Here is a 56,602-nt window from a genome sequence, read left to right on the forward strand (position 1 = left end):
GCGGCCTCGGCCAGCGCGGCACAACGCCCCTGGTGGGCGTCGGTGCCGGTGCTGGTGGTCATGCTCCCATGATACACGAACACCAGTTCGAGGCAAGGGTTTGTGGTGGTGAATTGTCTTCTGCTGCAAGCGAACTCGCGCTTATACGATGGGTCTGACAGTGGCGGTCGGGGGTGAACGGAATCGGCAATCAGTGGTGGGACGGGAGTGGTCGGTGAGGCCACGGCATACCCCCGCTGCCGGGAAGCGGCAATCAGTCGGGGGAGAGGCGCACGGAATCGGCAATCAGTCGGGGGACCTGCTGCCGGGAACTGGCAATCAGTGGGGAGTCGGGGGCACGACGGGGACCCATGGGAAAGGCGGGCGCGACGGCATACGGGCGCCCCGTAGGATCGACCGGTGCCCGGAACGCGCGGGCGCCGACGCCCGACGTGACGAACCGACCCCAGGACGAGAACCCCATGGAAACCGCCGAGATCCGCCGCCGCTGGCTGTCCTTCTTCGAGAAGAACGGCCACGCCGTCGTGCCCTCCGCGCCGCTCATCCACGACGACCCGAACCTGCTCTTCGTCAACGCCGGCATGGTCCCGTTCAAGCCGTACTTCCTCGGGCAGGAGACCCCGCCGTGGGACCGCGCGACGAGTGTCCAGAAGTGCGTGCGCACCGGTGACATCGAGGAGGTCGGCAAGACCTCGCGACACGGCACGTTCTTCCAGATGAACGGCAACTTCTCCTTCGGCGACTACTTCAAGAAGGACGCCATCGTCCTCGCGTGGGAGCTGCTCACGACCCCGCAGGACCTCGGCGGTTACGGCCTCGACCCGAACCGGCTCTGGGCCACGGTCTACGAGGACGACGACGAGGCCGAGCGGCTCTGGGCCGAGTACACCGGCGTCCCGCTCGAGCGGATCGTGCGCCGCGGCAAGGCCGACAACTACTGGCACATGGGCGTCGACGGCCCCGGCGGCCCGTGCAGCGAGATCTTCTACGACCGCGGCCCCGAGTACGGCCGTGAGGGTGGGCCCGCCGTCGACGAGGACCGCTACATGGAGATCTGGAACCTCGTCTTCATGCAGTACGAGCTGTCGGACGTGCGCTCCAAGGTCGACTTCGACATCGTCGGGCCGCTGCCCGCGCAGAACGTCGACACCGGCATGGGGCTGGAGCGGATCGCCTCGGTGCTCCAGGGCGTCGACAACCTCTACGAGATCGACGAGGTCTACCCCGTCCTGGAGAAGGCGGCCGCACTCACCGGCAAGACCTACGGAGCGAACTCCGGCCATTCGGCGGAGCAGTCGCACCCCGACGACGTGCACCTGCGCGTCGTCGCCGACCACGTCCGCTCCTCGCTCATCCTCATCGGCGACGGCGTCACTCCCGGCAACGAGGGTCGCGGCTACGTCCTGCGTCGTATGCTGCGCCGCGCCGTGCGTGCGATGCGTCTCCTCGGTTTCGAGGAGCCAGCGCTGCCGGAGCTGCTGCCCGTGTCGATGGAGCGGATGAAGCAGTCCTACCCCGAGCTCGAGACCGGCTTCGACCGGATCAGCTCGATCGCGTACGCCGAGGAGGAGGCCTTCCGGCGCACCCTCGCCGCGGGCACGACGATCCTCGACACGGCCGTGGCGCGCACGAAGTCCGAGGGCGGCACGACGCTCGCCGGCGACCAGGCGTTCCAGCTGCACGACACCTACGGCTTCCCCATCGACCTCACCCTCGAGATGGCGGGGGAGCAGGGCCTCGAGGTCGACCGCGAGGGCTTCACCCGGCTCATGCAGGAGCAGCGTGACCGGGCCAAGGCCGACGCGCGCGCCAAGAAGTCCGGCCACGCCAACACCGAGGTGTGGAAGGAGCTGCGCGCCGCCGACGAGACCGACTTCCTGGCGTGGCAGCAACTGACGAGCGAGGCCAACGTCCTCGGCCTCGTCGTCGACGGCGAGCGTGTCGAGGAGGTCGAGCCGGGCCAGCGCGCCCAGGTCGTCCTCGACCGGACGCCGTTCTATGCGGAGTCCGGTGGCCAGATCGCCGACGAGGGTGTGATCACCGCCGACGGCGTGCACCTCAAGGTCGTCGACGTGCAGCGCCCGGTCAAGGGCCTCATCGCGCACACCGTCGAGGTCGTCCATGGGCCGCTGCGCGCCGACACGCCGGTGCTCGCCGAGGTGAACCCCGAGTGGCGGCTCCAGGCGTGCCAGGCGCACTCCGGCACGCACGTCGTCCACGCGGCGCTGCGCGAGGTGCTCGGCCCGTCGGCCCTGCAGTCGGGTTCCTACAACAAGCCCGGCTACCTGCGTCTCGACTTCGCGTGGGGGCAGGCGCTGTCACCGGAGACCCGCAGCGAGATCGAGGAGGTCGCGAACCTCGCGGTGCGTCAGGACCTGCCGGTGTCGGCCGACTGGATGTCACTGGCCCGCGCCCGCGAGATCGGTGCCCTCGCACTCTTCGGCGAGACCTATGGCGAGGACGTCCGTGTCGTCGAGATCGGCGGCCCGTGGTCGCGCGAGCTCTGCGGTGGCACCCACGTCGGCCACTCCTCCCAGATCGGCGCGCTCACCCTCACGGGCGAGTCGTCGGTCGGGTCTGGTGTGCGCCGCGTCGAGGCCTTCGTCGGTATGGACGCCCTGCGTTACCTCGCGCGTGAGCGCGCCATCGTCGCCGAGCTCTCGGGCCTCGTCGGCGCCCCGGCGGGTGAGCTGACCGACCGCATCGGCGCCATGGTGACCCGGCTCAAGGACGCCGAGCGAGAGCTCGAGCGTTCGCGCAAGCAGGCGGTCCTCGCGGCGGCCGGCTCGCTCAGCGACCAGGCCAAGGATGTCGGCGGCGTCCGCCTCGTCCGGCACGACGCGGGCGCCGACGCGGCCGCCGACGACGTGCGCGCGATGGTCCTCGACGCCCGACAGAAGCTCGGCGAGGCAGCACCCGCCGTCGTCGCCGTCACCGGTGGCGCCAAGGGTCGTCCCGTCGTCGTCATCGCGACCAACCAGTCCGCCCGCGACCGAGGCATCAAGGCCGGCGAGCTCGTGCGCATCGCCGCCCAGACCCTCGGTGGTGGCGGCGGCGGCAAGGACGACATCGCCCAGGGCGGTGGCCAGGACCTCTCCAAGACGGGCGAGGCCCTCAACGCCGTCGAGTGGCGCGTGGGGGAGCTGGCCGGTTGACGATGCGCCCCGGGATCCGACTGGGGGTCGATGTCGGCGCGGTGCGCGTCGGCGTGGCCCTCAGCGACCCCTCGGGGCTCCTCGCCACGCCCCACGCGACGGTGGAGCGACGCTGGGAGGCCGCGGACGGCATACGCACCGTCGGTGAGGCCGGCAGCACCGATCAGGACGACACGAGCGCCGAGGACGACATCGCCGAGATCGTCGCGCTGGCCCGCCGGACCGAGGCCGTCGAGGTCGTCGTCGGGCTGCCACGCTCCCTCGATGGGGGTGAAGGTCCCAGCGCGGCGGCCGCCCGCGCGTATGCTGCGGAGTTGGCTCGCCGGGTCGCACCCGTGAGCGTCCGTCTCGTCGACGAACGCCTCACGAGTGTCGACGCGCACCGGGCGCTGCGCGACAGCGGAGTGTCCGGTCGCAGGCAACGAGCCGTCGTCGACCAAGCGGCGGCGGTCCTCATCCTCCAGGGCGCTCTCGATGCCGAACGCGGCACCGGGCGCCCACCGGGTGAGCCGGTAGGCCAGAAACGGCGCAAGCCGCGGACGAAGGACGGACAACGGTGACCCAGGACCACCTCGACACGACGATCTTCGGGGAACCTCCACCGCAGGAGCCGAGCCGTCGGCGTCGTCGTCAGCGTGAGCGCCGCAGGGGCGGCCGCCGCCTCGTCACGCTCGTCATCGCCGTCGCCCTCGTGGGTGTCGCGACGGTGACGGCGTTCACCGTCCTCCGACCGCTGGTGTCCTCCCTTGTCGGCGGTGGCTCCGAGGCCGAGGACTTCCCCGGCCCGGGGTCGGGCGAGGTCGTGGTGACGGTCAAGCAGAGCGACAGCGGCGAGGCCATCGCCACCGCGCTCCGCGACGCGGGCGTCGTCAAGACCCGCTCGGCCTACCTCGAGGCCTCAGCCGCCGACCCCGAGCTCAGCGCCAAGATCCAGCCCGGCACCTACACGTTGAAGAAGGAGATGAAGGCCAGCGAGGCCTTCGGCTTCCTCGCCAACCCGGACAACCGCACCGTCGCGCGCGCCGTGATCCCCGAGGGTCTCTGGGTCAGCGAGATCATCCCGCGGCTCAGCAAGGCCACGACGATCCCGGTCGCCGACTACGAGGCCGCCCTCAAGGACCCCGAGGCACTCGGACTTCCTTCCGCCGCGGACGGCAAGGTCGAGGGTTGGCTCTTCCCGTCGGCCTACGAGTTCGACAAGGACGTGCCCGCCGCAGAGCAGCTGCGACAGATGATCGCGATGACGATCAAGGAGCTCGAGAAGGCGGGCGTCCAGCCGGACGACTACGAGCGCATCCTGACCGTCGCCTCCATCGTCGAGGGCGAGGTGAACGGCGAGGGTGACCGCGCCAAGGTGGCCCAGGTCATCGAGAACCGCCTGAACGACCCGAACGGCCCGACCGTCGGCATGCTGCAGATGGACTCGACCGTGCACTACGCCGTGCAGAAGCGTGGTCGCGCCGGGACGACGAGCGAGCAGCGCAACTCCGACAGCCCCTACAACACCTACAAGGTCAAGGGGCTGCCGCCGGGCCCGATCAACAACCCGGGCGCCGCCTCGATCGAGGCCGCCGCGAACCCCGAGGAAGGCCCGTGGTTCTTCTTCGTCGCCGTCAACCCCGACACGGGCGAGACGAAGTTCGCGACGACCGCCGCCGAGCACCAGCGCAACGTCGAGGAGTTCAACCAGTGGTGTCGGGAGAACCGGGACCGGTGCTGAGGGCGGCGGTCCTCGGCTCGCCGGTCGCGCACTCGCTCTCACCCGTCCTGCACTCCGCGGCGTATGCCGCGCTCGGGCTGTCCGAGTGGTCCTACGGTCTGCGTGAGGTCACCGAGGCCGAGCTGGGTTCGGTCGTTGCCGGGCTCGACGAGACGTGGCGCGGCCTGAGCCTGACGATGCCGCTCAAGGAGGTGGCCTTCGAGGTCGCCACCACGGTGTCCGACGTGGCGCGCGACGCCGGGGCGGTCAACACGCTCGTCCGTCGCGGAGACGGCGGCTGGGACGCACACAACACCGACGTCACCGGGATCGTCCGCGCGGTCGAGCACGTCGGGCACGGGGGCTCGGCGGTGGTCCTCGGGTCCGGTGCGACGGCACGCTCGGCCGCCCTCGCCGTCGTCGAGCTCGGGGTGCGCGACGTCGTCGTCGCCGCCCGCAATGCGCAGGCCGCGGCCGAGGTCGTGGACCTGCTGGCGCGACACGACGTCCGTGCCCGGCACGTGCCGTTGGGTACGTGGGCCGACGCACGTCCTGCACTCGTCGTCTCGGCCCTCGCCCCCGCGGCGAGCGAGGTCGTCGCCGAGTCGGCCCAGTGCGCGGACCTGTCCGGCACGACGCTCCTCGACGTCGTCTACGCGGACTGGCCCACACCGCTGGCGCGCGCCGTGACGACGGCGGGAGGTGCCGTCGTGTCGGGACTCGACATGCTCGTGCACCAGGCGGCCGAGCAGTTCCGCCTCTTCACCGGCCATGAGCCCCCCGTGGAGGTCATGCTCGCGGCTGCGCGCGAGCAGGTCGGCTCGTGACGGTCGGCGGCTGGCCGTCGTGGGTGGTGCTGCTCATCGCCGCCGGGGCGGTCGTGGCCGGGCTGGCCACGTCGCGCGAGCTCGCGACCGCCGGCTACCGGATCCCCGAGGACGAGGCCGACCACGACCCGCCGCGCTCCTGGTGGGTCGTGCCGCTCCTCGTCGCGCTCGCCCTGTGGGCGACGCGCAGCGTCGGTGACGCCGGAGCGTATGCCGCGCTGCCGGCATACCTGCTCTTCGCCTGGCTCTCCGTCTGTCTGGTCTGGATCGACCTCGACGTGCATCGCCTGCCCGTCGGGCTGACCCGGCCGGCGCTGCCCGCCGCGCTGCTGTTGCTCGTGCCCCCGAGCATCGCCACGGGGGAGTGGGGCCGGCTGCTGACGGCCGTCCTGTGTGCCGTCGTGTTGTTCGTCGGGTATGCCGTGCTCGCGTTCCTGCCGGGTGGGGGCTTCGGCGGCGGTGACGTGCAGTTGGCACCCCTCATCGGGCTGCTGCTCGGGTGGCTCTCGGTGGGACACGTCGTCGTCGGCACGATGGCCGCGTTCGTCCTCGGCGGGATCGGTGCCACGGTGCTGCTGCTCACCGGGCGCGCGGGACGGTCGAGCGCGATGGCGTTCGGGCCGTTCATGTGCGCAGGCGTGTTCGTCGCTCTGGACTGGACCGACGCCGTCCTCGCCGGGATGCTCGGGACCTGAGGGACCGTTCGGCCCTCCGGGCAGGTCGGCACGATCGGGCTCAGGTCGGCAGGATCGGGCCGCTCACGGCGTAGCCGAACTGTTCGCGCAGGTAGGAGGGCTGACCCTTCGACTCGAGCGCGTCGGCGGACTTGCCCACGGGACCGGAGCCGGGCCACACGTGCATCGCCATGAGGATGAAGGAGACGACGGCGCCGAGGGCATACATCCACCAGCTGCCCTGCACGACGAAGGCGAGCACGAGCGAGAGGATCGCGATGACCTCCGCGATGGCGAACCGCAGGGTCATGGAGCTCTGGTAGCGCACGCGCCCCTCGGCGACCGCCTCGTCCTCGGCCATCCCGGGCTCGAGCGGCTGGGGTCGATAGCCGACGGCCCCGATGAGGAAGTGAGCGACGACACCCGCGGCGAGCACGCCGACGACGAACCACGTCGGCGGCATGGTCTCGGTCCCCAGGACGAACAACAGCACGACGCCCATCACGACGAGCGCGCCCATGTAGGAGGCGGCGAGCATCCGTGCGGACGTGGCGAAGGATGAGGTCTCGGGCGTCTGCGTCGTCACGCGGCCAGACTAGCGGCGAGCGTCGCGTGTGGGCGGGTCGATGCGCTCGGTGAGGTGCACGGTGACCTCGTCGCCGGTTCCCTTGCCGATCGCGTCACGGACCGCCTTGGTGACGGCGAGCTTGTGCGTCCCGTCACCGAGCGCCATGAACGAGCCGCGGAACGGGTGGTCGTCGACCGTGCCGGCGACCTTGACCAGCCCGCGGGTCCCGAAGAACTGCGCGCTCCAGTCGGTGACGAGGTAGGTCCAGCCGCCTGGGGCTTCGCTCGTGACGAGGGTGCCGGTGAAGGTCTTGTCGAGAGTGGTCATACGGCAGCGTCTCGCAGGCGCGCGGTCCGCTGTCAAGAGGTCGGGACGGACCATCGCACGAATCGTGCAGCGGGGCCGGTTCAGGTGCTGCGGCCGGCCCGGCGGTGCAGGAGGACGACGAGGTAGACCGCGCCGATGATCCCGGTGACGATGCCGACCGGCAGCTCCGTGGGGCCGAGGCCGAGCCAGCCGAAGAGGTTGCGCGCCACGAGGTCCGAGCCCGAGACGAGCACCGCCCCGACGAGGGCACTGAGCACGAGCGGTGGGCGCTCCACCCGGGCGATCCGGACGGCGAGTGCCGGCGCGCACAACCCCACGAACGCGACCGGGCCTGCCGCTGCCGTGGCGAGCCCGGCCAGCACGGTGCTCGCGCCGAGCGCGACCCACCGGGTTCGCGACGGGTTCGCGCCGAGGCCGGTCGCCACGTCGTCGCCGAGGACGAGCACGGCGAGCTCGCGGGTGAGGAGCCAGGTCGCGGGGGTGAGGGCGACGATCGCCACCACGACCGGCGCGACATCGGTCCACACGCGGCCGCTCAGCGACCCGGCGAGCCAGGTGGCCGCACGGCCCGCGTCGGTGACGTCGCCGCTGACGAGGAGCCACGTCACGGCGGACTGGCACATCGCGGTCACCCCGACGCCGACGAGGACGACGCGTTCGCCGGCGCGCGCCACGAGGGCGACGAGCAGCGAGGCGATCGCGCCGCCGGCCATCGCGGCCGCGGGTACGCCCACCGACGCCACGGCTCCGGAGGCGCCGCCGGCGCTCCCGCCGAAGACGATGACGGCGACCGCGCCGAGGCTGGCGCCACTCGTCACCCCGATGATGTCGGGCGAGGCCAATGGGTTGCGGGTCACGGTCTGGGTGAGGGCGCCGGCGACCGCGAGGGCCGCACCCACGCAGATCCCGGCCACGGCGCGCGGCAGCCGCAGCTCGCGCACGACGAAGTCGGCCGGCCCGCCGCTGCCGCCGAGGAGCGAGGCGAGGACGTCGGAGAGGGGGAGCGCGGTGGTGCCGACGGAGAGCGAGAGGACGAACACGGCGACGAGCAGGACGGTTCCCGCGAGGATCGCCCCGGCGTGGTGGCGTTCGGTGCGCGCCGGTCGCGCGGTTGGCGGCGTGGACGCTCCGGCTCGTGCGGGTGTCGGTGCCTGGCCCCGAGCTCGCGACCGCGTGTCCGTCACAGTGCGATCCTGCGGCGGGCGATGAGGGCGACGAAGAGGGGTCCGCCGACGAGCCCCAGCACGACTCCGGCCTGGAGCTCGCCGTTGCCGGTGACGAGGCGCCCGGCGACGTCGGCGAGCAGCAGCGCGCTCGCGCCGAGCAGGGCACACAGGGGGAGGAGCAGGAGGTGGCGGCTGCCGACGAGGACGCGTCCCGCATGCGCCGTCAGCAGGCCGACGAACGCGATCGGGCCACACGCAGCCACTCCCGCGGCCGTGAGGACACCGATGGCGACCACGCCGAGCAGCCGCAGGCGCGTCAGGGAGACGCCCAAGCCGCGGGCGAGGTCGTCACCGAGGACGAAGTGGTCGAGGTCTCGCGCCGCGAGGACGGTGAGGACCGCCCCGACGGCGAGGAACGGCAGCACCTGGCCGGCGACACCGTCACCGCGGCCGGACAGGGACCCGACCGCCCAGAAGCGGTAGCCGTCAAGCGTGCGGGTGTCGAGGAGCACGAAGGCCGACGTGATCGCCGCCAGACCAGCGGACACCGCGACACCGAGCACGGCCAGCGTCACCGGCGCCAGCCCCGCACGGCCGAGCCGGCTCGCCGCGACGAAGATGAGCGCCGTCGCGAGCACGGCACCCAGAAGCGCCCACCACACGGACGAGGCGACCGTGCCCGCCAGCCCGAGCCGGATGCCGACGACGACCGCGAGGGCCGCCCCGGCGCTGACCCCGAAGAGCCCGGGCTCGGCGAGCGGGTTGCGGGTCAGCGTCTGCATGAGAGCCCCGGCGACGCCGAGGCTGGCGCCCACGAGGAGCCCGAGCTCGGTGCGCGGGAGGCGCAGGTCGCGGACGATGACGTCGGCGTCGGTGCCGCTGGGCGCGACGAGGGCGTGCCAGACCTGCTGCGCCGAGAGCGCTTCGGCGCCGAACGCGAGGCTCGCCAGGACCGCGAGCACAAGCAGCCCGCTGCCGAGGAGCAGCGGGCGCGTAAGGTGAGGCTTACCTTGCATGTAGGGTGCACGCTACCAAGCCAGCACCTCGAAAGGATCACCGGATGCGCTCGCGCGCCACGGCCCTCGCGGCCCTCCTCATCTCCCTCCTCCTCGGCCTCACCGCATGTGGCTCCGGAGGGTCCGCCGACGAGCCGGCCGCGTCCGGCGGCGCGAGTGGCGAGGGCGGCACCTGGCCGCGCACGATCACCCACGCGATGGGCACGACCGAGATCAAGAAGCAGCCGGTGCGTGTGCTCGCCCTCGACAACTCGTATGCCGAGGCGACCCTCGCGCTGCAGGCGCAGCTCGTCGGGTTCACGCAGTACCGCGGGCTCGGCGAGACGCTGCCGGACTACCTCGGTGACGCGCGGACGGCATACGCGAAGGACGCGAAGTCCGTCGGGACGCTCGCCGAGCCGAACCTCGAGCAGATCGCGGCGCTCCAGCCCGACCTCATCATCAGCGCCAAGGTGCGCCACGAGAAGATCTACCCGCAGCTGTCCAAGATCGCGCCCACCGTCATGTCGGAGACGACCGGTGCGCAGTGGAAGGACAACATGACGATGTTCGGCAAGGCCCTCGGCAAGGAGGACCTCGCCGCGCAGATCCTCGGGGACTACGAGAAGGCCGCGGCCGAGGTCGGGAAGGCCGTCAACGCCAAGGCCGGCAACCCGACGATCTCCGTCGTGCGGTTCCTCGACGGCCCGACGCGCCTCTACCAGAAGGCGTCGTTCACCGGGATCATCCTCGAGGACGCCGGACTCGCCCGGCCGCCGTCGCAGGACGTCGACGACTTCGCCGCCGAGATCAGCGAGGAGAAGATCAAGGACGCCGACGCGGACAAGATCTTCGTCACGACCTACGACGCCGAGGACGACAAGGGCACGAAGACCCGCGAGCAGTTCGCGGCGAACCCGCTCTGGGCGCCGCTCGCGCCCAAGGTCGTCCAGGTCGACGACGGCACCTGGATGACCTCGGTCAGTGTCCAGGGCGCGTACGTCGTGCTCGCGGACCTCGCGAAGACCTTCGGCGTCGACGCGCCGGAGAACCCGCTCGCCTGACACCTGCCCTACTCTCCCTGCTCGCGACGTGGGCGGCGTGGGTGCCGCCCGCGTCGCGAGCAGGGTGCCCGGGCGCGTCCGGCACCGTGGGAGGATCTGCGCATGCTCCGCTGGTTGACCGCAGGTGAGTCCCACGGCCCGGCCCTCCTCGCGACGATCGAGGGCCTCCCGGCCGGCGTCGAGGTGACCCGCGACGACGTCGCCGCGGCCCTCGCGCGGCGCCGGCTCGGCCACGGCCGCGGCGCGCGGATGAAGTTCGAGCAGGACGAGGTCGAGTTCCTCGGCGGCGTCCGGCACGGCGTGACCATGGGCTCGCCCGTCGCCATCCGCATCGGCAACACCGAGTGGCCCAAGTGGCAGACCGTGATGTCGGCCGAACCGGTGTCCGACGAAGCGCTCGCGGCGTCGAACGATGTCAACGCCGAGAAGGAGATCGCCCGCAACAAGCCGCTCACCCGGCCCCGTCCGGGGCATGCCGACCTCGTCGGCATGCAGAAGTACGGTTTCGATGACGCCCGGCCGGTGCTCGAGCGTGCCTCCGCCCGCGAGACCGCGGCGCGGGTTGCGCTCGGTGAGGTGGCCGCGCGGCTGCTCGAGCAGGCATACGGCATCCGGCTCGTGTCGCACACGGTGTCGATGGGGCCGGTCGGCGTGGCCGAGGACGCCCCGCTGCCGACGCCCGACGACGTCGCCGCGATCGACGCGGACCCGGTGCGCACCCTCGACGCCGCCGGCTCGGCCGCGATGGTCGCCGAGGTCGACGCGACGAAGAAGGACGGCGACACCCTCGGTGGGGTCGTCGAGGTGCTCGCCTACGGGCTGCCGCCCGGTCTGGGCTCGCACGTCCACTGGGACCGCCGGCTCGACTCGCGGCTCGCCGGTGCCCTCATGGGCATCCAGGCCATCAAGGGCGTCGAGATCGGCGACGGCTTCCGCACGGCGGCGCGACGCGGCTCGGCGGCGCACGACGAGATGGAGCGCGACGCGTCCGGCACGATTCGGCGGCGCTCGGGCCGGGCCGGTGGCACCGAGGGCGGTATGTCGACCGGTGACGTGCTGCGCGTGCGCGCCGCGATGAAGCCGATCTCGACCGTACCGCGCGCCCTCGACACCATCGACACCACCGGTGACGAGGCGGCGAAGGCGATCCACCAGCGTTCGGACGTCTCGGCGGTTCCGGCGGCGGGCGTCGTTGCGGAGGCCATGGTCGCGCTCGTCCTCGCCGAGGCGTGCCTCGAGAAGTTCGGCGGCGACTCGGTCGAGGAGACCCGCCGCAACCACGCGGCCTACCTCGACTCGATCCCGGAGGCGATGCGCTCGTGGTGAGCCCTGACGCGCGCGGCGGCACCGGCGGCACCGACGGCACCCACGGCAGCAGCGTGTCCGGCGCGGGCCCGGTCGTCGTCCTCATCGGCCCGCCCGGCGCCGGCAAGACCACCATCGGCGAGGCGCTCGCCGGGCGGCTCGGCGTGGCCTTCCACGACACCGACGCCGCCGTCGAGGCCGACCGGGGGCGCACGATCTCGGACATCTTCGTCGTCGAGGGGGAGCCGGCGTTCCGGGCGCTGGAGCGTGCCGAGGTGGCCCGGGCAGTGGCTGAGGAGCGCGGTGTCGTGGCGCTCGGCGGCGGCGCGCCCATGGACCCACAGACGCAGTCGGTGCTGGCCGGTGTCGACGTCGTGTTTCTCGACGTCGGCATCGCGGACGCTGCCAAGCGGGTTGGGTTCGATGCGAGCCGGCCGCTGCTCGCGATCAACCCGCGCGCGGCATGGACGAAGCTCATGAACGAGCGCCGACCGACCTACGAAGCCGTGGCGACGCACCGCGTCGACACTGCCGGGCGCGGCGTCGAGGACGTCGTCGACGAGGTCGCCGGGCTGCTCGGGGAGCGTGAGCAGTGAGCGTCGTCAAGGTCGGCGACGTCTATGACGTCGTCATCGAACCCGCTTGTGCCACAAGGGTTTCAGAGTTCATCGGCAACGGCGTGCAGCGCGCGCTCGTCGTCCACCCGGAGTCGATGCGCGCCTTGGGGGAGCGAGTCACCGCCGCGCTGCGCGACGTCGGGGTCGAGGCGTATGCCGCGAGCGTGCCGGACGCGGAGCCGGCCAAGACCGCTGCGGTCGCCGCGGACCTGTGGTCGCTGCTCGGACAGCACGGCTTCACCCGGACGGATGTCGTCGTCGGCGTCGGGGGAGGCACGGTCACCGACCTTGCCGGCTTCGTCGCGGCGACGTGGCTGCGGGGCGTGCCCGTGATCCAAGTGCCGACGACGTTGCTCGGCATGGTCGACGCCGCCGTCGGTGGCAAGACCGGCATCAACACGGCCGAGGGCAAGAACCTCGTAGGCTCCTTCCACGAGCCGCGGGTCGTGCTCTGCGACACCGACGTGCTCGCGACGCTGCCACAGGCCGACTGGGTCGCCGGGCTCGCCGAGGTCGTCAAGGCCGGCTTCATCGTCGACCCCGTGATCCTCGACCTCGTCGCCTCCGACCCCGCTGCCGCCGCGCGTGCGGACGGTCCGCACACGGTCGAGCTCATCGAGCGTGCGATCCGGGTCAAGGCCGACGTCGTCGCCGCGGACCTGCGCGAGTCGTCACTGCGCGAGATCCTCAACTACGGCCACACCTTCGGGCACGCTGTCGAGCAGGTCGAGCAGTTCACGATGCGCCACGGTGAGGCGGTCGCCATCGGCATGGTCTATGCAGCCGAGCTGGCCTGCGCCGCAGGCGTTCTCGACCGTTCCCTCGTCGACCGGCACCGGGAGGTGCTCACCTCGGTGGGGTTGCCGACGAGCTATGCGTCCGGGCGGTGGGCCGAGCTCGAGACGGCCATGCGCCGCGACAAGAAGACCCGCGGGTCGATGCTCCGCTTCGTCGTCCTCGAGGACATCGCCCGACCCGTGCGGCTCGAGGGACCGGACGAGGACTGGGTGCGCGCGGCATACGCCGCCATCTCGGGCTGACTCGCCCCGCGTGACGGCGTTCGGGTCTAGCGTCGGCACCATGGCCTACACGACCCGGCTGCTCACGGCGGACACGTGGGATGCCTTCGCCTCGCTCGTCGAGGCGCACAACGGTGTGTGGGGCGGCTGCTGGTGCATCGGCTTCCACGCCGACGGCTTCCAGGGCTCGCCCGCGGCGAACCGGGACGCAAAACGCGCCCACGTCGACGCCGGCACGGTGCATCAGGTGCTCGTCTTCGACGGGCAGGAGTGCATCGGCTGGTGCCAGTTCGGGTCGCCGTCGGAGCTGCCGAACATCAAGAACCGCAAGAAGTACGACGCGGCCGAAGCGCCGGAGCCGTCGTGGCGGATCGGGTGCATCTTCACCGCGAGCAAGCGACGGGGAGAGGGTGTCGCCCGCGCCGCGGTCGAGGGGGCGTTGGCCGAGATCGCGCGTGCCGGGGGAGGCGCCGTCGAGGCCTACCCCGAGCAGAGCGTCGACCGGAAGCCGCAGCGGGGATGCCTACTTCCACACCGGGCCGGAGGAGCTCTTCACGCAGTTCGGCTTCGTCCGGGACCGCCAGATCGCCAAGTGGCGCTGGGTCATGAGTGCGCAGGTGGCGCCTGCATGAGGTCCGTGATCTCGACCGAGCAGCTCGCGCTGAGCGCGCCCCAGCCGGGCTCGTAGGAGTAGACGTCGCGCAGCGGCGTGCCCGTGCGGTTGCCGTCGAGGAACTCGACGCAGTCGGCGTCGATGAGTCCGGGGTGTGCGACCCCGCACGCTTCGGACACCTTGAGCAGGTCGCGGCGCAGGGTGCGTAGGTAGTTCGCGACCCGCACCGACTTCAGCTCGGGGTCGAGGCCGTGCGCGAGCCAGCGGTCCTGGGTGGCGACGCCCGTGGGGCAACGGTCGGTGTGGCACTTCTGCGCCTGGATGCAGCCGAGCGCCATCATCGGCTCGCGAGCGACGTTGAGCAGGTCGGCCCCGAGCGCCAGGGCGACGAGCGCGTTGTCGGGCAACCCCAGCTTGCCGCTGCCGATGAAGGTGATGTCGTCGGTGAGGCCGGCCCGTGCGAAGGTGCAGTAGACCCGCGCGAACGCGATGCGGAAGGGCAGCGCCACGGTGTCGGTGAAGACGAGCGGCGCCGCACCGGTGCCGCCCTCGCCGCCGTCGATGGTAATGAAGTCGACGCCGCGAGAACGGTCCTGCATGCGGTTGGCGAGCTCGTCCCAGAACTCCGGCTCCCCGACGGCGGACTTGATGCCGACGGGCAGCCCGGTCTCGTCGGCGACCCGCTCGACGAAGTCGAGCATGCTGTCGACGTCGTGGAACTCGGCATGCCGCGACGGGCTGGCGCAGTCCACACCCATCGGTATGCCGCGGATGCGGCTGATCTCCTCGGTGATCTTCGCGGCGGGCAGCAGTCCGCCGAGCCCGGGCTTGGCGCCCTGGCTCAGCTTCACCTCGATGGCACGCACCGGTGCGCTCTGCACGAGGTCCTTGAGTCGGGCCATGTCGAAGCGCCCCTGCTCGTCACGGCAGCCGAAGTAGGCCGTGCCGATCTGGAAGACGATGTCGCCGCCGTGGCGGTGGTGGTCGGAGAGGGCGCCCTCGCCGGTGTTGTGCAGGGCACCGGCGAGCTTCGCTCCCTTGTTGAGGCCTTCGATCGCCGGCCCCGAGAGGGATCCGAAGCTCATGCCCGAGATGTTGACGATCGAGTTCGGGCGGAACGCCTGCCGGCGCCCGCGCGGTCCGCCGAGGACCTTCGCACCGGGGAGCCACACGTCGTCGTCCGCGCCGTGGGCGACCGCGGTCGACGGGGCCGGACCGGCGAAGGTGCGGTGCTTGATGACGACGTAGCCCTCGGTGTTCTCGACGTCGTTGTCGGTGCCGAAGCCGGTGTAGTTGTTCTCGAGCTTCGCCGACGCATAGACCCAGGAGCGCTGGTCGCGCGAGAACGGCCGTTCGGCGTCGTTGCTCGAGATGATGTACTGCCGCAGCTCGGGACCGATCTTCTCGAGGAAGTAGCGGGCGTGCGCGATGACGGGGAAGTTGCGCTTGAGTGACTGCTTCTTCTGGGTGAGGTCGCGCACCGCGACGCCGGCCACGCCGACGACGGCGGCGCCGAGGAGAGACTTCGCCTTCATGCTTCGCAGTCTGCCCTTTCGGGGTCCACAGCGGGTGGACAGCGCACTCATGGCGAAGGGCGCGCTGCCGGGTGGATGGTTCTGTCATGACGACCTCCGACCAGCCCCACGCCGACCATCCCCACCCCGACCATGACCGCGGCCTCGAGTTCGACGTCGCCACGCTGCTGGGCCGGCGGCGGGCCCTCGGGCTGCTCGGCGGCGTCGGCCTCGCCGCCTTCGCCGGCTGCTCCGGCACCGGCACCAGCAACCCCGGCACCACCGGTGCCACGACCGGCACCTCAACGGGGACACCGACGTCCCCGACTGCCACGGGGTCCGGCTCCACCGTGAGCACCGAGATCCCCGACGAGACCGGCGGCCCCTTCCCGGGCGACGGGAGCAACGGCGTCAACGTCCTCGACGACTCCGGCATCGTCCGGTCGGACCTCACCTCGTCCTTCGGCACGTCGACGACGCGCGCCGAAGGCGTGCCGCTCACCGTGAACCTCACCGTCACTGACAGCGCCAACGGGTATGCCGCGATGCCGGGTGCTGCGGTCTACCTGTGGCACTGCGACCGGGACGGCAACTACTCGATGTACTCCCGGGGCGTCGAGGACGAGAATTACCTGCGCGGTGTGCAGCCCACGAGCGACGACGGGACGGCGACCTTCACGACGATCTTCCCCGCGGCCTACAGCGGACGGTGGCCGCACATCCACTTCGAGGTCTACCGGTCGACCGACGAGGCGACGAGCAGCGGGCAGATCGTCAAGACCTCGCAGCTCGCGCTCCCACAAGCGGTCTGCGAGGCGGTGTACGCGACGCCCGGCTACGAGCAGAGCGTCGCGAACCTCGCCGGCACGAGCCTCAGCTCGGACATAGTCTTCCGGGACGACGGCGCCGTCCACCAGCTCGCGACCGTGACGGGCGACGTCACCTCGGGCTACACGGCGAACCTCACCATCGGCGTCTGAGGCCGCGGCGGCCGGGACCGCCCTAGACTCGCGGCCATGGCCGACGACGACACGACCGACGAGCCGGTGCTCACCTACGTTCTCGTCGACGGCGAGAACATCGACGCGACCCTCGGCACCTCGATCCTCGGCCGCCGGCCCCAGCCGGAGGAGCGCCCCCGCTGGGACCGGCTCCTCGCCTTCGCCAAGGACCGCTGGGAGCAGGACGTGCGCGGCCTGTTCTTCCTCAACGCGACCCAGGGCATGCCGATGCCGTTCATCCAGGCGCTCAAGGCGCTCGGGTTCGAGCCGGTACCGCTCTCGGGTGACCCCGACATCAAGGTCGTCGACGTCGCCATCCAGCGGACCTTGCGCGCCATCGCCCGGCGGGACGCCGACGTCATGCTCGTCAGCCACGACGGCGACTTCCTCGACGAGGTCGAGGCGCTGCTCGAGCAGGACGACCGGCGGGTCGGGCTGATGGCTTTCCGCGAGTTCCGCAACAGCGGGTTCGCCGCACTGGAGTCCGACGGGCTCGAGATGTTCGACCTCGAGTTCGACGTCAAGGCGTTCACGTCGCGACTGCCGCGCATCCGGGTCATCCCCATCGACGAGTTCGACCCCGCGCAGTTCCTCTGAGCCTCGCGCCGTCGTGGGTGATTCGGGGGAGCGGCACGCCCACGGATAGACTCGCCCGCGATCCCCAGCCCGGCACCCAGGCGCCGGCGACTCGCGAGGCGCGTGGACGGCATACGCACGCCTCGTCTCCACCACAGCGGAAAGTGACCTCACTCGTGGCATCGACCAACGACCTCAAGAACGGCCTCGTCCTCAACCTCGAGGGCCAGCTCTGGACCGTCGTCGAGTTCCAGCACGTCAAGCCCGGCAAGGGCCCGGCCTTCGTGCGGACCAAGCTCAAGAACGTCCTCTCCGGCAAGGTCGTCGACAAGACCTTCAACGCGGGCGTCAAGGTCGAGACGGCCAACGTCGACAAGCGCAACATGACCTACCTCTACAACGACGGCACCGACTTCGTGTTCATGGACCCCGACACCTATGACCAGATCGCGGTGACGCCGCAGATCGTCGGGGACGCGGCGAAGTTCATGCTCGAGAACCAGGAGGCGACCGTCGCCCGCCACGACGGCAACGTTCTCTTCATCGAGCTGCCCGCGTCGGTCGTCCTCGAGATCCAGTACACCGAGCCGGGCCTGCAGGGCGACCGCTCCACCGGCGGCACGAAGCCGGCGACCCTCGAGACCGGTGCCGAGATCGGCGTCCCGCTCTTCCTCAACACCGGCGACAAGGTCAAGGTGGACACCCGCGACGGGTCCTACCTCGGCCGCGTCAACTGACGCGGCGGCCGCCGCATGGCTGCACGCACCAAGGCGCGCAAACGCGCCGTCGACCTGCTCTTCGAGGCCGAGCAGCGGGGCGTCAACGCGAGCGAGCTGCTGCGTGAGCGGCTCGCGGCACCGGTGACCGAGGCGCCGCTGTCGGAGTTCACGGCCGACCTCGTCACGGGCGTCGTCGAGAACTGGACGCAGATCAACGACCTGCTCACGACGTACTCGCAGGGCTGGTCGCTCGAGCGGATGCCCGCCGTCGACCGCGCCATCCTGCGGCTTGGTGCGTTCGAGGTGCTGTTCGGGCAGGACGTGCCCGAGGGCGTTGCGATCTCAGAGGCGGTCGCGCTCGCGACCGAGCTGTCGACCGACGACAGCCCGAAGTTCGTCAACGGGCTCCTCGCCCGCCTTGCCGAGGTCAAGCCGACCCTGGCGTGATCTCCTCGCTCTGATGGGCTCGATCCGCTTCGCAACGGCCGCCGACCTGCCCGGGTTGGCGGCCGTCGAGGCGTCCGGGGACGCGCTCTCCGAGACGGTCTTTGGGCCGCTGGACTGGCCGCCGCCGGCGACGGGGGAGTGGCGGGCGGCCCAACCTGGATTCCTGCTCGTGACCGGCGACCCGGTCGTGGGGTTTGCGCACGTGCTGGTGATCGAGGGGCACTGGCACCTCGAGCAGCTCGTCGTCGACCCGGCCCACGGTCGCCGCGGTCTTGGGTCGGCACTGCTCGATGCCGTATGCCGTGAGGTCGCCTCCCGCGGTGGGGAGTCGGTAACCCTGCGGACGTATGCCGACGTGCCGTGGAACGCGCCGTTCTATGCCCGGCACGGGTTCACCGAGGTCGCGTCGGAGCCGGCCTGGATGGCGCCGCTGCGAGCGACCGAGGAGCGGATCGGGCTCATGCGCCACGGGCGCAGGATCGCCATGCACCGCGAGTGCTAGCATTGCTGTCACTCTGACAGCGAGGTGATGGCGCATGGGGACACTGACGATCCGCAAGGTCGACGACGACGTGAAGCGCCGCCTCCAGGTGCGGGCTGCGCGCAACGGTCGGTCCATGGAGGCGGAGGTGCGAGCGATCCTCGACGAGGCCGTGGCCGAGGGCGACGGTCCGGAGCGAGAGCCGACGCTCGGCGAGGTCATGGCTGAGTTCCGAGCTCGTACAGGTGGAGTCGATCTCGAGCTACCGCCACGCGAGGACTTCGACGACCATCGCGTGCCCGACTTCTCGTGATCATCCTCGACACCAACGTCGTCTCCGAGACGATGCGTCCGGCACCCGATCCACGAGTGATCGCATGGATCGACGCGCTGTCGTGGCGCGACAGCCACATCACCGTGATCACGGCCGGGGAGCTGTGGCAGGGAGTGTTCGGCTTGCCGCCCGGGCGGCGACGCGACGTGGTCGGTGAGAAGGTCGACCTCGCCCTCATGAGCTACGAGGGGCGCGTGGCGCCAGTCGATGACCGGGCGGCGCCACACTTCGCCCAGATTCGGGCCGACCGGAGACGTGCCGGTCGCCCGATCAGGACGAGTGATGCGTGGATCGCGGCGGTGTGCCGCCGGTACGACGTGCCGCTGGCGACACGGAACGTCACGGACTTCGACGGGACCGGCATCGCCGTCGTCAACCCGTGGGACGGCCCCTGACTGGACTGTCGCGACTGGGGTCGCCCCCAGAGCTGGCGGACCCACCGACATGCAATAGCGACCTGGGCCGGCCCGCCCGTACCCAGTTCAGACAGCGATGCCCGGCGGGCGGGGTGCAATTGCACGTCCGTCGGTCCGGCGGCACCTGCGAGCGGACGACCAGGCGAGCCGGCCGCGTGGGCGCGCGGACGGCATACGGACGAACGAGCGCGACTCAGCCCGTGGCGGACGGGACGCGCGCGCCGAAGACGACCTCGGGCCACGCGGCCCGGGCGAGCCAGGCACGGTAGGTGTCGGCGTCGGCGTCACGCGGCGGGAAGAGCGGGGCCGGCGAGGTCGCGCACGCCTGCGTGGGGGTGATGGTTGCGGTGGAGCTGGGCTCGGGGTGCACGCTGCCTCCTTCGGCGTCGCGGTGGGTGGTGACAACGCCGCAATTACATCACGTCATGTTTAGATGGACATAGCGACTGCTTATGTGTCTCGTGGTGTGGGACGCCGGCTTCCTCGTCTCGGCGGGGCGGGTTCGGGACCCCGTTGGCGGGCCCGCTAGAGTTGGGCTGACCGACATCCTTTAACGACCTGTCCCGTGAGGCAGGGAAGGAGGTCACGACACTGATGTGTCCTGACAGTGCTGCGCCCGAAGGCTCCTCGAACGGACGACAGGTCCTCGGAGCCGCCGACATCTCCCGGGTGCTGCGCCGCATCGCGCACGAGATCCTCGAGGCCAACAAGGGCGCCGACGACATCGTCCTGCTCGGCATCCCGTCACGCGGCGTTCCGCTCGCCAAGCGCCTCGCCGCGCTCATCGCCGAGGTCGAGGGCAGCGACATCCCGTGTGGGGCCCTCGACATCACGATGTACCGCGACGACCTGCGCCGCCAGCCCACGCGCGCGCCGATGCCGACGCAGATCCCCGACTCCGGCGTCGACGGCAAGACCGTCGTCCTCGTCGACGACGTCCTCTACAGCGGGCGCACGGTGCGCGCGGCCCTCGACGCGCTCGCCGACCACGGCCGACCCGCTGCCGTGCGCCTCGCCGTCCTCGTCGACCGCGGCCACCGTGAGCTGCCGATCCGCGCCGACCATGTCGGCAAGAACCTGCCCACCGCCCAGTCAGAGACCGTGCGGGTGCGCCTCGCCGAGACCGACGAAGCCGACTCCGTGACGATCGCCGGGGGTGCCCGATGAGGGGCAACGGCGGTCGTATGCCGTCCGGTGCCGCGGCGATGCCGCGGCACCTGCTCTCCATGGCCGACCTCGACGCCGGTGCGATCCGCACGATCCTCGACACGGCCACGCAGATGCAGGACGTCCAGCGGCGCGAGGTCAAGAAGATCCCGACCCTGCGCGGGCGCACGATCATCAACCTCTTCTTCGAGGACTCCACCCGCACGCGGAGCTCGTTCGAGATCGCAGGCAAGTGGATGAGCGCCGACACGATCAACATCACCGGCAAGGGGTCGTCGGCGTCCAAGGGCGAGAGCCTGCGCGACACGGTCCGGACGATCGACGCCATGGGGGTCGACGCGCTCGTCATCCGGCACGGCGCATCCGGCGCGGCGCACCAGGTCGCCGGCTGGGTTGACGCCCACGTCATCAACGCCGGTGACGGGACGCACGAGCACCCGACGCAGGCGCTGCTCGACGCCTACACGATGGAGCAACGGCTCGGCTCCCTCGAGGGCAAGCACGTCGCCATCGTCGGCGACCTCACCCACTCGCGCGTCGTCCGCTCGAACCTCATCTCGCTGCGCCGGCTCGGCGCCGACGTCACCCTCGTCGCCCCGCCGACCCTCATGCCGAGCGGCATCGGAGCCTGGTCCGCGGCCGAGGGGTTCACCCTGAGCCACGACCTCGACGCCGTCCTGGGCGGCAAGGGGTCGGGCGAGGCGGCACGGCCGGTGGACGCGCTGATGATGCTGCGCGTGCAGAAGGAGCGGATGAGCGGCGGCTTCTTCCCGACGGCCCGCGAGTACACCGTCGGCTACGGCCTCACCCGCGACCGCCTGAACCGCCTCTGCGACGCCAACCCGGAGATCGTCATCTGCCACCCCGGACCCATGAACCGCGGACTCGAGATCAGTGCCGACGCCGCCGACGCCGCCCAGAGCCTCGTGCTCGACCAGGTGAGCGCCGGTGTGGCGGTGCGGATGAGCGTGCTCTACCACCTGCTCGCCGGGGAGGAGTCGCCCACGGAGTCGGGCGCGACGAGCGAGGGGAGTGCGGCATGAGCACCCCGACCCTGCTCATCACCGGCGCGACGCTCGCCGACGGCACGACGACCGACGTCCTCGTCACCGACGGAACCATCAGCGAGCTCGGCACGGGCCTCGACGCACCCAAGGACGCCGAGCGCATCGACGCGGGCGGGCTCACCCTGCTGCCCGGCCTCGTCGACCTGCACACCCACCTGCGCGAGCCCGGGCGCGAGGACGCCGAGACGATCGCGACGGGTGCCGCCGCTGCGGCCGTCGGTGGCTTCACCGCCGTCCTGGCCATGGCGAACACCAACCCCGTCACCGACACGGCGGAGGCCGCCGAGCGGGTCCTCGACCTCGGGCGCGCCGCCGGGCTCGTCGACGTCCAACCCATCGGCGCGGTGACCAAGGGCCTCGCCGGCGAGGAGCTGGCCGAGCTCGCCCTCATGCACCGCTCCCGCGCCACCGTCCGCGTCTTCTCCGACGACGGCCGCTGCGTCCACGACTCACGGGTCATGCGCCGGGCGCTCGAGTACGTCCGCGCGTTCGGCGGCGTCGTGAGCCAGCATGCGCAGGACCCCGCTCTCGCGGGGGCGAGCGCCTGCTGCCACGAGGGCGAGCTGAGCGGCCGTCTCGGCCTGCCCGGCTGGCCCGCCGTCGCCGAGTCGAGCGTCATCGCCCGCGACGCCCAGCTCGCGCAGCACACCGGCTCCCGCGTCCATGTCGCCCACGTCAGCACCGCTGAGGGCGTCGAGGTGGTCCGCTGGGCCAAGTCCCGTGGCATCGACCTCACCGCGGAGGTCACCCCGCACCACCTGCTGCTCACCCAGGACCGGCTGGCGACCTACGACCCGACGTTCAAGGTCAACCCGCCGCTGCGCCCGAGCGAGGACGTCGAGGCGGTGCGCGCGGCGCTCGCCGACGGCACCATCGACGCGGTCGCGACCGACCACGCGCCGCACGCCCGGCACGACAAGGAGCACGCCTTCGTCGACGCGGCCTTCGGCATGCTCGGCCTCGAGACCGCCTTCGCTGTCGTCCACGACACGATGGTGCGCAGTGGCGCCATGGACCTCGCGACCCTCGTCGAGCGCATGTCGGTCGCGCCGGCGCGCATCGCCGGGCTCACCGACCACGGCCGTGCCGTCGAGGCCGGCGCCCCCGCGAACCTCGTCCTCGTCGACACCGAGGCCACCCGCACTGTGGACGCGACGGCGTCGAAGTCGTTGTCCCGCAACAATCCTTGGGACGGCATGAGCCTCACCGGCGCCGTCCACACGACGATCCTGCGTGGCAGGGTCACGGCCCGCGACGGAGAGACCGCATGACCACGACGATGCAGACCCGCGAGCCCGCCGTCCTCGTCCTCGAGGACGGGCGCACCTTCACCGGCCAGGCCTACGGCGCCCGCGGCTCCACCGTCGGCGAGGCCGTGTTCTGCACCGCGATGACCGGCTACCAGGAGACGCTCACCGACCCGAGCTACCACCGCCAGGTCGTCATCATGACCGCGCCGCACATCGGCAACACCGGCTGGAACGACGAGGACGACGAGTCGAGCCGCATCTGGGTGTCCGGTTACGTCGTGCGCGACCCGGCAGTCCGGCCGTCGAGCTGGCGGTCGCGCCGCACCCTCGAGGACGAGCTCGAGGCTCAGGGCGTCGTCGGTATCTGCGGCATCGACACCCGCGCCCTGACCCGCCACCTGCGCGAGCGCGGCGCCATGCGCGTCGGCATCTTCTCCGGGGAGGAGGCCGGTATGCCGGTCGCGCAGCTCCTCGAGCGGGTCACCTCCGCGCCCCTCATGAAGGGTGCCGACCTCGCCGACGACGTGAGCACCGACGAGACGTATGTCGTGGATGCGGTGGGGGAGAAGCGGTTCACCGTGGCCGCCCTCGACCTCGGCATCAAGGCGATGACCCCGCAGCTCATGGCCGAGCGCGGCATCGAGGTGCACGTCCTCCCGGCCGACGCGACGTTCGAGCAGGTCCGCGCCACCGGCGCCGACGCGGTCTTCTTCAGCAACGGCCCGGGTGACCCCGCGACGGCCGATCACGCCGTCGGCGTCCTGCAGGAGGCGCTGCGGGCCGGCATGCCGTACTTCGGCATCTGCTTCGGCAACCAGCTCTTCGGCCGGGCCCTCGGGTTCGGCACCTACAAGCTCAAGTACGGCCACCGCGGCATCAACCAGCCCGTCATGGACCGGACCACCGGCAAGGTCGAGGTCACCGCACACAACCACGGCTTCGCCGTCGATGCGCCTCTCGACAAAGACACCGAGACCGAGTTCGGCTCGGCGCGCGTCTCGCACGTGTGCCTCAACGACGACGTCGTCGAAGGGCTCGAACTACGTTCTGCCGCAGGCGATCTCCTCGCCTTCTCGGTGCAGTACCACCCGGAGGCAGCAGCGGGACCGCACGACGCGGCATACCTCTTCGACAGGTTCGTCGACCTGCTCGAGGCCTCGTCGAGAATGTCCGATCGAGCTATTGCTCATTAGGGTGAAACCTGCCACCATCGGGCGATGAGGCTCTCTTTCCCCCCCGTACTGGCAGTTGGTGCAACGGCGACTCTGCTGCTGTGCGCACCTTGGGCAATGGGTGACAGTACTCCTGTCAAATCGTGTTCGGGCACCGCAGCCGGCAACACCTACGTCTCCTCGGCGGAGCACGACTTCACCTATCCCACGTCGACGACGAAGAAGTGGACACTGGTTGGCGGATTGCCTGTGTCGGGGAGTGGAATGGGCGGGGACAACAGGTTTACCTTCTCCATCACCAGGGATGGGACGTCCCTGTACCAGGGGTCGGTCTCCGGACTGGATCGCGGGCAATGGGGAACGCGATCCGTCGCCGTGACTGTCGGACGAACCTCCACACACGCGGTGATCAGCAAGGCAGACATGGACGCGGTCTTCGCCTATCGGGCAAAGTGCGATATCTACCACCTGTACAACTACTGATGCCCAGTCCGCACACGAGAGGGCCACGTTGCACCCTCACATGCTGACGTCTCGCCTGCTGGTGGCGGGTGTGAGCGGGGTATTCGCGCTGGCGGTGCTCGTCTACTTCCTCACGGGTCGTGAAGACGCTGCGGTACCCAGCACCAAGGTCGACATGACGTGGACCGATCCCGCCAATCGCGTCATCCGCGCGGACGCAAGTGGTGCGATCATCTCGTCGCAACGTGGCTACCGCGGCGTTGCTCGCTCCGGGTCCGTGGCGTGGGACGACACTGCGGCGCTCAACCGTTCACCGGTCGAAGTTGTCTGCGTGGGCGAGTGCCCCAATGCGGTGCTCAGCGGCGACTTGGAGGATTTTTCGCCGGACCCCAAGCCAGATCGCTTGGGACGAACGGTGGCACTTCCCGAGCCGTGGACGAAGCCAGGCACAGGCAGCAACATCATTCTTGGCAGTGATGGTGTCAATTCGCTTCGTCTGGTCTCAGACGCACGTGGTGCCGCCGAACTACAGATGTGGCGCGACGACAGCATTGCCGACCGCGTGAAGTTTCCCTCGCCAGTCGTGGGATGGCACAGCTTGTCAGCTGATGGACGCAGCGGAACGCTGATCTCGTTGAGCGACAATGCCCAGACCTCGCAGACCCTCTGGTTCGCGTCTCTCACCGCAGATGGATGGAAAGTGCGCGACTCCGGTGCTCAACGGGCCTGCATCTCGGCCGATGGTCGGAGCTGGGTCGAGGACGATGTCCTCATCTGGAAGGGATCGAGAGCAAAGTTGCCGGACTCTGTCTCCGGCCTCCAGTGCCAGTTTGGCGGGGACACCATCGTGTTCGGAGACAGAGGCATTCAGGAGGCAGGTACCCTCACCTCGGTGAATGGGAGTGGAGGCGTCCTGTGGCAGCGACCTCTGCCGCCCTACTCATGGCCGACCGTCAGCGTCCGCTCGGACGAGGTGGCGATCTCAACTGCGACTCCGAGTGGTTCGTCAACGGCCGTGGTGGATACGAGCGGCAGAATTCGTGCGGTTATCCCGGAGACTGTCTCCGCCATCTTCACGGGTTCAGGTGAACTCGTGACGACTTCCCCGGTGGGACGCGTGGTGTGGCGAAAGATCTAGCTGGACTGACGATTCACCACCTGCGCAAGCAGCATGCGTCGGGCTTCTCACTGGGTCCAGTGGACCTGAAGCTGCCATCTGGTGAATGCCTGGGCCTCGTGGGTGCGAACGGCTCGGGCAAGACCACGCTTTTGCGATGCATCCTCGCAACGACATCGCTGGACACGGGCACGGTCACGTGGCGTGACCACGAAGTGAAGGTTGGAAGTCCAACACCGGGCGTTGTCGGGATGTTGGAGGAGCCACGCTTGTTTGGGCGGCTCAGCGCCGTGGACAATCTTGTCGCGGCCCTCGCTGATGGGGTCAACCTGGTTGACTGTCGACAAGCTCTGGCACGTGTTGGTTTGGGGGACGTTGGCTCGCTGCCAGTCGGACGATTCAGCCAAGGTATGCGTCAGCGCCTCGGGCTTGCGCGGCTACTGGTGAAACCCAAAGAGCTCATCGTGCTCGACGAGCCAAGCAACGGCCTCGATCCCGTGGGTATTCGATGGCTCAGAAACCTCATTGGTGAGTTGCGTGCTTCGGGGGCGACTGTCATCGTCTCGAGCCACGCCCTCTATGAGGTGCAGCAGGTCATGACTCAGTTCCTGTTGCTCGGAGATGGCAAGGTGCTGGCCCAAGGTTCGCGCGAGGAACTCGGGGAGGTCGTCACGCTGGAAGACCTGTACTTCCGTGCTCTCGGAGAGGGCAGCTCATGACGGCCGGATTTCGCATCGTCCTTCGCGATGTTGGGACATGGGTGTATGCGCTCCTCTCCATGGCGGCTGCCGTCGGAGCGACAGCGACGCGAGGTGAGGACGTCGGCACGACGTTGGCCTCTGTGCCCTCGTGGCTGTGGCTGTCCGGGGCCGTGGGTGCTGGACTCATGGCTGCTTCAGTGTGGGGCAACTGTTTCGCGGCCGAGCTGGAGGCGAATCTCCACCTTGCGGGGGTGTCAGCACGGCCGCGTCGAGTCAAAATCTTCGTGGCGATGGCCCTCGTGGTGGCGTTGAACACCTTTGTCGTAGTGGTCGTGCCTGTCGTGGCGGTCACGGTGGCTGCAGGGCGCGGGGCCGGCAGTCTGGATCTGGCCGAGTTCGCCCTCTTCCTTTGCACGGGCTTTGTCTCCGTGTGTCTGGGCACGGCGGTTGGTTGGGGACGCTCGCGGACCACCGCACTGATATGGGTTGTGCCAATGGTCGTGTTCCCGGTGCTTGTCTACTTCGGCCCAAGACTCTCGGGCCGTGATCTCGTGCTCGCACTGTCACCGACCGCAGCGCCGCTGGTCATGTCGCCACGTGCCTACTCGTCCCCGGTCGAGAGCGGCATTTCGGCGGCGGTGCTGGCGATGGTGGCGCTCTCGACGCTCGCCGTCCTTCGGGCGCGTCCACTTGCTCTTCGAGAAAGGACTCCGCATCAAGACCGGGGGAGCGGACGGAGTTCAGGTTCCGAACCCTCCAGCCGCAGTAGGCGGGTCGCACCATGGGCGGCTCTCGTCCCGGTGGTCGTGATCGCCGCAAGCCCGGTGTTCCTCGAACGCTTGCCAGTGTGGGCCCGGTATTCCACGGGCGTGCAGGAGGCCCGCGGCACAAGCGCCACCGCGACGCTAGCCCGATTCCTCGACCTGGCAGCGCAAGGGGACTGGCTCGCCGCGGACTCTCTGACTGTTCGTGGCCAGGCGTCGGCTGTGTTGGGTGGGCTTCCGGAAAACTTTGCTCAACGAACGGCCACTGCTCCCCTGGAAATGGTCAGCTCAGCCAATGTCGCCTCAGCCGAGGTGATGATCAGGGCTCGCGGGCAGGTGTTCTTTGCATGCATGACTCACCCCAGACGTCAGTGGATGGTCGTGAAAGTGGGGGTGCAGCGCTGTGATTAGGCGGTCGCGTCTCCACGGTCTCGTGGCAACCACGCGTCGATTCCCCGCTGGGGTCAGGGGCGGAGTCTTCGCGCTCACCGTCGCCAGCGGCTTGGCGACTGTGCTCACGCCCGTCCTGGTCAATGGCGATCCGGTCAGCCTTGGATGGTGGGGGATCTTCCACGGTGCGTCGGTTGGCACGGCCGTCGGCACGGCCGTTGCTGTCGTCCTTGTCGTCGTCCTCGTGGGAGGGGACGAGGACTCGGGGTATACGGCAGAGCGACTCGCACTTGGAGTGAGGCCGCAAAGGACTGCGATGATCCAGTGCGGGGTGGCGATCGCGTGCGGCATGGCTGCGTGGACAATCACGGCCCTGCTCACTGGGCTGTTCGCCTTGGTGGACATCGCGGCAAGGTTGGTTTTCGCCGGTCATGCAGCAGTCGTTCCTCCTGATCCGCTGGTCATAAGAGTGGGCCTGGCGGGGCCGGTTGTTGTGGTCGGCGCAACCGTCGTCGCCGCTGCTTGGATCGTGGCGTGGCGCTCGGCCTTTCGCGCCGGCGTCGCGCTGGCGGTTTTGGCAGCGAGCCTCCTCGCCGTTGTCACCAGCGTGGGCCAGAGCCCATGGCTGCTCCTCGCACATCCATTGGGGCCAGGGTGGCGAGCGCTGAGTGAGACGACGTGGGGACGAGATCTCCCAGGAGCGGTCACGACCCATGACACTGGTTTTGCGGCTGCCGGGCTACTTTGGGCAGTGGCCCTCACTGTTGTCGCGGGACGGGGGTTCCGGCGGCTCGGAGTGCGGTGAGGCGCCGGGATGGGGCAAGGACGCTCCGGGTAGTCTTGGCCCCATCACTTGGCTCTCTTTAAGTCCTGTCCTGTGAGGCAGGGAAGGGATGGTTATGCCCAAGCGCGACGACATCACGAGCGTCCTCGTCATCGGGTCCGGTCCGATCGTCATCGGGCAGGCCTGCGAGTTCGACTACTCGGGCACCCAGGCGTGCCGCGTCCTGCGCGAGGAGGGCGTGCGCGTCGTCCTCGTGAACTCGAACCCGGCGACGATCATGACCGACCCGGAGTTCGCCGACGCGACCTACGTCGAGCCGATCACCCCCGAGGTCGTCGAGAAGATCATCGAGAAGGAGCGCCCCGACGCGGTGCTCGCGACGCTCGGCGGCCAGACGGCCCTCAACTGCGCGATCGCGTTGCACGAGGCGGGCGTCCTCGAGAAGTACAACTGCCCGCTCATAGGCGCCAACGTCGAGGCGATCCAGCTCGGTGAGGACCGCCAGCTCTTCAAGGGCGTCGTCGAGCGCTGCGGCGCCGAGAGCGCGCGCTCGGTCATCTGCCACACGATGGACGAGGTGCTCGCCGGTGCCGCGGAGCTCGGCTACCCCGTCGTCGTGCGCCCGTCGTTCACCATGGGCGGCCTCGGCTCGGGCTTCGCCCACGACGAGGCCGAGCTGCGCCGCATGGCCGGCGCGGGCCTCCAGGCCAGCCCGACGACCGAGGTGCTCCTCGAGGAGTCGATCCTCGGCTGGAAGGAGTACGAGCTCGAGGTGATGCGCGACCACGCCGACAACGTCGTCGTCGTCTGCTCCATCGAGAACCTCGACCCGATGGGGGTGCACACCGGCGACTCGATCACCGTCGCGCCGGCGCTCACCCTCACCGACCGCGAGTACCAGCGGCTGCGCGACATCGGCATCAAAGTCATCCGCGAGGTCGGCGTCGACACCGGCGGCTGCAACATCCAGTTCGCCGTCAACCCCCGCGACGGCCGGATGATCGTCATCGAGATGAACCCGCGCGTCTCGCGCAGCTCGGCGCTGGCGAGCAAGGCGACCGGCTTCCCGATCGCCAAGATCGCCGCGAAGATGGCCATCGGCTACACCCTCGACGAGGTGCCGAACGACATCACGCGCGAGACCCCGGCGAGCTTCGAGCCGACCCTCGACTACGTCGTCGTCAAGGTGCCGCGGTTCGCGTTCGAGAAGTTCCCGGCCGCCGACGACACCCTCACGACGACGATGAAGTCCGTCGGCGAGGCCATGTCGATCGGCCGCAGCTTCACCGAGTCGCTGCAGAAGGCGCTGCGCTCCATCGAGCGCAAGGAGTCCTCGTTCCACTGGCGCGGAGAGGCCCCGACCCGCGACGAGGCGCTCGAGCTGCTCCAGGTCGCGACCCGCCCCACCGACGGCCGCATCGTCACCGTCCAGCAGGCGCTGCGCGGTGGCGCGACCGTCGAGGAGACGCACGCGGCGACGGGCATCGACCCGTGGTTCCTCGACCAGATCCAGCTGCTCAACGAGCTCGCGACACAGCTCGCGGAGGCGCCCGAGCTCACCCCGGACCTGCTGCGGCTCGCGAAGCGTCACGGCTTCAGCGACGCCCAGCTGAGCGAGATCCGCGGTATGCCGGAGAGTGTCGTCCGCGGTGTCCGTCACGCCCTCGGGATCCGCCCGGTCTTCAAGACCGTCGACACGTGCGCGGCGGAGTTCGCGGCCGCGACGCCCTACCACTACAGCGCCTACGACGAGGAGAGCGAGGTCGCGCCGCGCGAGCGCGAGGCCGTCATCATCCTCGGCAGCGGCCCGAACCGGATCGGCCAGGGCGTCGAGTTCGACTACTCCTGCGTCCACGCCAGCTTCGCGCTGCGCGACGCCGGCTACGACACCGTCATGGTCAACTGCAACCCCGAGACGGTCTCAACCGACTACGACACGAGCAGCCGTCTCTACTTCGAGCCGCTGACGCTCGAGGACGTCCTCGAGGTCTACCACGCCGAGAAGCAGGCCGGTCCCATCGCCGGCGTCATCGTCCAGCTCGGCGGGCAGACCCCGCTCGGGCTCGCGCGCGACCTCAAGGCCGCCGGTGTCCCGATCGTCGGCACGAGCCCGGAGGCGATCGACCTGGCCGAGGACCGCGGCGCCTTCGGGCGAGTCCTCGCGGAGGCGAAGCTGCCGGCTCCCCGGCACGGGACGGCATACAGCGTCGAGGAGGCACTCGAGGTCGCCCGCGAGATCGGCTACCCCGTCCTCGTCCGACCGTCCTACGTCCTCGGCGGCCGCGGCATGGAGATCGTCTACGACGACGACACGCTCGTCACCTACGTCGAGCGCGCGACGACCGCGTCACCGGAGCACCCGGTGCTCGTCGACCGCTTCCTCGACGACGCGATCGAGATCGACGTCGACGTGCTCTACGACGGGACGGAGATGTACCTCGGCGGCGTCATGGAGCACATCGAGGAGGCCGGCATCCACTCCGGCGACAGCGCCTGCGCGCTCCCGCCGGCCACCCTCGGGGGCGCCGAGATCGAGCTCGTCCGCGAGTCCGCGCGCCGGCTCGCCGAGGGCATCGGCGTCGTCGGTCTGATGAACGTCCAGTTCGCGCTGGCCCAGGACATCCTCTACGTCCTCGAGGCGAACCCGCGCGCGTCGCGGACCGTGCCCTTCGTCGCGAAGGCGACCGGGGTGGCGCTCGCCAACGCCGCGAGCCGGGTCATGCTCGGCGCGAGCATCGCCCAGCTGCGCGAAGAGGGCGTGCTCCCCCCGACCGGCGACGGCGGGCTGCTGCCCCCGCACGCGCCGATCTCGGTCAAGGAGGCGGTGCTTCCATTCCACCGGTTCCGCACCGTCGACGGCACGACGGTCGACAGCCTCCTCGGCCCGGAGATGCGCTCGACCGGTGAGGTCATGGGCATCGACACGACGTTCGGGCGAGCCTTCGGCAAGAGCCAGCTCGCGGCATACGGCGGGCTGCCCGAGAGCGGCACGGTCTTCGTCTCGGTCGCGAACCGCGACAAGCGCGCGATGCTCTTCCCGGTCGGCCGGCTCGTCGACCTCGGCTTCACCGTCGTCGCGACGTCGGGCACCGCGGATGTGTTGCGGCGCAACGGGATTCCCGCTGAGGTGATCCGCAAGATCACCGAGCGCGAGGGGGATGCGGAGGCGAGCGACGACCGCACGATCGGCGACCTCATCCTCGACGGCGAGATCGCGATGGTCATCAACACGCCGACCGGGCAGAGTGCCCGCGCCGACGGCTACGCGATCCGCGCCGCGGCCAACACCGCCGACGTCCCGCTCATCACGACGGTGCAGGAGTTCGCCGCTGCCGTGCAGGCGATCGAGGCGCTGCGGGCCGGTGACCTCACGGTGACCTCGCTCCAGGAGCACGCGCGCAACCTCGACCTCATGCAGGTCGGGACCGGGGAGCAGCGGTGACCCCGCCCACCCCGACCACGAGCGGCGCCACTGTCAGCGCGCAGACGTCGGCGCGCGACGGCGTCCTGCGCGTCGACGGCGAGGTCATCGCCATCCGCCGCGCCGGCGCCTACCACCACCTCACGATCGTCGCGCCCGGCGTGGCCGAGCTCGCCCGCCCGGGCCAGTTCGCCGCCCTGGCCGTCGGCGGGCCAACGACGGGCAACCTTCTCCGGCGGTCGTTCTCGATCCACAAGGTCTCCCCGTCGGGCACCTACGGCGGCACGCTCGACCTCGTCATCGCGGCCAAGGGGCCGGGCACCCAGTGGCTCACCGAGCTGCGCGCCCACGACGCCGTCGACGTCGTCGCCCCGCTGGGCCGGGCGTTCCCGCTGCCGACCGAGCCGGTGCCGTGCATCCTCGTCGGCGGCGGCTACGGGTCGGCGCCGCTCTTCTGGCTCGCCGAGGTGCTGCGCGAGCGCGGCTGCCCCGTCGAGATGGTGCTCGGCGCGGGGTCCGAGGACCGGCTCTTCGGCGTCGTCGAGGCGCGGCGCGCCGCGGACGGCGTCACCGTGACGACCGACGACGGCTCGGCCGGCCACCGCGGCTGGGTCAGCGACGTGCTGCCCGAGGTGTTCCGCCGCACCGGTGCCCCCGTCGCCTACGCGTGCGGCCCGATGGGCATGCTCCAGTCGGTGACCCGGGTCGCGGCCGAGCACGGTGCCGTCGCTCAGGTCGCGGTCGAGGAGGCCATGGCGTGCGGCGTCGGGGTCTGCATGACCTGCGTCATGCCGGTGCGCGACAAGGCCGGTGTGACCAAGATGGTCCGCTCCTGCGTCGAGGGTCCCGTCTTCCGCGGTGACCGGGTGCGCTGGGAGGCGTTCCACGACGGCGTATGCGGCGTGCCCGCCGACGCGGTCGGCGCACCGCAGGCGGGTGGTCACTGATGGCCGGCAGCCCCAGGGTCGACCTCTCCGTCCCGATCGGCGCGGGACGCGTCCTGCCCAACCCGGTCATGACGGCGTCCGGCTGCGCGGCCAACGGCCGTGAGCTGCACCGCTTCTTCGACGTCTCGCAGCTCGGCGCGTTCGTCACCAAGACCGTGATGATGGAGCCGCGCTCCGGTCGCGGCACCCCACGCATGGCCGAGACCGCCTCCGGCATGCTCAACTCGATCGGCCTGCAGGGACCGGGGATCCGCGCGTTCGTCGAGCAGGACCTGCCCTGGCTGAAGTCCGTCGGTGCCCGCGTCCTCGTCTCGATCGCGGGCAACACCGCGGGCGAGTTCGCCGACGTCGCCAGGGTGCTCGCCGACAGCGACGCCTTCGACTGCGTCGTCGGAGTCGAGGTCAACATCTCCTGCCCCAACGTCGCCAACCGCGGCCTCGTCTTCGCGTGCGACCCGCTGTCGTCGGCCAAGGTCATTGCCCTCGTCCGCGAGCAGCTGCCGCGCGACGTGCCGATGTTCGCGAAGCTCACGCCCGACGTGACCGACATCGTCAGCATCGCCGACGCCGCGGTGAAGGCGGGCGCGACCGGCCTGACGATGATCAACACCCTCCTCGGCATGGTCATCGACACCGACACGCTGCGGCCGCACCTCGGGGGGATCACCGGTGGCCTCTCCGGCCCGTCGATCCGCCCGGTCGCGGTCCGTGCCCTCTGGCAGGTCACCCAGGCGATGCGGGCCGGCCGCTTCCAGACCGTGCCGCTCATCGGCGTCGGGGGAGTGCGCACCGGGCGCGACGCCCTCGAGCTCATCGCCGCCGGCGCGACGATGGTCCAGGTCGGCACGGCCACCTTCAACGACCCGACGGCTCCGCAGCGGGTCATCGGCGAGCTCGAGACCGCGGTCGCCGCGCACGGCGTCGACTGCGTCACCGGCCTGGTCGGCATCGCCCACGACAGGATGGTCATCCCGTGACAGACAACGCCCGCGAGACCCCTGCGCCCTTCGGTGTGCGGCTGCGCACCGCCATGGACGCGCACGGCCCGCTCTGCGCCGGCATCGACCCGCACCGCGCCCTCGTCGAGTCGTGGGGCCTCACCTACGACCTCGACGGCCTGCGCACGTTCACCCAAGCCTGCGTCGAGGCGTTCGGCGGCCACGTCGGCATCGTCAAGCCGCAGTCGGCGTTCTTCGAGGTCTTCGGCTCGGGCGGCATCGCGGTGCTCGAGGCGGCCATCACCGAGCTGCAGTCCCGCGGGACCCTCGTGCTCCTCGACGCCAAGCGCGGCGACATCGGCTCGACGATGGCCGCCTATGCCGAGGCGTTCCTCGGTCCGTATGCCGTTGCCGCGCCCGAGGCTGTCACGCTGAGCCCCTACCTGGGTTTCGAGTCGCTGCGGCCGGCGCTCGACGTCGCGAGCGCGAACGGTCGCGGCGTCTTCGTCCTCGCGCTCACCTCGAACCCGGAGGGCCCGAGCGTCCAGCACGCCCGCCTCGACGACGTGAGCGTCGCCGGGTCGATGGTCCGCGGCGCCGCGACCGAGAACGCCGACGCCGTCGCCGCCGGTGAGCTGGGCAGCACCGGCCTCGTCGTCGGCGCGACCGTCGGCAGCGCCGTGCAGGACCTCGGCCTCGACCTCGCCGACGTCGGTGGCCCGCTCCTCGCGCCCGGTGTCGGGGCCCAGGGCGCGACCGGCGACGACCTCAAGCGGGTCTTCGGCGACGCCCTCGGCAACGTCCTGCCCGCCAGCTCGCGCGAGGTGCTCGCGGCCGGACCCGACCCCACGGCCTTGCGTGCGAAGGCGACCCGCACGAGCGAGGAACTGGCAGCGCTGCTGCGCTGACCGGCATACCGGAACGTCGCCGTCTCGTGGCGGCGCCCGACTCGGAGTGAACCGGGCCTGACGTGGTTAAATCGCGAGAAAGGCGTTGAGAAGCAGCGCCGACGCACCATACGAAGGACGTTCGACATGGCACTGCCCCCTCTCACCCCGGAGCAACGGTCGGCCGCGCTGGAGAAGGCAGCGCAGGCGCGGAGGGAGCGCGCCGCCGTCAAGAACCGCCTCAAGTACGCCCAGGGCAACCTCGGCGAGGTCATCACCGAAGGGAAGCAGAACGACGTGATCGGCAAGATGCGGGTCTCCGCGCTGCTCGAGTCCATGCCCGGCGTCGGGCGGGTCAAGGCACGCGCCCTCATGGAGGAGATCGGCATCAGCGAGAGCCGCCGCGTCCGCGGCCTCGGACAGAACCAGATCACCGCCCTGCTCGACCGCTTCGGCAAGGCGTGAGCGGGGCCTCCCGGCTCACCGTCCTCGCCGGCCCGACCGCCGTCGGCAAGGGCACGGTCGCGGCGTACGTCCGGGAGCACCACCCCGACGTCTGGCTGTCCGTCTCCGCGACGACGCGCCGGCCGCGACCCGGAGAGGTCGACGGCACGCACTACCACTTCGTGAGCAACGAGGAGTTCGGTCGCATGGTCGACCACGGCGAGCTCCTCGAGTGGGCGACGGTCCACGGGCGGGCGCAGTACGGCACACCGCGCGCTCCTGTCGAGGCGGCCCTGGCGGCCGGTCGGCCGGCGCTGCTCGAGATCGACCTGCAGGGGGCGCGGCAGGTCCGCGAGACCATGCCGGACGCGCTGTTCGTCTTCCTCGCGCCGCCGAGCTGGGACGAGCTCGTCCGCCGGCTCGTCGGCCGCGGCACCGAGACACCCGAGGAGCGGGAGGTCCGGCTGACGACCGCGCGCGCCGAGCTCGCCGCCGCCGAGGAGTTCGACGTCACCATCGTCAACGACGACGTGCAGAGGGCCGCCGACGAACTCGTATCATTGATGCGCACCCCGACTCTGACGAAACGAGACTGATCCCTGTGTCCGGCACCAAGGCCAACCCCATCGGCATCACCAACCCGCCGATCGACGAGCTCCTCACCAAGGCCGACAGCAAGTACGCCCTCGTGCTCTACTCCGCCAAGCGGGCCCGCCAGATCAACGCGTACTACGCCCAGCTCCAGGAGGGCCTGCTCGAGTACGTCGGCCCGCTCGTCGACGCCGAGGTCCACGAGAAGCCGCTGTCCATCGCGCTGCGCGAGATCAACGGCGACCTGCTGACCTCCGAGAAGACCGAGGACTGAGCACCTCGTGCGCGTCGTCCTCGGTGTGGCGGGCGGCATCGCGGCCTACAAGGCCTGCTCGCTGCTGCGCCTGCTCACCGAGAACGGGCACGACGTCACCGTCGTCCCGACCGCGGCGGCGCTGAACTTCGTCGGTGCCCCGACGTGGGCCGCCCTCTCGGGCAAGCCGGTCAGCACCGACGTGTGGAGCAACGTCCACGAGGTGCCGCACGTCCGGCTCGGCCAGGAGGCCGACCTCGTCGTCGTCGCGCCGGCCACCGCTGACCTGCTCGCGAAGGCGGCCACCGGCCAGGCCGACGACCTGCTCACCAACGTCCTGCTCACGGCGCGATGTCCTGTCGTGCTCGCCCCGGCGATGCACACCGAGATGTGGGACCACCCGGCCACGCAGGCCAACGTCGCGACCCTCACTGAGCGCGGCGTGCACGTCGTGCCGCCCGCGAGCGGCCGGCTCACCGGCAAGGACACCGGGCCTGGGCGGCTCCCCGAGCCCGAGGACCTGTATGCCGTGTGCGAGCGTGAGCTCGCCCGCGCCGCCTCAACCCCCGCCGCCTCAACTTTCCCGCCCCATGAGGGAAAGTTGAGTGAGGGAGGGGAAAGGAAGTCGCACCTCGCTCAAGGTTCCGCCATGGGGCGGGAAAGTGGGGATCAGGACCTCATGGGGCGGGAAAGTGGGGACCAGGACCTGCGCGGGCGGCACGTCGTCGTGAGCGCCGGTGGGACCCGCGAGCCGCTCGACCCGGTGCGCTACCTCGGCAACCGCAGCTCCGGCAAGCAGGGGCACGCCCTCGCCGCCGCTGCTGCCGCACGGGGTGCCCGCGTCACGCTCGTCACGACGGCGCCGACCGAGGTGTCCGGCGTCGACATCGTGCCCGTCGAGACCGCGCTCCAGCTGCGCGACGCCGTGCGCGAGGCCGTCGCCGACGATGCCGACGCCGTCGTCATGGCCGCCGCGGTCGCGGACTTCCGTCCCGAGACATACGCGCCGACGAAGATCAAGAAGACCCACGAGGCCCGCGCCGACGGCGGCGAGGACGACTCCGCGCCGACGATCACGCTCGTGCGCAACCCCGACATCCTCGCCGACCTCGTGAGCTCGCGCGGGAGCGGCACGGCTCCGGTCATCGTCGGGTTCGCCGCCGAGACCGGGGACGAGAACGGCTCCGTCCTTGACCACGGCCGCGCCAAGCTCGACCGCAAGGGCTGCGACGTCCTCGTCGTCAACGAGGTCGGTGCCGACAAGACGTTCGGGGCCGACGACAACACCGTCACCGTGCTGCGCCGCGGCAGTGACGACGTCGTCGAGGTCGGCCCGGCCACGAAGGCCGCGGTCGCCGACGCCGTCTGGGACGTCGTCACCACCCTGCTCTGAGGCTCGCCCGCCAGAGCGTGGGCGGGCGGCCCGGCCCGACCGGGCATGCCTTAGATTTGGCCGACCGCCCCGCATTCGGGGGCACGCTCACCATGTCGTCCTGAAGGAGAGTCCACGTGGCTGCACGCCTGTTCACGTCCGAGTCCGTCACCGAAGGACACCCGGACAAGATCTGTGACCAGATCTCGGACTCGATCCTCGACGCCATGCTCGAGCAGGACCCGCGCGCCCGGGTCGCCGTCGAGACGATGGTGACCACGGGGCTCGTGCACGTCGCCGGTGAGGTGACGACCGAGGCCTACGTCGAGATCCCGAAGATCGTGCGTGACACCGTTCTCGGCATCGGCTACGACTCCTCGACCAAGGGCTTCGACGGCGCCTCGTGCGGCGTCGAGGTCTCGATCGGCCAGCAGAGCCCGGACATCGCGCAAGGTGTCGACACGGCATACGAGAACCGCACCGGCGGTGTCGACCCGCTCGACAAGCAGGGCGCCGGCGACCAGGGCCTCATGTTCGGCTACGCGGCGGACGACACCGCCGAGCTCATGCCGCTGCCGATCCACCTCGCCCACCGGCTCGCGGAGCGGCTCACCGCCGTGCGCAAGAGCGAGGAGCTGCCCTACCTGCGTCCCGATGGCAAGACCCAGGTGACGATCTCCTACGAGGGGGACAAGGCCGTCGCCCTCGACACCGTCGTCCTGTCGACGCAGCACGCGGATGGCGTCTCCCTCGACGGCCTGCTCACGCCGGACATCGAGCAGCACGTCATCGCGCCGGTCCTCGCGGAGCTCGCCGATGCGGGTACCGAGCTCGACACCTCGAAGCACCGCACGCTCATCAACCCGACGGGCACCTTCGTCATCGGCGGCCCCATGGGCGACGCCGGCCTCACCGGTCGCAAGATCATCGTCGACACCTACGGCGGCATGGCCCGCCACGGTGGTGGCGCCTTCTCCGGCAAGGACCCGTCGAAGGTCGACCGCTCCGCCGCGTATTCGATGCGCTGGGTCGCCAAGAACATCGTCGCCGCCGGACTCGCCCGCCGCTGCGAGGTCCAGGTCGCCTACGCCATCGGCAAGGCGCAGCCGGTCGGCCTCTACGTCGAGACGTTCGGCACCGAGACGGCGCCGCTGGACAAGATCCAGGACGCCATCTCGTCGGTGTTCGACCTGCGCCCGGCCGCGATCGTCGACCAGCTCGACCTGCTGCGCCCGATCTACAAGCCCACCGCGGCCTACGGTCACTTCGGCCGGACGCACGCGGACGGCGTCGAGAACGCCTTCACGTGGGAGCGCACCGACCGCGTCGAGGATCTCCAGCGCGCCGTCAAGGGCTGAGTTTGAGCACTCACGCGGCGGCCCCGCTCCTCGCCCACGACGACGTGGGGAGCGGGGCCGCCGTCGTCCTACTGCACGCCGGTGTCGCCGATCGCGGCATGTGGGCGCCTCTCCTGCCGGCGCTGAGCGCCCGCCGCCGCGTCGTGGCGCCCGACCTGCGCGGCTTCGGCGACACGCCACTGGTGGCAGGGGAGTACTCCGAGGCCGACGACGTGCTCCGCCTCCTCGACGTCCTCGGCATCGGACAGGCGACCCTCGTGGGTGCCTCGCTGGGCGGCCGGGTCGCCCTCGAGATCGCGTCGCGACACCCGGACCGCGTCCGCTCGTTGGCCCTGGTGTGCCCGGCCTACCGCGGCCTTCAGGTCACCGACCAGGTCGTCATCGAGTTTGGCGAGCGTGAGGACGAGCTGCTCGCGGCCGGTGACGTCGACGGCGCGGTCGCCCTCAACGTCGACACGTGGGTCGGTCCCGAGGCTGACGCGGAGGCCCGCGCGGACATCGCGCGGATGCAGCGGCGAGCCTTCGAGGTCCAGCTGGCGGCCGAGGCCCTCGAACCGCCGCCCCAGCCGGCGCGCGTCGAGGTCGACGCGACGGCGATCTGGATTCCCACGGTCGTGTTCTCCGGTGCCCACGACGCTCCCCACTTCCGTGAGGCCGCGGCCCTGCTCGCGAGTCGGATCGAGAGTTCGCTGCTCGTCGAGCTGCCGTGGGCCGGGCACCTGCCGTCGGTCGAGCGCCCCCAAGAGATGGCCGACCTGCTCCTGCAGCACCTCGAGCACGGGCCTGTCCGCCCGGTCGTCTAGTTTCGGGCGGGTGAGCGCATCGGACGAGGGGACCCAGCTGGAGCTGATCCAGCCGTCCGCTCGCGCGCGCCCGAAGCCGAAGTCCGGCGGCGAGCCCATCGCTGAGACCGACCCCGTGGCGAGTGTCCTCGTCGACACCGGGCTCGCGCACCTCGACCGACCCTTCGAGTACCTCGTGCCCGCGTCCATGTCCGACGAGGTCGTGCCGGGGGTCCGCGTCAAGGTGCGCTTCGCCGGTCAGGACCTCGACGGGTTCGTCGTCAGCCGGGCCGCCGAGCCCGACCACGAGGGTCGCCTCGCGACGATCCGCCGCCTCGTCTCGCCGGAGCCGGTGCTCACGCCGGAGGTGCTCGAGACCGCTCGCGCGGTGGCCCGACGGTACGGCGGCGCCGTCGGGGACGTGCTGCGCCTCGCGGTGCCGCCCCGGCATGCGGCTGCCGAGAAGGCCCTGCCGGCCGACGCACCCGCGGTGGACCCGCTCCCCGAGGCGGGGGAGTCGGCCGCGTGGGAGCCGTATGCCGGTGGGCCGGCCTTCGTGGCGCGCGTGGGTTCGGGGGAGGCGCCGGCGGCGTCACTGCTGGCGGCGCCGACGACGGACCCGACGGCGGACTGGCCCCGACTGCTCGCCGACGCGGCCGCAGCCGCACTCGAGGGCGACCGGGGCAGCGTCATCGTCGTGCCCGACGGCCGGGACGTGGCCCGAGTCGACGCGGCCCTCACCGAGCGGCTCGGGAAGGGTCGCCACGCGCGGCTCACGGCCGACCAAGGACCACAGGCGCGTTACACGGCATACCTCAAGGTGTTGCGGGGGCACGTGCGCGTCGTCGTCGGGACCCGCGCGGCGGCGTTTGCCCCGGTCCGTGACCTCGGACTCGTCGCGTGGTGGGACGACGGCGACGACCTCCACGACGAGATGCGCGCGCCCTACCCCCACGTCCGCGAGGTCCTGCGCACCCGCGCGGGCATCGAGGGTGCGGCGCTGCTGAGCGCAGGGTTCACGCGGACGGCGGCGCTGGCCCAGTGGGTCGATGACGGGGTGGTGGTCCCGCTCGAAGCGTCGCGAAACCTGTTGCGCCGCAACGTTGCTCGTGTCCGGATCGCCGGTGAGGGAGCCGACCTGGCTCGCGACCCCGCGGCCGCGCGAGCTCACCTGCCGAGCCTCGCGTGGCAGGTGGCCAAGGATGCGCTCACGCGCGGACCGGTGTTGGTGCAGGTGCCACGACGGGGCTACCTGCCGTCACTGTCGTGCCTGGAGTGCCGTCGCCCGGCGCGCTGCCGGGTGTGCTCGGGGCCACTGGCGCTGACGGGTCCGGGGCACCCGCCGACGTGCCGCTGGTGTGGGGCGGTGGAGACGAGGTTCGAGTGCCCCCACTGCGGCTCGACGCGGCTGCGCTCCTCCGTGGTCGGCGCGCGCCGGACCGCCGAGGAGCTGGGCCGCGCCTTCCCGGGGGTGCCGGTCACGACCTCGGGTGCCGGCTCGGTCGTCGACGCGGTCGACGACCGCCCGCGGCTCGTCATCTCGACTCCCGGCGCCGAGCCGGTGGCCGAGGGTGGGTATGCCGCGTGCCTCCTTCTCGATGCGTGGGCGCTGCTCGACCGGCCCTCGCTCGACGCCTCCGAGGAGGCGTTGCGCCGCTGGTGCGGTGCGCTGGGGCTGACCCGTGGCGCAGCCGACGGCGGTGTCGCGGTGCTCGCCGGCGCGCCGACCCACGCCACCGTCCCTGCCGTCGAGGCGCTCGTGCGGTGGGACCCGGCGTGGTTCGCCGAGCGTGAGCTGGCGGAGCGCCGGGGCCTGTCCCTGCCGCCCACGGCCCGGGTCGCGGCGCTCACCGGCCCGCGCGACGCGCTGCGCGCGGCGGTCGAGTCGATGAGGCTGGGCGACTCGGTGCAGGTGCTCGGGCCACTGCCGCGCGACGAGGGCGTCGAACGGGTGGTGCTGACGGCCCCGCTCGCGGACGGTGGGGCACTGGCCGCCGAGGTGGCTGCGATGCGCGCTCGCCGCTCGGCCGGCAAGGAGACGGCGACGGTGACGGCCCGGCTCGATCCTCGCGACCCCGCTGGTTGAGGTTTAGAGCCCCCGGCTCTCGAGATCGGGTGACACGCCGGTTCCCGAACGGCATCCCGGGCGTATCTCCCGATCTCGACGCGGTTGGCACTCGACAGGCGAGACTCGGCGCGCGGTCCTAGGGTGGGGGTCGGAGCAACGACGCTCCGGACGTGCGTGGACCAGGGGGTCCGATGGCCGATCGCTTCAACCCTGCTCCCGGTTGGCCGGTGCCGCCGTCGGGATGGATACCGCCGAAGGGCTGGGCGCCTGATCCCGCGTGGCCCACCGCCCCGGCTGGATGGAACTTCTGGTTGGACGAGGAGGGTGCATCGACGGCCGGCCCGCCAGGCCTGTTCGGGCACGACCCGGCGATGGGAGGCACCCGACGGGGCAAGCGCGAGGCGGCACTCGGGTGCGGGTGCCTCGGACTCGTCCTCCTCGGTCTGCTGGCCACCTGCTCGGCCGTCCTCGGCGACGACACGGAGTCGACACCCGCCACCACCGTGACGGCGACGGCCACAAGCACCGAGCCCGCCCCGACGTTGACGGCGACCGTGACGGCGACTGTGACAGCCACCCCAGCGGCTCGCCCAACGGCGCCCGTGCCCCTGCAGTCGGTGCCGCGCTCCACGTCACCACCACGGACCCCGGTGCCACCGCGGACGACGGCCCCGCGACCTCGTACGACTGCACCGGCACCACCTCCCGAGGAGAACGACGTCTACTACGGGTCGTGCGCGGAGGCCCGTGCCGCGGGCGCGGCACCCTTGTATGCCGGTGAGCCCGGTTATCGCGCTGGGCTCGACCGGGACAAGGACGGCGTCGCCTGCGAGTCGTAGCCGGAGCGGCCCTTCGTAGACTGGCCCGCGTGACGAGCCGAGACCGCGTGGACCCGACCCGATGAGGCTGGTGTTCGCGGGAACCCCAGAGACCGCCGTCCCGTCACTCGAGGCGCTGATCGCCTCCGACCACGAGGTGGTGGCGGTCGTCACTCGACCTGACGCCCGGTCGGGTCGCGGCCGCACGCTCCAGCCCTCGCCGGTCAAGGCTGTCGCCCTGGAACGCGGCATCGAGGTCCTCACCCCCGCGAGTCCGCGCGACCCCGAGTTCCAGGCGCGGCTGCGCGAGCTCGGGCCCGACGCCTGCCCGGTCGTCGCGTACGGCGCGCTCCTCCCGCGAGAGGTCCTCGACATCCCCGCGCACGGCTGGGTCAACCTGCACTTCTCCGTGCTGCCCGCGTGGCGAGGCGCGGCGCCCGTCCAGCGCGCCATCATGGCCGGCGACGAGACGACGGGAGCGAGCACCTTCGTCATCGAGGAGGGGCTCGACACCGGCCCCGTCCTCGGCGTGATGACCGAGACGATCCGTCCCGACGACACCGCCGGCACCCTCCTCGACCGGCTCGCCGACGCCGGAGCCGGCCTGCTCGTCGCGACGATGGACGGTCTCGAGGCAGGACGGCTCACCCCGGTCCCACAGCCGAGCGAGGGCGTCTCGCACGCCGCGAAGCTCACGAGCGCGGACGCCGAGGTGACGTGGACGGTGCCGGCGTATGCCGTCGACCGTCACGTCCGTGGGTGCACTCCGGCCCCGGGCGCGTGGACGACCTTCCGTGGCGAGCGGCTCGGGATAGGGCCGGTGACCGTGGCGGCGGCCGACGCGGTGCCGTCGGGCGAGAAGGTGCCGGCTCCGGGGGAGATCGTCGCGACGAAGCGGGCCGTCCACGTCGGTACCGCCTCCGGAGTGGTCACCCTCGGTGAGGTCCGGCCACACGGCAAGAGGGCCATGCCGGCGGCGGACTGGGCCCGCGGTGTGCGCATCGAGCCCGGCGAGGTCTTCGCCGGCAGTGAGGTGACGTCATGAGCGAATCGCGCTCGCAAGGTGCCGGTCGACCCGACCGGTCGCGACCCCGGCGGCCGCGCGACGAGCAACGGGGTGGCGCGCCGCAGGGCGGTCGACGGCAGGGCGATCGACAGCAGAGCAGCGGGCGGCAGGGTGGCGGTCCACCCCAGCGCCAGCAGCGCTCGCGGCAGAAGCCGAGCGAACGCGCGAAGCGCGCGGAACCGGCGCGCTTCGCGGCATACACGCTCCTGCGGGCCGTCGCGGAGGGCGGCTACGCCAACCTCGAGTTCCCCGCGATCATCCGACGGCACCGGCTCGACACCCGGGACGCGGCGTTCGCGACCGAGCTGGGATTCGGCACCCTGCGGATGCAGGGGTTCTACGACGCCGTTATCGCGGCCGCGGCGGACCGGCCGACCTCACGCATCGACACCGGTGTGCTCGACGTCCTGCGTCTCGGCGCCCACCAGCTCCTCGGCATGCGGGTGCCGGTCCACGCGGCTGCCGACCAGACCGTGGGGCTCGCGCGCACCGTGAGTGGTGCCGGGGCCAGCGGCTTCGTCAACGCGGTGATGCGTCGGGTCAGTGAGGCGACACGAGACGAGTGGCTCGCGCGCGTCGTGCCGGAGGGTGGGGGAGCCGCCGCGCTCGCGGTCGAGTACTCCCACCCGGAGTGGGTCGTCACCGCACTGCGCGGAGCCCTCATCGGACACGGACGGGCGACCGCCGAGGCCGTCGACACCGAGCTGCGCACCCTCCTGGAGGCCGACAACACCCCGGCCCGGGTGAGCCTCGTGGCCCGGCCCGGTCTCGCGTCGGTCGACGAGCTCGTCCAGGCCGGCGCGTCCGCGAGCGAGACCTCGCCGATCGGTGCGGTGCTCTCCGGTGGTGACCCCAGCGGGGTGACCGCCGTGCGCGAGCGTCGTGCCGCCGTTCAGGACGAGGGCTCCCAGCTGCTCGCGCTCGCTCTGGCCGCCGTGCCGGTCGCTGACGGCGTGCCGCGGCGTTGGCTCGACCTGTGCGCGGGGCCGGGCGGCAAGAGCGGCGTCCTCGGCGCACTCGCGCTCGAGGCCGGCGCCGACCTCGTCGCGGTCGAGGTGAGCGATCACCGTGCGGACTTGGTTCGCTCGACCCTGGAGCCGATCACGTTGCGCGCCAAGGCTTCCGGCGTCTCCGTCGAGGTGCGGACCGCGGACGGTCGCGAGGTCGGCGACGCCGAGCCCGCGGCATACGGGCGCGTCCTCGTCGATGCTCCCTGCACCGGTCTCGGCGCGCTTCGACGCCGTCCGGAGGCGCGGTGGCGGCGCCAGCCCGGTGACCTCGCCCAGCTCGGGCCGCTGCAGCGCGACCTGCTGCGGTCGGCCATCGACGCTGTGGCGCCCGGTGGGGTGGTCGGCTACGCGACGTGCAGCCCGCACCCGGCCGAGACGACGTTCGTCGTGCGCGACGTCCTCAAGAAGCGAGACGACATCGAGGTCATCGACGCCCGGCCGTTCTTCCGGGATGCGTCGGGTGGGGAGCTGCACGACCTCGGTGACGGGCCAGCGGTACAGCTGTGGCCGCACGTGCACGGCACCGACGCGATGTTCCTGACGCTGCTGCGCAAGAAGGGCTGACGGTCGTCGCGGGTTCCGCGGCTGGATAGGGTTCGGCTCGTGCAGATCTCCCCGTCGATCCTCTCCGCCGACTTCGCCAACCTCCAGACCGAGCTCGACGCGATCTCGAACGCGGACTGGGCGCACGTCGACGTCATGGACAACCACTTCGTCCCGAACCTCACCCTCGGGCTGCCGGTCGTCGAGTCCCTGCTCAAGGTGTCGCCGATCCCGCTCGACTGCCACCTCATGATCACCGACCCCGACCGGTGGGCGCCCGGCTACGCCGAGGCCGGGGCGCAGTCGGTGACCTTCCACGTCGAGGCGGCTCGCGACCCGCGCAGCCTGGCACGGACGCTGCGGTCGGCCGGTGCCCGCGCGGGGATGGCGATCAAGCCGGGGACGCCGTGGAAGCCGTACGAGGACCTGCTGCCGGACCTCGACATGGTGCTCGTCATGACCGTCGAGCCGGGCTTCGGCGGACAGTCGTTCATGGCCGACCAGCTGCCCAAGGTGCGCGAGGTCCGCGAGGCCGTACGGCGGCACGGCGGCGACGTCTGGGTCCAGGTCGACGGGGGAGTGTCGGCGTCGACGATCGAGCAGTGCGCCGAGGCGGGGGCTGACGTCTTCGTCGCTGGTTCGGCGGTGTATGGCGCGGAGGTCGCCGCGGTCGCCGTGGACGAGCTGCGTTCTCTCGCAACGGCGCACGCGCACTGACAATGGAGCCGTCGACGCTGGACTCGCTTGATCCCGGCGAGGTGCTGCGTGGTCGTGAGGTCGTCGGCGCAGAGCTGGAGGGGCTCACGTGGGAGCGCACGAAGATCGTGGGCTGCACGTTCGAAGAGTGCACCTTCACGGCCTGCAACCTGTCGATGACGGTCCTCACCGACACCCGGTTCGTCGACTGCACCTTCGTCGGGTGCAAGCTGCTGGCCCTCAACTGGACGGCGACCGGAGCGGGTTCGCTTCTGGCACAGCCGATCCGGTTCGAACGGTGTCGCCTCGACGGGGCGACTTTCGCAGGCATGGACCTCACCGGGTTCACCTTCCGCGACTGCCAGCTCGTCGACGTCGACTTTACCGAGGCCGAGCTGCGTCGCGCGGACCTCGGCGGGAGCGACCTCTCCGGGGCGCGGTTCAGCGGCACCGACCTGCGTGAGGCCGATCTGCGTGGCACCCGGGGCCTCGCCCTCGACCCGCGCGACAACCGGCTCACCGGTGCCCGAGTCGACCTCGACGCCGCACCGGGCCTGCTCTCGGTCTTCGGCATCACCATCGACTGACTCCCGACTGATTGCCGGTTCCGTGCGCCGGGGCTGACCGGAACGGGCAATCAGTGGGGTTTGGCGCGACCGGAACGGGCAATCAGTGGAGTCGGGCGCGACCGGAACGGGCAATCAGTGGGGTTTGGCGCGACCGGAACGGGCAATAAGTCGCAGTGGGGGAGGTCACGGTGGACGGGGCAGCAGCGCTCGGTGACCCTGCGGCATACTGGGCGCCGACGTGCTCCGGGGTCGGTGCAATTCCGAACCGGCGGTGACAGTCCGCGACCCGGCCGCAGCCAGCGGCCGGTTGACCAGGTGGAACTCCTGGACCGACGGTGAAAGTCCGGATGGTAGGCAGCACGTGACAGCGGGACCCTCGCGAGAGGGTCGCGTCGCACGACGGCACGGTCCCATCGGCCCGCCCGACCACCGACGACGCCGAGCCGCACCGCACGTCCCCCGGAGCTCGACCGACAGGTCTGGAGCACGAGGAACGGGACATGCAGGATCAGCGCACGAGCGACATCGAGTGGATGCGCCGTGCCCTCACGCTCGCCGAGCGCGGGCCGGAGGCCGACGCCAACCCCCGTGTCGGCTGCGTCCTCGTCGGCGCTGATGGTGAGCTCGTCGCCGAGGGCTGGCACGACGGTGCCGGCACACCCCACGCGGAAGCCGCCGCCCTCGCGGCCGCAGGTGACCGCGCGTCCGGCGCCACGGCATACGTCACGCTCGAGCCCTGCCACCACGGCGGCCGCACCGGGCCCTGCTCCCGCGCCCTCGCGGCTGCCGGCGTCACGCGCGTCGTGTATGCCGTGAGCGACCCGAACGTCGCGGCCGCCGGGGGCGCGACGTGGCTGGGTGAGCAGGGTGTCGCCGTCGAGGGCGGGGTCCTCGAGGACGAGGCGACGGCGCTCAACCGCACCTGGCTGCACAGCGTCCGGACCGGTCGCCCCTGGGTGACGTGGAAGCTCGCCAGCACGCTCGACGGGCGCAGCGCCGCGGCCGACGGAACGAGCCAGTGGATCACCGGCCCCGAGGCCCGCGCCGACGTGCACGAGCGCCGCGCCCGCTGCGGAGCGATCCTCGTCGGTACCGGCACCGCGCTCACGGACGACCCGCACCTCACGGCTCGCCGCCCCGACGGCACGCTCCACGACCGCCAGCCGCTGCGGGTCGTGCTGGGCCAACGCGACCTGCCGACGACTGCCCGCGTCCTCGACGACGCAGCTCCAACACTGCACCTGCGGACCCGCAGGGCCCAGGACGCCCTTGCCGAGCTGGCACGGCGGGACGTTCACCACGTCTGGCTCGAGGGCGGGCCGACGCTGGCCGCCGCGTTCCTCGCCGACGGGCTCGTCGACGAGGTCGTGGCCTACGTCGCGCCGGCGTTCCTCGGGCGCGGACGCCCGTCGGTGAGCGACCTCGGCATCACGACCATGGCCGACATCCTGCGGCTCGAGCCGGCGGACATGGCCTTCGTCGGCCAGGACATCCGCATCACCGCGACCATCCCCACACCCGGCCATCACCCCACGGACCTGGAGGCAGACACCTGATGTTCACCGGAATCGTTGAGGAGCTCGGCCGCGTCGAGCGGATCGACCACGCCGAGGAGTCGGCGCGGCTCACCCTGCGGGGGCCACTCGTCGTCAGCGACACGACGCACGGCGCGTCCATCGCCGTCAACGGCGTCTGCCTCACCGTCGTCGAGCACGACGCCGACGAGGGCTGGTTCAGCGTCGACGTCATGGCGGAGACGTTGTCCCGCACCGGCATCGGCGACCTCGGCCCCGGCAGCCCGGTCAACCTCGAGCGGGCCATGGCGCTGAACGGCCGCTTCGGTGGGCACGTGGTCCAGGGTCACGTCGACGGCACGAGCACCGTCCTCGCCCGCCGGCCCGGCGACCGCTGGGAGGTCGTCACCTTCACGCTGCCACCCGCCCTGGCTCCCTACGTCGTCGAGAAGGGGTCGATCACGCTCGACGGGGTAAGCCTCACCGTGTCCGCGGTCGCCGACACCACCTTCGAGGTCTCGCTCATCCCAACGACGCTCGAGCTGACGACCCTCGGTCACCGCGCCGTCGGCGACAGCGTCAACGTCGAGGTCGACGTGCTCGCGAAGTACGTCGAGCGCCTGCTCGCCACCCACACCACCCACGCAGCACCCGCCATCCCTGCCACGGCGTCCCACGCCACACCCACAACGGAGGTCCCCGCATGAACTGGCTCGAGCGTCTCTTCGAGGCCCAGCTGACGATCGGCAGCTCGCACATCCTCTGGCGCGAGATCATCGGCAACGCCTTCGGCTTCGCCTCCGCCATCGGCGGCATGCGTCGCCGCGTCTGGGCCTGGCCGGTCGGCATCATCGGCAACGTCCTGCTCTTCACCGTCTTCTTCGGTGTCGCGTTCACCAACCCGCAGAACCAGACGCTCTACGGGCAGGCCGGGCGGCAGGTGTTCTTCATCCTCACGAGCGTCTACGGCTGGTGGCGTTGGCAGCAGCACCGCAACGCCCGCGGCGGCGACGAGCACGCCATCACCCCGCGCTGGGCGACGATGCGCGAGCGGGCGGCCTACGTCGGCGTCTGGGTCGCCGGGGTCGTCATCGGTCAGTGGCTCTTCGCGACAATCGGCACGAACTGGCCTGCGCCTCGCTGGTACTTCTGGTGCGACGCGTGGATCTTCGTCGGCTCGATGCTCGCGACCTACGCGATGGCCCGCGGCTGGAACGACTTCTGGCTCATGTGGATCGCCGTCGACCTCGTCGGCGTGCCGCTGCTGTGGCACAGCAAGTTCTACCCGTCCGCGATCCTGTATGCCGTGTATGGCGCCCTCGTCCTCTACGGCTTCACGGTGTGGCTCAAGGCCTCTCGCGAGGAGAAGGACCCCCAGCCCGAGCTGACGGAGGCGATCTCGTGACCGCCCCGGCGACGCCATCCACGCCCACGACGGCACCGGGTGCGCTGTCGACGGTCGACGATGCCCTCGACGCCCTGCGCGCCGGGCGCCCCGTCCTCGTCCTCGACGACGAGGACCGCGAGAACGAGGGCGATGTCGTCCTCGCCGCGCAGACCCTGACGGACGCGTGGATGGCCTGGACCATCCGGCACTCCTCGGGGTACGTCTGCGCCCCGGTCCCGGCCGAGCTCGCCGACCGCCTCGACCTGCCGCCGATGGTGCGGGAGAACGAGGACCGGCTGCGGACGGCATACACGGTCACCGTCGACGCCGCGACAGGCGTCAGCACGGGGATCAGCGCCGCGGACCGTGCCCACACGGTCCGCACCCTCGCCGACCCGGCGACGACCGCGACGGACCTCGTCCGCCCCGGCCACGTCGTTCCGCTGCGGGCGCGCTCCGGGGGAGTGCTGGCTCGCCGCGGGCACACCGAGGCGGCCGTCGACCTGTGTCGCCTCGCCGGTCTCGAGCCCGTCGGCGCGATCGCCGAGCTCACCCACGACGACGGCACGATGATGCGCACGCCCGCCGTCCTCGAGCTCGGTGCCGCGCACGACCTGCCGGTCGTCACGATCGAGCAGCTCGTCGCCCACCGCCAGCGTCACGACCGGGTGCTCCGGCACGCCACGACGACGCTGCCGACGGCGGACGGCACGTTCACCGTGCACGCCTACCGCGACGCCCTCACCGGCGACGAGCACCTCGCGCTCGTCAGCCCGCGCGGGCTGCTCGCCGACGCCGGACCCGTGCTGGCCCGACTGCACAGCGAGTGCCTCACCGGCGACGTCCTCGGCTCGGCCCGCTGCGACTGCGGTCCACAGCTGCGCCGGGCGCAGGCGCGCATCGCCCGCGAAGGTGGCGTCGTGGTCTACGTCCGCGGCCACGAGGGCCGGGGTGTCGGCCTCGCCGACAAGATCGCCGCGTATGCCGTCCAGGACACCGGTGCGGACACCGTCGCCGCGCAGGAGGCCCTGGGGCTGCCCGTCGACGCGCGCGACTACGCCGCGGCGACCGCGATCCTGCACGACCTCGGGGTCAGCGACGTTCGGCTCATGACGAACAACCCCGCCAAGGTCGAGGGCGTCCGCGCCGCCGGCATCGCCGTGTCCGGCGTCGAGCGCCACCAGGTGGCCCCGGTGGCGACGAACGCGGCATACCTGCGCGCGAAGCGCGACCGGCTCGGCCACGACCTCGTCCTCGACGCGAGCGACGAGCCCCGTCGCAGCACGCACGAGGTGAGCGCATGAAGGCCGGCGCCCCCGAGGTCACCGTCGACGGCACCGGACTGCGCGTCGCCGTCATCGCCGCCTCGTGGCACGACGTCGTCATGAGCGGGCTCATCGACGGCGCCACCCGCGCGCTGGCCGCGAGTGGGCTCCCCGATGCCCCGGTCCTCCGCGTCCCCGGCACCGTCGAGCTGTCCGTCGCCGCCGCCCGGCTCGCTCCGACCCACGACGCGCTCGTCGCCCTGGGTGTGGTCATCCGCGGTGGCACACCGCACTTCGACTACGTGTGCAGCGGCGTGACCCACGGCCTCACCGACGTCAGCACCCGCACCGGGGTGCCGGTCGGGTTCGGAGTCCTCACCTGCGACACCGAGGAGCAGGCGCTCGACCGCGCCGGGCTACCCGGGTCGAGCGAGGACAAGGGCGCCGAGGCGGTACTGGCCGCCGTCGCGACCGCTGTCACGTTGCGCACAGTCGCCCCTCGTACGATTGGCGCGTGAAGACCTTCGACGCCCTCTTCGCCGAGCTCTCCGAGAAGGCCGTGACCCGGCCTGCGGGCTCGGGCACCGTCGCGCAGCTCGACGCCGGCGTGCATGCCATCGGCAAGAAGGTCGTCGAAGAGGCCGCCGAGGTGTGGATGGCGGCCGAGCACGAGGGTGACGAGCGCACGGCCGAGGAGATCTCGCAGCTGCTCTACCACCTCCAGGTCCTCATGGTCGCCAAGGGCATCACCCTCGACGACGTCTACGCCCACCTCTGACCGCAAGGCCACTCATGTTGCGAATTGCCGTGCCCAACAAGGGTTCCCTCGCCGACGCAGCCGCCGAGATGCTGCGCGAGGCGGGCTACCGGACCCGCCGCGACTCCAAGGAGCTCGTCGTCACCGACGAGGCGTCCGGGGTCGAGCTGTTCTACCTGCGCCCGCGCGACATCGCCGTCTACGTCGGCTCCGGCACCGTCGACTGCGGCATCACCGGCCGCGACCTGCTCCTCGACTCCGGCAGCGCCGCGACCGAGGTCATGACCCTCGGCTTCGGGTCCTCGACGTTCCGGTATGCCGGCCGCCCCGGTTCCGTGGCGTCCGTCCCCGAGATCGCCGGTCGCCGGGTGGCGACGAGCTATCCCGGGCTCGTCGAGAAGCACCTCGCCGACCACGGTGTCCAGGCCGAGGTCGTGCGTCTCGACGGCGCCGTCGAGACCGCGATCACCCTCGGTGTCGCGGACGTCATCGCCGACGTCGTCGAGACCGGCGCGACGCTACGCAGCCAGGGCCTCGAGGTCTTCGGCGACCCGATCCTGCGCAGCGAGGCGGTCCTCATCCGCCGCGACGGCAGCGACCAGGACGCCGCGATCGAGGTGCTGCGTCGCCGGCTGCTCGGAGTCGTCACCGCGCGGCACTACGTCATGCTCGACTACGACGTGCCCGTCTCGGTCGTCGACGCCGCGTGCGCCCTGACGCCGGGCCTGGAGTCGCCGACGGTCTCGAACCTGCAGAACCCGGACTGGAAGGCCGTGCGAGCGATGGTTCCGCGGTCCGGCACGAACCAGGTCATGGACGAGCTCTGGGAGCTCGGTGCCCGCGCCATCCTCGTCACCGACATCTCCGCGTGCCGGTTGTGACCACCGTGGGCTCCGACGCGCCGTCCCGTGCCCCGTTCACGTCCCGCCGGGGCCGCACCATGGCGCTCGTGCTCGGCGTCGTCGCGCTGGCGCTCTTCGGTGTCCTCGGCTACTTCCTGCGCGGCCGGCACCTCAACGGCGAGTGGACGCTCGCCGATCGGGGCCTCATGGCCGGCATCGGGGTCGGGCTGGCCGCCGCGCTCTGGCGCTGGGCGAGCATTCGCGCGGTCCCCGGCGACACGGGATTGACGGTGCGCAACCTCGCCGGGTCGCGACACATCCCGTGGGCCGATATCACGGAGGTCACCTTCGACGAGGGTGAGGCGTGGGCGAGCATCCATCTCGTCGACACCGAGCAGGTGGCCGTCATGGCGATCCAGCGGGCCGACGGCCCCTCCTCGCGCGACGAGGCCCGGCGCCTGGCCCAGCTCGTCGCCCACTCCCGCCGCACCTGAGCCGGAACCTGTCTGCATCACCACTGATGCAGATATGATGCACCCATGCGCACCACCGTCGACCTGCCCTCCGGCGTCCATCGTCGAGCTCGTGAGCTGGCCCGTCAGCGGGGCCAGTCGTTGTCTGCTGTGCTCGCAGACCTGACGGTGCGCGGTTTGGCCCAGCTCGACGAGCCGGTGCGGATCGACGTCGACGCGACGACCGGGGTTCCCGTGATCCACGTCGGGCGCCGGATCACGTCCGAGGATGTGGCACAGGCGCTGGACGACGAGTGAGGACGCACCTGCTTGACGCCAATGTCCTCATTGCGCTGAGCTTCGGCGAGCATGAGCACCACGAGGCGGCTCTGCGCTGGTTCGGGCAGGAGCCCGGATCCTTCGCGACCAGCCCCATCGTCGAAGGGGCCTTGGCGCGCTTCGTCCTGCGGATCGGGGAGTCACCGGCGACACTGACGGGTCTGCTCGACCACTGGCGGTCCCACCCGAGATGCGTGTTCTGGCCCGACGACGTGCCGTATGCCGAGGTGGACCTCGCCGACGTCTCGGGCCACCGGCAGGTCACCGACGTCTACCTCGTCTCGCTCGCTGTCGCCCACGGAGGGCGACTCGCCACATTGGACCGCGCCCTGGTCGGTCTTCGGCCCAACGGCACGACCCTCGTCACGTGACGAGCGGACGGTTCGGGCGCAGCAGCGACGCCGCTGTCAGCTGCCCGAGCATGAGCATCGCCAGCACCATCCAGATCGCCGAGTAGTCCCCGGTCGCGTCCCGGACGGCACCCATCGTCATCGGCCCGAGCGAGGCGATCGTGTAGGAGACGAGGAAGGCCATCGCGGTGAAGCGGGCAGCGGCGGCCGGCGACACGGCATACCGGACGAGCAGGACGAGACCGACCGCGAAGGACGCGCCCTGGGCGATGCCGAGCAGCACCGCCCACAGCCACGGCGCGGCATCGGCGGCGAGCCACACCCCGCTCTGGCCGACGAGGCCGCAGGCGCCTGCAGCCAACAGGACCACGCGCCAGTCCCCGACGCGGTCGGTGAGCGCCGGCCCGACGAGCCCGGACACGAACTGTGCCCCGGTGAAGACCGACAGCAGCAGCCCCGCGTCGCGCGCGTCCCAGCCGTGCCCGACATAGGTTGGCGACAGCCACGCGAGGGTCGAGTAGAACTGCCACGACTGCAGGGCGAGGAACGCCGCGACGAACCACGCGGTCGTGCTGCGCCACGGGAGGCGGTGGCTCGCGTCCGGTGGGTGCTGGTCGTGGTCGCCCCGCACGTGCATGCGCCGGTCGAGCGGCAGCCAGAGGAGCAAGCCGATGACGGCGACCAGCCCCCAGAAGCCGAGGGAGCGTGTCCAGTCGCCGAGGGCGTCGGCGAGAGGGACGGCGACAGCCGCGGCCACTCCTGCGCCGCCCATCATCGCGAACATCTGCAGCCCGGTCGCGAGCCCCGCGCGCCCCGGCGGGAAGGAGCGCTTCACCATCCCGGGCAGCAGCGTGCCGGCGAGGGCGATCCCGGCGCCGGCACAGAGGGTTCCCAGGTAGAGCGCCACGACCTCGTGCCCCCAGAAGCGCGCAAGGTTGCCGATGACGACGGCGACCATGGCGAGGGAGATGGACCGTGCCACCCCGAGGCGCAGCCCGAGACGTGCGGAGGCGGGCGCGAGCAGTCCCATGCAGAGCACCGGGAGGGTCGTGAGGACGCCGAGCCACACCGACGACAGCCCGAGGTCCTCGCGCAGCCGCGGCAGCAGCGGTGGCAGGCCGGTCATGAGCAGCCGCATGTTGAGCGACACCGCGACGACACCGAGGACGACGAGCCACATCGGCGGGCGGGTGAGCGCTCCGAGATCGTGGCCGGGCACCTCGCGCAGGACGTCCGAGCCGCTGCCGGTGTCGTGCACGAGGTCGGCGGCGTCGCGGCCCGGCTCGGTGGCCCACAGCCCGGCTTCCTGGTCGGCCCACTCGTCCCAGTGCGCCGCGAAGAGCTCCCCGTCACGGGTCAGGGCGCGCCGCTTGCGCTCCTCGGTCGGCGCCTCGACCCAGACCCGGGCCGCCGCGTCGTCACCGGCGATGGCGAACGACCCGACGCCCTCGAGGACGACGAGATCGGGGGTCGGTGCCGGGTGGTCCGCTCCGCGCACGTCGCGGGTCCAGTCCCACGTGGGGTATGCCGGCCGCTCGCCACCGCGCCACGCGTCGACGAGCGAGCGCCGTGCGATGCGGGTCGTCTCGCAGAGACCGGTCCAGCCCTGGTGCATGTCGTCCACGTGCAGCAGCTCGGCACCGAGCCGGCGCGAGAGCTCGCCGGCGAGGGTGGTCTTGCCCGAGCCGCTGGGTCCGTCGACCGCGACGACGGTGACCGGCCCGGCGCCCGGACCGCGGGCCTCGACGAGCTCGCGGACCCGGTCGGCGAGGACGTCGACCGAGCCGCGGTCGTCCATGTCCTCCGTGGGGCCCGTGTGCACGCGCGTCACCCTACGACTCGGGTCGCTCCGTCCCGACGCCGTCCCCGGCGGCCCCGTCCCTCGTGGGGTCCCCGGTACCCTCGGCCGTCGACGGCGCACCCGTCGGGTTCGGTGACACCGGCACGAGCGCCCGCGCCTCGTCGATCTCGAGCCCGGTGAGGGCGAGGAGGTCGACGATCATCGAACGCACCTGGGCGCGGATCACCTCACCGGACAGGCTCGACCGACGGTCGAGCACGGTACTGCGCTCACCGAGCGCCTCGAGTCCGGGACGGGCGGCCACCGGCTCCCGTCGCTCGTGCAGCTGCCGTGCGATGTCATCGCAGCTCGTGGCGAGGTCGTCGATGAGGGCGACGTATGCCGGTGGGACGGTCTCGCCGCGTCGGATGCTCACCGAGGCGCGCCGGACGAGGACGCGCAGGTTCCGGATGGCGCGGTCGAGCGGGTCGAGCAGGCTGGAGATCTCCTGGACGCCCGGGAGGTGACGGCGCCGGAAGGGGGAGAGGCGCACAACCGCTACGCCCTCGGCGGCGATCGAGCGCAGGTCGTCGAGCAGGCGCTCGCTGCGGCGGGCCCGATCGAGGGTGCGGACGCCGAGGTCGACGTCGGACGCGCGCAGGGCCGCTGCGGTGTCACGCAGGATGTCGGCGACCTCCTGCACGGTCGCGGCGGCCCGCTGCCGGGGGCGGTGCAGGCCGGTGGCCGGCGCGAGGACGCTGATCGTCAGCGCGACCACACCGCCCACCACGGCGTCGACCCAGCGCGTGAACGCCTGGCCCGGTGCCGCGACGAGGGTCGTGACGATCGCGGCCTGCACGCCCGCCTGGATGGTGATGAGGATGCCGGCGCCAACGAGCGAGGCCACCCCCATGGCGATGAGGACGACGACGAGCACCTGGATGACGCCGGTGCCGAAGACGTGCACGAACACGTCCCCGACGAGGACTCCGACCGCGACACCGACCATGACCTCGACGGCCCGGCGGACGCGCTGACCGTAGGACATGCCGAGCGTGATGATCGCCGTCACCGGGGCGAAGAACGGCTGGTCGTGCCCGGGCAGCGACGACGCGACCCACCACGCGAGCGCGGCGCCGAGTCCGCACTGGAGGATGAAGACGAGCCGGGCCATGAGCCGGTCGCGCCGGATCCGTGCCTCCCGCCGGGACCGGGCCGCGACACGGGCGGTGACCTGCGCGGTCGGGCGGGCGGACGGCATACGGACCATTATCGGCGGGTCGATATGCTTTCGTGGTGAGCGTCGCCATCCGAGTCATCCCCTGCCTGGACGTCGACGCGGGGCGGGTCGTCAAGGGCGTGAACTTCGAGAACCTGCGTGACGCGGGCGACCCCGTCGAGCTCGCCCGCTCCTACGGCGAGCAGGGCGCCGACGAGATCACCTTCCTCGACGTCACCGCGAGCAGCGGTGACCGGGCGACGACCTATGACGTCGTGCGCCGCACCGCCGAGCAGGTCTTCATCCCGCTCACCGTCGGCGGGGGAGTGCGGACCGTCGACGACGTCGACCGGCTCCTGCGCAGCGGGGCGGACAAGGTCGGCGTCAACACCGCCGCCATCGCGCGGCCCGAGCTCATTGCCGAGACCGCCGACCGGTTCGGGTCCCAGGTGCTCGTGCTGTCGGCGGACGTGCGCCGTCGCCGGGCCGAGGATGGTTCTCCCACAAGCGATTTCGAGGTGACGACCCACGGTGGCCGCACCG

60 protein-coding genes and 1 riboswitch (1 of these 61 cut by a window edge) are annotated in these 56,602 nt (G+C 71.3%); of the genes, 52 read left to right on the forward strand and 8 right to left on the reverse strand.

The genetic code is table 11. The features are described 5' to 3' along the window. Positions 1–461 precede the first annotated feature (461 nt). The 5 genes from alaS to BCF74_RS04260 are packed head-to-tail and all read left to right on the forward strand — an operon-like array spanning position 462 to position 6,376. Positions 462–3,155, forward strand: a complete 2,694-nt coding sequence (alaS, locus tag BCF74_RS04240) for an alanine--tRNA ligase (RefSeq protein WP_106296721.1) — start codon at positions 462–464, stop codon at positions 3,153–3,155. A gap of 2 nt (positions 3,156–3,157) precedes the next feature. Next, a complete protein-coding gene (ruvX, locus tag BCF74_RS04245; protein ID WP_106296722.1) occupies positions 3,158–3,715 on the forward strand; it encodes a Holliday junction resolvase RuvX in 558 nt (185 codons plus the stop codon). Further along, complete coding sequence (gene mltG / locus BCF74_RS04250; RefSeq protein WP_106296723.1) at positions 3,712–4,875, forward strand: endolytic transglycosylase MltG; 1,164 nt, start codon at positions 3,712–3,714, stop codon at positions 4,873–4,875. Before ruvX ends, mltG begins: the two co-directional genes overlap by 4 nt. Continuing rightward, positions 4,869–5,681, forward strand: coding sequence for a shikimate dehydrogenase (locus BCF74_RS04255; protein ID WP_342747546.1), 813 nt, complete (start codon positions 4,869–4,871; stop codon positions 5,679–5,681). Before mltG ends, BCF74_RS04255 begins: the two co-directional genes overlap by 7 nt. After that, entirely contained in the window at positions 5,678–6,376 is a 699-nt protein-coding gene (locus BCF74_RS04260; protein WP_106296724.1) for a prepilin peptidase, read from the forward strand. The genes BCF74_RS04255 and BCF74_RS04260 overlap by 4 nt, the downstream gene beginning before the upstream one ends. 40 nt (positions 6,377–6,416) lie before the next feature. Here BCF74_RS04260 and BCF74_RS04265 read toward each other — a convergent pair whose 3' ends face one another. The 4 genes from BCF74_RS04265 to BCF74_RS04280 all read right to left on the reverse strand — a co-directional run bounded on the left by BCF74_RS04265 (position 6,417) and on the right by BCF74_RS04280 (position 9,432). Beyond that, complete coding sequence (locus BCF74_RS04265; protein ID WP_106296725.1) at positions 6,417–6,941, reverse strand: hypothetical protein; 525 nt, start codon at positions 6,939–6,941, stop codon at positions 6,417–6,419. Between the two features lie 9 nt (positions 6,942–6,950). Beyond that, positions 6,951–7,250: a DUF1905 domain-containing protein gene (locus BCF74_RS04270; RefSeq protein ID WP_106296726.1), complete on the reverse strand. Its 300-nt coding sequence runs from the start codon at positions 7,248–7,250 to the stop codon at positions 6,951–6,953. Between the two features lie 80 nt (positions 7,251–7,330). Further along, positions 7,331–8,434 carry a FecCD family ABC transporter permease gene (locus BCF74_RS04275; protein ID WP_218279196.1) on the reverse strand — a complete coding sequence of 368 codons (1,104 nt, stop codon included), beginning with the start codon at positions 8,432–8,434 and terminating at the stop codon, positions 7,331–7,333. Further along, positions 8,431–9,432, reverse strand: coding sequence for a FecCD family ABC transporter permease (locus tag BCF74_RS04280; protein WP_106296727.1), 1,002 nt, complete (start codon positions 9,430–9,432; stop codon positions 8,431–8,433). Before BCF74_RS04280 ends, BCF74_RS04275 begins: the two co-directional genes overlap by 4 nt. A 44-nt stretch (positions 9,433–9,476) precedes the next feature. Between BCF74_RS04280 and BCF74_RS04285 the strand changes: the two genes are divergently transcribed. The 5 genes from BCF74_RS04285 (at position 9,477) to BCF74_RS04305 (ending at position 14,104) form a co-directional block, all read left to right on the forward strand. Continuing rightward, positions 9,477–10,475: an ABC transporter substrate-binding protein gene (locus tag BCF74_RS04285; RefSeq protein WP_106296728.1), complete on the forward strand. Its 999-nt coding sequence runs from the start codon at positions 9,477–9,479 to the stop codon at positions 10,473–10,475. 102 nt (positions 10,476–10,577) lie between these two features. Beyond that, a complete protein-coding gene (gene aroC, locus BCF74_RS04290; RefSeq protein WP_106296729.1) occupies positions 10,578–11,801 on the forward strand; it encodes a chorismate synthase in 1,224 nt (407 codons plus the stop codon). 53 nt (positions 11,802–11,854) lie between these two features. Further along, positions 11,855–12,376, forward strand: coding sequence for a shikimate kinase (locus BCF74_RS04295; RefSeq protein ID WP_106296851.1), 522 nt, complete (start codon positions 11,855–11,857; stop codon positions 12,374–12,376). Continuing rightward, positions 12,373–13,437, forward strand: a complete 1,065-nt coding sequence (gene aroB, locus BCF74_RS04300) for a 3-dehydroquinate synthase (protein ID WP_106296730.1) — start codon at positions 12,373–12,375, stop codon at positions 13,435–13,437. Before BCF74_RS04295 ends, aroB begins: the two co-directional genes overlap by 4 nt. Before the next feature lie 40 nt (positions 13,438–13,477). After that, positions 13,478–14,104, forward strand: coding sequence for a GNAT family N-acetyltransferase (locus BCF74_RS04305; RefSeq protein ID WP_245889205.1), 627 nt, complete (start codon positions 13,478–13,480; stop codon positions 14,102–14,104). On the opposite strand, the gene BCF74_RS04310 is transcribed toward BCF74_RS04305, so the two are convergent. Continuing rightward, a complete protein-coding gene (locus BCF74_RS04310) occupies positions 14,020–15,564 on the reverse strand; it encodes an FMN-binding glutamate synthase family protein (protein ID WP_106296731.1) in 1,545 nt (514 codons plus the stop codon). The two genes, BCF74_RS04305 and BCF74_RS04310, sit on opposite strands and share 85 nt — an antisense overlap. Before the next feature lie 86 nt (positions 15,565–15,650). Here BCF74_RS04310 and BCF74_RS04315 point away from each other — a divergent pair, with 86 nt between their 5' ends. The 7 genes from BCF74_RS04315 (at position 15,651) to BCF74_RS04345 (ending at position 19,496) form a co-directional block, all read left to right on the forward strand. Further along, positions 15,651–16,523, forward strand: coding sequence for an intradiol ring-cleavage dioxygenase (locus tag BCF74_RS04315; protein WP_106296732.1), 873 nt, complete (start codon positions 15,651–15,653; stop codon positions 16,521–16,523). Positions 16,524–16,559: 36 nt separating this feature from the next. Further along, the gene (locus BCF74_RS04320; RefSeq protein WP_106296733.1) at positions 16,560–17,141 is read left to right on the forward strand and encodes an NYN domain-containing protein; all 582 of its coding nucleotides are present in this window, start codon (positions 16,560–16,562) and stop codon (positions 17,139–17,141) included. Positions 17,142–17,296: 155 nt separating this feature from the next. Then, entirely contained in the window at positions 17,297–17,857 is a 561-nt protein-coding gene (efp, locus tag BCF74_RS04325) for an elongation factor P (RefSeq protein WP_106296734.1), read from the forward strand. A 15-nt stretch (positions 17,858–17,872) separates the two neighbouring features. Continuing rightward, positions 17,873–18,286 carry a transcription antitermination factor NusB gene (gene nusB / locus BCF74_RS04330; protein WP_106296735.1) on the forward strand — a complete coding sequence of 138 codons (414 nt, stop codon included), beginning with the start codon at positions 17,873–17,875 and terminating at the stop codon, positions 18,284–18,286. Between the two features lie 13 nt (positions 18,287–18,299). Then, a complete protein-coding gene (locus BCF74_RS04335) occupies positions 18,300–18,788 on the forward strand; it encodes a GNAT family N-acetyltransferase (RefSeq protein WP_106296736.1) in 489 nt (162 codons plus the stop codon). 34 nt (positions 18,789–18,822) lie between these two features. Further along, a complete protein-coding gene (locus BCF74_RS04340) occupies positions 18,823–19,080 on the forward strand; it encodes a FitA-like ribbon-helix-helix domain-containing protein (protein ID WP_106296737.1) in 258 nt (85 codons plus the stop codon). Next, positions 19,077–19,496 (forward strand): type II toxin-antitoxin system VapC family toxin, encoded by a 420-nt coding sequence (locus BCF74_RS04345; protein WP_106296738.1) that lies wholly within the window; start codon positions 19,077–19,079, stop codon positions 19,494–19,496. The genes BCF74_RS04340 and BCF74_RS04345 overlap by 4 nt, the downstream gene beginning before the upstream one ends. Positions 19,497–19,710: 214 nt before the next feature. Here BCF74_RS04345 and BCF74_RS17255 read toward each other — a convergent pair whose 3' ends face one another. Then, on the reverse strand, positions 19,711–19,887 hold the full coding sequence (locus BCF74_RS17255; protein ID WP_170070125.1) for a hypothetical protein: 177 nt from the start codon (positions 19,885–19,887) through the stop codon (positions 19,711–19,713). A 224-nt stretch (positions 19,888–20,111) separates the two neighbouring features. On the opposite strand from BCF74_RS17255, the gene pyrR reads away from it, so the two are divergent. The 34 genes from pyrR to BCF74_RS04510 all read left to right on the forward strand — a co-directional run bounded on the left by pyrR (position 20,112) and on the right by BCF74_RS04510 (position 53,081). After that, positions 20,112–20,684: a bifunctional pyr operon transcriptional regulator/uracil phosphoribosyltransferase PyrR gene (pyrR, locus tag BCF74_RS04350; RefSeq protein ID WP_106296739.1), complete on the forward strand. Its 573-nt coding sequence runs from the start codon at positions 20,112–20,114 to the stop codon at positions 20,682–20,684. A gap of 38 nt (positions 20,685–20,722) precedes the next feature. Then, positions 20,723–21,727: an aspartate carbamoyltransferase catalytic subunit gene (locus BCF74_RS04355; protein ID WP_106296852.1), complete on the forward strand. Its 1,005-nt coding sequence runs from the start codon at positions 20,723–20,725 to the stop codon at positions 21,725–21,727. Then, positions 21,724–23,022 carry a dihydroorotase gene (locus BCF74_RS04360; RefSeq protein ID WP_106296740.1) on the forward strand — a complete coding sequence of 433 codons (1,299 nt, stop codon included), beginning with the start codon at positions 21,724–21,726 and terminating at the stop codon, positions 23,020–23,022. The genes BCF74_RS04355 and BCF74_RS04360 overlap by 4 nt, the downstream gene beginning before the upstream one ends. After that, complete coding sequence (carA, locus tag BCF74_RS04365; RefSeq protein WP_106296741.1) at positions 23,019–24,194, forward strand: glutamine-hydrolyzing carbamoyl-phosphate synthase small subunit; 1,176 nt, start codon at positions 23,019–23,021, stop codon at positions 24,192–24,194. The genes BCF74_RS04360 and carA overlap by 4 nt, the downstream gene beginning before the upstream one ends. Before the next feature lie 502 nt (positions 24,195–24,696). Next, the gene (locus BCF74_RS17035; RefSeq protein WP_146132870.1) at positions 24,697–25,773 is read left to right on the forward strand and encodes a hypothetical protein; all 1,077 of its coding nucleotides are present in this window, start codon (positions 24,697–24,699) and stop codon (positions 25,771–25,773) included. A gap of 59 nt (positions 25,774–25,832) precedes the next feature. Next, positions 25,833–26,471: an ABC transporter ATP-binding protein gene (locus tag BCF74_RS04375; protein WP_170070126.1), complete on the forward strand. Its 639-nt coding sequence runs from the start codon at positions 25,833–25,835 to the stop codon at positions 26,469–26,471. A gap of 167 nt (positions 26,472–26,638) precedes the next feature. Beyond that, positions 26,639–27,628 (forward strand): hypothetical protein, encoded by a 990-nt coding sequence (locus BCF74_RS17040; protein ID WP_146132871.1) that lies wholly within the window; start codon positions 26,639–26,641, stop codon positions 27,626–27,628. A gap of 22 nt (positions 27,629–27,650) precedes the next feature. Then, positions 27,651–28,412: a hypothetical protein gene (locus BCF74_RS04380; protein WP_146132872.1), complete on the forward strand. Its 762-nt coding sequence runs from the start codon at positions 27,651–27,653 to the stop codon at positions 28,410–28,412. A 94-nt stretch (positions 28,413–28,506) separates the two neighbouring features. Continuing rightward, positions 28,507–31,833 carry a carbamoyl-phosphate synthase large subunit gene (carB, locus tag BCF74_RS04385; protein ID WP_106296745.1) on the forward strand — a complete coding sequence of 1,109 codons (3,327 nt, stop codon included), beginning with the start codon at positions 28,507–28,509 and terminating at the stop codon, positions 31,831–31,833. Positions 31,834–31,898: 65 nt separating this feature from the next. Further along, entirely contained in the window at positions 31,899–32,759 is an 861-nt protein-coding gene (locus tag BCF74_RS04390; protein WP_106296853.1) for a dihydroorotate dehydrogenase electron transfer subunit, read from the forward strand. Continuing rightward, a complete protein-coding gene (locus BCF74_RS04395) occupies positions 32,759–33,736 on the forward strand; it encodes a dihydroorotate dehydrogenase (RefSeq protein ID WP_106296854.1) in 978 nt (325 codons plus the stop codon). The genes BCF74_RS04390 and BCF74_RS04395 overlap by 1 nt, the downstream gene beginning before the upstream one ends. Further along, positions 33,733–34,605 carry an orotidine-5'-phosphate decarboxylase gene (gene pyrF / locus BCF74_RS04400; protein WP_281257172.1) on the forward strand — a complete coding sequence of 291 codons (873 nt, stop codon included), beginning with the start codon at positions 33,733–33,735 and terminating at the stop codon, positions 34,603–34,605. The genes BCF74_RS04395 and pyrF overlap by 4 nt, the downstream gene beginning before the upstream one ends. 126 nt (positions 34,606–34,731) lie before the next feature. Beyond that, positions 34,732–35,049 carry an integration host factor, actinobacterial type gene (gene mihF / locus BCF74_RS04405; protein WP_106296746.1) on the forward strand — a complete coding sequence of 106 codons (318 nt, stop codon included), beginning with the start codon at positions 34,732–34,734 and terminating at the stop codon, positions 35,047–35,049. Further along, a complete protein-coding gene (gmk, locus tag BCF74_RS04410) occupies positions 35,046–35,624 on the forward strand; it encodes a guanylate kinase (protein WP_106296747.1) in 579 nt (192 codons plus the stop codon). Before mihF ends, gmk begins: the two co-directional genes overlap by 4 nt. Before the next feature lie 5 nt (positions 35,625–35,629). After that, on the forward strand, positions 35,630–35,893 hold the full coding sequence (rpoZ, locus tag BCF74_RS04415; RefSeq protein ID WP_106296748.1) for a DNA-directed RNA polymerase subunit omega: 264 nt from the start codon (positions 35,630–35,632) through the stop codon (positions 35,891–35,893). 7 nt (positions 35,894–35,900) lie between these two features. After that, positions 35,901–37,265: a bifunctional phosphopantothenoylcysteine decarboxylase/phosphopantothenate synthase gene (locus BCF74_RS04420; protein WP_106296749.1), complete on the forward strand. Its 1,365-nt coding sequence runs from the start codon at positions 35,901–35,903 to the stop codon at positions 37,263–37,265. Between the two features lie 116 nt (positions 37,266–37,381). Next, entirely contained in the window at positions 37,382–38,602 is a 1,221-nt protein-coding gene (metK, locus tag BCF74_RS04425) for a methionine adenosyltransferase (protein WP_106296750.1), read from the forward strand. A gap of 2 nt (positions 38,603–38,604) precedes the next feature. After that, a complete protein-coding gene (locus BCF74_RS04430; RefSeq protein WP_245889206.1) occupies positions 38,605–39,405 on the forward strand; it encodes an alpha/beta fold hydrolase in 801 nt (266 codons plus the stop codon). 10 nt (positions 39,406–39,415) lie between these two features. Next, entirely contained in the window at positions 39,416–41,470 is a 2,055-nt protein-coding gene (locus BCF74_RS04435) for a primosomal protein N' (RefSeq protein ID WP_106296751.1), read from the forward strand. A 353-nt stretch (positions 41,471–41,823) separates the two neighbouring features. Then, positions 41,824–42,291, forward strand: a complete 468-nt coding sequence (locus tag BCF74_RS04440) for an excalibur calcium-binding domain-containing protein (protein ID WP_106296752.1) — start codon at positions 41,824–41,826, stop codon at positions 42,289–42,291. 61 nt (positions 42,292–42,352) lie between these two features. Beyond that, on the forward strand, positions 42,353–43,315 hold the full coding sequence (fmt, locus tag BCF74_RS04445; protein WP_106296753.1) for a methionyl-tRNA formyltransferase: 963 nt from the start codon (positions 42,353–42,355) through the stop codon (positions 43,313–43,315). Next, entirely contained in the window at positions 43,312–44,910 is a 1,599-nt protein-coding gene (locus BCF74_RS04450; RefSeq protein ID WP_106296754.1) for a transcription antitermination factor NusB, read from the forward strand. Before fmt ends, BCF74_RS04450 begins: the two co-directional genes overlap by 4 nt. Before the next feature lie 39 nt (positions 44,911–44,949). Continuing rightward, positions 44,950–45,606, forward strand: coding sequence for a ribulose-phosphate 3-epimerase (gene rpe / locus BCF74_RS04455; RefSeq protein ID WP_106296755.1), 657 nt, complete (start codon positions 44,950–44,952; stop codon positions 45,604–45,606). A gap of 2 nt (positions 45,607–45,608) precedes the next feature. Continuing rightward, entirely contained in the window at positions 45,609–46,172 is a 564-nt protein-coding gene (locus BCF74_RS04460) for a pentapeptide repeat-containing protein (protein WP_106296756.1), read from the forward strand. 216 nt (positions 46,173–46,388) lie between these two features. Further along, a riboswitch (FMN riboswitch) is annotated at positions 46,389–46,519 on the forward strand. Positions 46,520–46,654: 135 nt separating this feature from the next. Continuing rightward, entirely contained in the window at positions 46,655–47,710 is a 1,056-nt protein-coding gene (ribD, locus tag BCF74_RS04465) for a bifunctional diaminohydroxyphosphoribosylaminopyrimidine deaminase/5-amino-6-(5-phosphoribosylamino)uracil reductase RibD (RefSeq protein ID WP_106296757.1), read from the forward strand. Beyond that, positions 47,710–48,375 carry a riboflavin synthase gene (locus BCF74_RS04470; protein ID WP_106296758.1) on the forward strand — a complete coding sequence of 222 codons (666 nt, stop codon included), beginning with the start codon at positions 47,710–47,712 and terminating at the stop codon, positions 48,373–48,375. The genes ribD and BCF74_RS04470 overlap by 1 nt, the downstream gene beginning before the upstream one ends. Then, positions 48,372–49,073, forward strand: a complete 702-nt coding sequence (pnuC, locus tag BCF74_RS04475; protein WP_106296759.1) for a nicotinamide riboside transporter PnuC — start codon at positions 48,372–48,374, stop codon at positions 49,071–49,073. The genes BCF74_RS04470 and pnuC overlap by 4 nt, the downstream gene beginning before the upstream one ends. Beyond that, complete coding sequence (ribB, locus tag BCF74_RS04480; protein ID WP_106296760.1) at positions 49,070–50,359, forward strand: 3,4-dihydroxy-2-butanone-4-phosphate synthase; 1,290 nt, start codon at positions 49,070–49,072, stop codon at positions 50,357–50,359. Before pnuC ends, ribB begins: the two co-directional genes overlap by 4 nt. After that, positions 50,356–50,838 carry a 6,7-dimethyl-8-ribityllumazine synthase gene (gene ribH / locus BCF74_RS04485; RefSeq protein ID WP_106296761.1) on the forward strand — a complete coding sequence of 161 codons (483 nt, stop codon included), beginning with the start codon at positions 50,356–50,358 and terminating at the stop codon, positions 50,836–50,838. Before ribB ends, ribH begins: the two co-directional genes overlap by 4 nt. Then, positions 50,835–51,098, forward strand: coding sequence for a phosphoribosyl-ATP diphosphatase (locus tag BCF74_RS04490; RefSeq protein ID WP_106296762.1), 264 nt, complete (start codon positions 50,835–50,837; stop codon positions 51,096–51,098). The genes ribH and BCF74_RS04490 overlap by 4 nt, the downstream gene beginning before the upstream one ends. Before the next feature lie 14 nt (positions 51,099–51,112). Beyond that, positions 51,113–51,958 (forward strand): ATP phosphoribosyltransferase, encoded by an 846-nt coding sequence (gene hisG / locus BCF74_RS04495; protein ID WP_106296763.1) that lies wholly within the window; start codon positions 51,113–51,115, stop codon positions 51,956–51,958. Further along, positions 51,955–52,413: a PH domain-containing protein gene (locus BCF74_RS04500; protein WP_245889207.1), complete on the forward strand. Its 459-nt coding sequence runs from the start codon at positions 51,955–51,957 to the stop codon at positions 52,411–52,413. The genes hisG and BCF74_RS04500 overlap by 4 nt, the downstream gene beginning before the upstream one ends. 45 nt (positions 52,414–52,458) lie before the next feature. Beyond that, positions 52,459–52,689: a hypothetical protein gene (locus BCF74_RS04505; protein ID WP_106296764.1), complete on the forward strand. Its 231-nt coding sequence runs from the start codon at positions 52,459–52,461 to the stop codon at positions 52,687–52,689. Then, positions 52,686–53,081 carry a TA system VapC family ribonuclease toxin gene (locus BCF74_RS04510; protein ID WP_106296765.1) on the forward strand — a complete coding sequence of 132 codons (396 nt, stop codon included), beginning with the start codon at positions 52,686–52,688 and terminating at the stop codon, positions 53,079–53,081. Before BCF74_RS04505 ends, BCF74_RS04510 begins: the two co-directional genes overlap by 4 nt. Here BCF74_RS04510 and BCF74_RS17045 read toward each other — a convergent pair. Continuing rightward, the gene (locus BCF74_RS17045; RefSeq protein WP_146132873.1) at positions 53,074–54,882 is read right to left on the reverse strand and encodes an MFS transporter; all 1,809 of its coding nucleotides are present in this window, start codon (positions 54,880–54,882) and stop codon (positions 53,074–53,076) included. The genes BCF74_RS04510 and BCF74_RS17045 overlap by 8 nt on opposite strands. Before the next feature lie 10 nt (positions 54,883–54,892). Next, entirely contained in the window at positions 54,893–56,101 is a 1,209-nt protein-coding gene (locus BCF74_RS04520) for an FUSC family protein (protein WP_106296766.1), read from the reverse strand. Positions 56,102–56,136: 35 nt separating this feature from the next. On the opposite strand from BCF74_RS04520, the gene hisF reads away from it, so the two are divergent. After that, positions 56,137–56,602, forward strand: the 5' portion of a protein-coding gene (gene hisF / locus BCF74_RS04525) for an imidazole glycerol phosphate synthase subunit HisF (protein ID WP_106296767.1). Its footprint extends 308 nt past the window's final position; 466 of the gene's 774 nt are visible here — the first part of the coding sequence; it begins with the start codon at positions 56,137–56,139; its stop codon lies off the right edge, out of view.

Source organism: Knoellia remsis (genome assembly GCF_003002895.1).
In the GTDB taxonomy this organism is placed as follows: Bacteria; Actinomycetota; Actinomycetes; order Actinomycetales; family Dermatophilaceae; genus Knoellia; species Knoellia remsis.

Coding starts and splice junctions, on each gene's coding strand:
- BCF74_RS04460 (WP_106296756.1), top strand. CDS start 45,609: ATGGAGCCGTCGACGCTGGACTCGCTTGATCCCGGCGAGGTGCTGCGT.
- mihF (WP_106296746.1), top strand. CDS start 34,732: ATGGCACTGCCCCCTCTCACCCCGGAGCAACGGTCGGCCGCGCTGGAG.
- pyrR (WP_106296739.1), top strand. CDS start 20,112: ATGTGTCCTGACAGTGCTGCGCCCGAAGGCTCCTCGAACGGACGACAG.
- BCF74_RS04315 (WP_106296732.1), top strand. CDS start 15,651: ATGACGACCTCCGACCAGCCCCACGCCGACCATCCCCACCCCGACCAT.
- BCF74_RS04270 (WP_106296726.1), bottom strand. CDS start 7,250: ATGACCACTCTCGACAAGACCTTCACCGGCACCCTCGTCACGAGCGAA.
- BCF74_RS17035 (WP_146132870.1), top strand. CDS start 24,697: ATGCTGACGTCTCGCCTGCTGGTGGCGGGTGTGAGCGGGGTATTCGCG.
- BCF74_RS04505 (WP_106296764.1), top strand. CDS start 52,459: ATGCGCACCACCGTCGACCTGCCCTCCGGCGTCCATCGTCGAGCTCGT.
- ribH (WP_106296761.1), top strand. CDS start 50,356: ATGAAGGCCGGCGCCCCCGAGGTCACCGTCGACGGCACCGGACTGCGC.
- fmt (WP_106296753.1), top strand. CDS start 42,353: ATGAGGCTGGTGTTCGCGGGAACCCCAGAGACCGCCGTCCCGTCACTC.
- BCF74_RS04285 (WP_106296728.1), top strand. CDS start 9,477: ATGCGCTCGCGCGCCACGGCCCTCGCGGCCCTCCTCATCTCCCTCCTC.
- BCF74_RS04305 (WP_245889205.1), top strand. CDS start 13,478: ATGGCCTACACGACCCGGCTGCTCACGGCGGACACGTGGGATGCCTTC.
- BCF74_RS04355 (WP_106296852.1), top strand. CDS start 20,723: ATGCCGCGGCACCTGCTCTCCATGGCCGACCTCGACGCCGGTGCGATC.
- ruvX (WP_106296722.1), top strand. CDS start 3,158: ATGCGCCCCGGGATCCGACTGGGGGTCGATGTCGGCGCGGTGCGCGTC.
- BCF74_RS04310 (WP_106296731.1), bottom strand. CDS start 15,564: ATGAAGGCGAAGTCTCTCCTCGGCGCCGCCGTCGTCGGCGTGGCCGGC.
- BCF74_RS04360 (WP_106296740.1), top strand. CDS start 21,724: ATGAGCACCCCGACCCTGCTCATCACCGGCGCGACGCTCGCCGACGGC.
- alaS (WP_106296721.1), top strand. CDS start 462: ATGGAAACCGCCGAGATCCGCCGCCGCTGGCTGTCCTTCTTCGAGAAG.
- BCF74_RS04280 (WP_106296727.1), bottom strand. CDS start 9,432: ATGCAAGGTAAGCCTCACCTTACGCGCCCGCTGCTCCTCGGCAGCGGG.
- BCF74_RS04335 (WP_106296736.1), top strand. CDS start 18,300: ATGGGCTCGATCCGCTTCGCAACGGCCGCCGACCTGCCCGGGTTGGCG.
- BCF74_RS17040 (WP_146132871.1), top strand. CDS start 26,639: ATGGCTGCTTCAGTGTGGGGCAACTGTTTCGCGGCCGAGCTGGAGGCG.
- BCF74_RS04440 (WP_106296752.1), top strand. CDS start 41,824: ATGGGAGGCACCCGACGGGGCAAGCGCGAGGCGGCACTCGGGTGCGGG.
- BCF74_RS04520 (WP_106296766.1), bottom strand. CDS start 56,101: ATGCCGTCCGCCCGCCCGACCGCGCAGGTCACCGCCCGTGTCGCGGCC.
- BCF74_RS04395 (WP_106296854.1), top strand. CDS start 32,759: ATGGCCGGCAGCCCCAGGGTCGACCTCTCCGTCCCGATCGGCGCGGGA.
- nusB (WP_106296735.1), top strand. CDS start 17,873: ATGGCTGCACGCACCAAGGCGCGCAAACGCGCCGTCGACCTGCTCTTC.
- carB (WP_106296745.1), top strand. CDS start 28,507: ATGCCCAAGCGCGACGACATCACGAGCGTCCTCGTCATCGGGTCCGGT.
- BCF74_RS04340 (WP_106296737.1), top strand. CDS start 18,823: ATGGGGACACTGACGATCCGCAAGGTCGACGACGACGTGAAGCGCCGC.
- aroC (WP_106296729.1), top strand. CDS start 10,578: ATGCTCCGCTGGTTGACCGCAGGTGAGTCCCACGGCCCGGCCCTCCTC.
- BCF74_RS04320 (WP_106296733.1), top strand. CDS start 16,560: ATGGCCGACGACGACACGACCGACGAGCCGGTGCTCACCTACGTTCTC.
- ribD (WP_106296757.1), top strand. CDS start 46,655: ATGCAGGATCAGCGCACGAGCGACATCGAGTGGATGCGCCGTGCCCTC.
- BCF74_RS04470 (WP_106296758.1), top strand. CDS start 47,710: ATGTTCACCGGAATCGTTGAGGAGCTCGGCCGCGTCGAGCGGATCGAC.
- pnuC (WP_106296759.1), top strand. CDS start 48,372: ATGAACTGGCTCGAGCGTCTCTTCGAGGCCCAGCTGACGATCGGCAGC.
- carA (WP_106296741.1), top strand. CDS start 23,019: ATGACCACGACGATGCAGACCCGCGAGCCCGCCGTCCTCGTCCTCGAG.
- BCF74_RS04450 (WP_106296754.1), top strand. CDS start 43,312: ATGAGCGAATCGCGCTCGCAAGGTGCCGGTCGACCCGACCGGTCGCGA.
- hisG (WP_106296763.1), top strand. CDS start 51,113: ATGTTGCGAATTGCCGTGCCCAACAAGGGTTCCCTCGCCGACGCAGCC.